54 protein-coding genes and 5 pseudogenes (1 of these 59 cut by a window edge) are annotated in these 56,764 nt (G+C 68.2%); 31 read left to right on the top strand and 28 right to left on the bottom strand.

The window, feature by feature from the left end; translation table 11 throughout:
* Both AB0I53_RS33295 and AB0I53_RS33300 read right to left on the bottom strand, forming a co-directional pair.
* A partial coding sequence (locus AB0I53_RS33295; protein WP_358612024.1) for a hypothetical protein occupies positions 1-187 on the bottom strand: 187 nt, incomplete at its 3' end.
* Positions 188-335: 148 nt separating this feature from the next.
* On the bottom strand, positions 336-797 hold the full coding sequence (locus AB0I53_RS33300; protein ID WP_358612026.1) for an ISAs1 family transposase: 462 nt from the start codon (positions 795-797) through the stop codon (positions 336-338).
* 197 nt (positions 798-994) lie between these two features.
* Here AB0I53_RS33300 and AB0I53_RS33305 point away from each other — a divergent pair, with 197 nt between their 5' ends.
* From AB0I53_RS33305 to AB0I53_RS33340, 8 genes and pseudogenes are all read left to right on the top strand, one after another.
* Complete coding sequence (locus tag AB0I53_RS33305; protein WP_358612029.1) at positions 995-2,197, top strand: helix-turn-helix domain-containing protein; 1,203 nt, start codon at positions 995-997, stop codon at positions 2,195-2,197.
* Positions 2,198-2,399: 202 nt separating this feature from the next.
* The gene (locus tag AB0I53_RS33310) at positions 2,400-3,032 is read left to right on the top strand and encodes an MFS transporter (RefSeq protein WP_358612032.1); all 633 of its coding nucleotides are present in this window, start codon (positions 2,400-2,402) and stop codon (positions 3,030-3,032) included.
* Positions 3,033-3,044: 12 nt separating this feature from the next.
* Positions 3,045-3,392, top strand: coding sequence for a hypothetical protein (locus AB0I53_RS33315; protein ID WP_358612035.1), 348 nt, complete (start codon positions 3,045-3,047; stop codon positions 3,390-3,392).
* A gap of 8 nt (positions 3,393-3,400) precedes the next feature.
* Positions 3,401-3,784, top strand: coding sequence for a hypothetical protein (locus tag AB0I53_RS33320; protein WP_358612038.1), 384 nt, complete (start codon positions 3,401-3,403; stop codon positions 3,782-3,784).
* Positions 3,785-3,820: 36 nt separating this feature from the next.
* Entirely contained in the window at positions 3,821-4,309 is a 489-nt protein-coding gene (locus tag AB0I53_RS33325; protein ID WP_358612041.1) for a hypothetical protein, read from the top strand.
* 277 nt (positions 4,310-4,586) lie between these two features.
* Positions 4,587-5,441 (top strand): annotated as a pseudogene (locus AB0I53_RS33330) (Na+/H+ antiporter NhaA); the annotation flags it as partial.
* A 458-nt stretch (positions 5,442-5,899) separates the two neighbouring features.
* Complete coding sequence (locus AB0I53_RS33335; RefSeq protein WP_358612043.1) at positions 5,900-6,328, top strand: NfeD family protein; 429 nt, start codon at positions 5,900-5,902, stop codon at positions 6,326-6,328.
* 10 nt (positions 6,329-6,338) lie between these two features.
* Positions 6,339-7,583, top strand: a complete 1,245-nt coding sequence (locus AB0I53_RS33340) for an SPFH domain-containing protein (protein WP_358612046.1) — start codon at positions 6,339-6,341, stop codon at positions 7,581-7,583.
* A 163-nt stretch (positions 7,584-7,746) separates the two neighbouring features.
* Here the strand turns inward: AB0I53_RS33340 and AB0I53_RS33345 are convergent, their stop codons facing one another.
* Positions 7,747-8,613 (bottom strand): SAM-dependent methyltransferase, encoded by an 867-nt coding sequence (locus tag AB0I53_RS33345; protein WP_358612049.1) that lies wholly within the window; start codon positions 8,611-8,613, stop codon positions 7,747-7,749.
* 14 nt (positions 8,614-8,627) lie between these two features.
* A complete protein-coding gene (locus AB0I53_RS33350; RefSeq protein WP_358612052.1) occupies positions 8,628-10,259 on the bottom strand; it encodes a CocE/NonD family hydrolase in 1,632 nt (543 codons plus the stop codon).
* A gap of 653 nt (positions 10,260-10,912) precedes the next feature.
* Between AB0I53_RS33350 and AB0I53_RS33355 the strand changes: the two genes are divergently transcribed.
* Positions 10,913-11,617, top strand: a complete 705-nt coding sequence (locus AB0I53_RS33355; protein ID WP_358612174.1) for an HAD-IC family P-type ATPase — start codon at positions 10,913-10,915, stop codon at positions 11,615-11,617.
* A 36-nt stretch (positions 11,618-11,653) separates the two neighbouring features.
* Here the strand turns inward: AB0I53_RS33355 and AB0I53_RS33360 are convergent, their stop codons facing one another.
* Positions 11,654-12,109 carry a CBS domain-containing protein gene (locus AB0I53_RS33360; protein ID WP_358612054.1) on the bottom strand — a complete coding sequence of 152 codons (456 nt, stop codon included), beginning with the start codon at positions 12,107-12,109 and terminating at the stop codon, positions 11,654-11,656.
* Between the two features lie 170 nt (positions 12,110-12,279).
* On the opposite strand from AB0I53_RS33360, the gene AB0I53_RS33365 reads away from it, so the two are divergent.
* Positions 12,280-12,711 (top strand): universal stress protein, encoded by a 432-nt coding sequence (locus AB0I53_RS33365; protein ID WP_358612057.1) that lies wholly within the window; start codon positions 12,280-12,282, stop codon positions 12,709-12,711.
* Positions 12,712-12,752: 41 nt separating this feature from the next.
* Here AB0I53_RS33365 and ppk2 read toward each other — a convergent pair whose 3' ends face one another.
* The 4 genes from ppk2 to AB0I53_RS33385 form a co-directional block, all read right to left on the bottom strand.
* On the bottom strand, positions 12,753-13,574 hold the full coding sequence (gene ppk2, locus AB0I53_RS33370; RefSeq protein ID WP_358612059.1) for a polyphosphate kinase 2: 822 nt from the start codon (positions 13,572-13,574) through the stop codon (positions 12,753-12,755).
* Positions 13,575-13,651: 77 nt separating this feature from the next.
* The gene (locus tag AB0I53_RS33375; protein ID WP_358612062.1) at positions 13,652-14,539 is read right to left on the bottom strand and encodes a universal stress protein; all 888 of its coding nucleotides are present in this window, start codon (positions 14,537-14,539) and stop codon (positions 13,652-13,654) included.
* A gap of 77 nt (positions 14,540-14,616) precedes the next feature.
* The gene (locus tag AB0I53_RS33380; protein ID WP_358612065.1) at positions 14,617-15,603 is read right to left on the bottom strand and encodes a nitroreductase; all 987 of its coding nucleotides are present in this window, start codon (positions 15,601-15,603) and stop codon (positions 14,617-14,619) included.
* Positions 15,604-15,766: 163 nt separating this feature from the next.
* Positions 15,767-17,257, bottom strand: a complete 1,491-nt coding sequence (locus AB0I53_RS33385) for an AAA family ATPase (RefSeq protein ID WP_358612068.1) — start codon at positions 17,255-17,257, stop codon at positions 15,767-15,769.
* Positions 17,258-17,420: 163 nt separating this feature from the next.
* Between AB0I53_RS33385 and AB0I53_RS33390 the strand changes: the two genes are divergently transcribed.
* Both AB0I53_RS33390 and ppsA read left to right on the top strand, forming a co-directional pair.
* Entirely contained in the window at positions 17,421-17,657 is a 237-nt protein-coding gene (locus AB0I53_RS33390) for a DUF1918 domain-containing protein (protein WP_358612071.1), read from the top strand.
* A 39-nt stretch (positions 17,658-17,696) separates the two neighbouring features.
* A pseudogene (gene ppsA / locus AB0I53_RS33395) lies at positions 17,697-19,907 on the top strand (phosphoenolpyruvate synthase).
* Between the two features lie 6 nt (positions 19,908-19,913).
* Here the strand turns inward: ppsA and AB0I53_RS33400 are convergent.
* Complete coding sequence (locus AB0I53_RS33400; RefSeq protein WP_358612074.1) at positions 19,914-20,486, bottom strand: nitroreductase family protein; 573 nt, start codon at positions 20,484-20,486, stop codon at positions 19,914-19,916.
* Complete coding sequence (locus tag AB0I53_RS33405) at positions 20,395-20,901, bottom strand: hypothetical protein (protein WP_358612077.1); 507 nt, start codon at positions 20,899-20,901, stop codon at positions 20,395-20,397. Before AB0I53_RS33405 ends, AB0I53_RS33400 begins: the two co-directional genes overlap by 92 nt.
* A gap of 177 nt (positions 20,902-21,078) precedes the next feature.
* Here AB0I53_RS33405 and AB0I53_RS33410 point away from each other — a divergent pair, with 177 nt between their 5' ends.
* Complete coding sequence (locus AB0I53_RS33410; RefSeq protein WP_358612080.1) at positions 21,079-21,486, top strand: Hsp20/alpha crystallin family protein; 408 nt, start codon at positions 21,079-21,081, stop codon at positions 21,484-21,486.
* Positions 21,487-21,517: 31 nt separating this feature from the next.
* On the top strand, positions 21,518-22,525 hold the full coding sequence (locus AB0I53_RS33415) for a hypothetical protein (protein ID WP_358612083.1): 1,008 nt from the start codon (positions 21,518-21,520) through the stop codon (positions 22,523-22,525).
* A gap of 136 nt (positions 22,526-22,661) precedes the next feature.
* On the opposite strand, the gene AB0I53_RS33420 is transcribed toward AB0I53_RS33415, so the two are convergent.
* Positions 22,662-23,108 (bottom strand): universal stress protein, encoded by a 447-nt coding sequence (locus AB0I53_RS33420; protein ID WP_358612086.1) that lies wholly within the window; start codon positions 23,106-23,108, stop codon positions 22,662-22,664.
* A 270-nt stretch (positions 23,109-23,378) separates the two neighbouring features.
* On the opposite strand from AB0I53_RS33420, the gene AB0I53_RS33425 reads away from it, so the two are divergent.
* From AB0I53_RS33425 to AB0I53_RS33435, 3 genes are all read left to right on the top strand, one after another.
* Positions 23,379-24,662: a DUF4010 domain-containing protein gene (locus tag AB0I53_RS33425; protein ID WP_358612089.1), complete on the top strand. Its 1,284-nt coding sequence runs from the start codon at positions 23,379-23,381 to the stop codon at positions 24,660-24,662.
* Between the two features lie 117 nt (positions 24,663-24,779).
* Positions 24,780-26,345 carry a trehalose-phosphatase gene (gene otsB / locus AB0I53_RS33430; protein WP_358612092.1) on the top strand — a complete coding sequence of 522 codons (1,566 nt, stop codon included), beginning with the start codon at positions 24,780-24,782 and terminating at the stop codon, positions 26,343-26,345.
* Positions 26,342-28,777, top strand: coding sequence for a glycosyl hydrolase family 65 protein (locus AB0I53_RS33435; RefSeq protein ID WP_358612095.1), 2,436 nt, complete (start codon positions 26,342-26,344; stop codon positions 28,775-28,777). The genes otsB and AB0I53_RS33435 overlap by 4 nt, the downstream gene beginning before the upstream one ends.
* A gap of 88 nt (positions 28,778-28,865) precedes the next feature.
* On the opposite strand, the gene AB0I53_RS33440 is transcribed toward AB0I53_RS33435, so the two are convergent.
* Positions 28,866-29,159 carry a hypothetical protein gene (locus AB0I53_RS33440; RefSeq protein WP_358612098.1) on the bottom strand — a complete coding sequence of 98 codons (294 nt, stop codon included), beginning with the start codon at positions 29,157-29,159 and terminating at the stop codon, positions 28,866-28,868.
* A 164-nt stretch (positions 29,160-29,323) separates the two neighbouring features.
* On the opposite strand from AB0I53_RS33440, the gene AB0I53_RS33445 reads away from it, so the two are divergent.
* A complete protein-coding gene (locus tag AB0I53_RS33445; protein ID WP_358612101.1) occupies positions 29,324-29,515 on the top strand; it encodes a ubiquitin-like protein Pup in 192 nt (63 codons plus the stop codon).
* Between the two features lie 129 nt (positions 29,516-29,644).
* Here the strand turns inward: AB0I53_RS33445 and AB0I53_RS33450 are convergent, their stop codons facing one another.
* Positions 29,645-30,097: an FHA domain-containing protein gene (locus AB0I53_RS33450; RefSeq protein WP_132492826.1), complete on the bottom strand. Its 453-nt coding sequence runs from the start codon at positions 30,095-30,097 to the stop codon at positions 29,645-29,647.
* A 484-nt stretch (positions 30,098-30,581) separates the two neighbouring features.
* Between AB0I53_RS33450 and AB0I53_RS33455 the strand changes: the two are divergent.
* The 6 genes and pseudogenes from AB0I53_RS33455 to AB0I53_RS33480 all read left to right on the top strand — a co-directional run.
* Positions 30,582-30,998: pseudogene (locus AB0I53_RS33455) on the top strand (heavy metal translocating P-type ATPase); the annotation flags it as partial.
* Between the two features lie 136 nt (positions 30,999-31,134).
* Positions 31,135-32,220: an HAD-IC family P-type ATPase gene (locus AB0I53_RS33460; protein WP_358612104.1), complete on the top strand. Its 1,086-nt coding sequence runs from the start codon at positions 31,135-31,137 to the stop codon at positions 32,218-32,220.
* Positions 32,217-33,035, top strand: coding sequence for a universal stress protein (locus AB0I53_RS33465; RefSeq protein WP_358612107.1), 819 nt, complete (start codon positions 32,217-32,219; stop codon positions 33,033-33,035). The genes AB0I53_RS33460 and AB0I53_RS33465 overlap by 4 nt, the downstream gene beginning before the upstream one ends.
* Before the next feature lie 109 nt (positions 33,036-33,144).
* Positions 33,145-34,044 carry a universal stress protein gene (locus AB0I53_RS33470; RefSeq protein WP_358612110.1) on the top strand — a complete coding sequence of 300 codons (900 nt, stop codon included), beginning with the start codon at positions 33,145-33,147 and terminating at the stop codon, positions 34,042-34,044.
* 170 nt (positions 34,045-34,214) lie between these two features.
* Positions 34,215-34,481, top strand: coding sequence for a DUF3040 domain-containing protein (locus tag AB0I53_RS33475; RefSeq protein WP_358612113.1), 267 nt, complete (start codon positions 34,215-34,217; stop codon positions 34,479-34,481).
* Positions 34,482-34,494: 13 nt separating this feature from the next.
* The gene (locus tag AB0I53_RS33480) at positions 34,495-34,764 is read left to right on the top strand and encodes a DUF1876 domain-containing protein (RefSeq protein WP_358612116.1); all 270 of its coding nucleotides are present in this window, start codon (positions 34,495-34,497) and stop codon (positions 34,762-34,764) included.
* Positions 34,765-34,785: 21 nt separating this feature from the next.
* Here the strand turns inward: AB0I53_RS33480 and AB0I53_RS33485 are convergent.
* The 4 genes and pseudogenes from AB0I53_RS33485 to fbp form a co-directional block, all read right to left on the bottom strand.
* Positions 34,786-35,795: pseudogene (locus AB0I53_RS33485) on the bottom strand (HAD-IC family P-type ATPase).
* Complete coding sequence (locus tag AB0I53_RS33490; protein ID WP_358612177.1) at positions 35,792-36,655, bottom strand: HAD-IC family P-type ATPase; 864 nt, start codon at positions 36,653-36,655, stop codon at positions 35,792-35,794. The pseudogene AB0I53_RS33485 and the gene AB0I53_RS33490 overlap by 4 nt, the downstream one beginning before the upstream one ends.
* A 70-nt stretch (positions 36,656-36,725) precedes the next feature.
* Positions 36,726-37,517, bottom strand: a pseudogene (locus AB0I53_RS33495) (HAD-IC family P-type ATPase); the annotation flags it as partial.
* A gap of 18 nt (positions 37,518-37,535) precedes the next feature.
* Positions 37,536-38,654, bottom strand: a complete 1,119-nt coding sequence (gene fbp / locus AB0I53_RS33500) for a fructose-1,6-bisphosphate aldolase/phosphatase (protein WP_358612119.1) — start codon at positions 38,652-38,654, stop codon at positions 37,536-37,538.
* Between the two features lie 248 nt (positions 38,655-38,902).
* Between fbp and AB0I53_RS33505 the strand changes: the two genes are divergently transcribed.
* Positions 38,903-39,721, top strand: a complete 819-nt coding sequence (locus tag AB0I53_RS33505) for a universal stress protein (protein WP_358612122.1) — start codon at positions 38,903-38,905, stop codon at positions 39,719-39,721.
* A 13-nt stretch (positions 39,722-39,734) separates the two neighbouring features.
* Positions 39,735-40,562, top strand: coding sequence for a universal stress protein (locus tag AB0I53_RS33510; RefSeq protein ID WP_358612125.1), 828 nt, complete (start codon positions 39,735-39,737; stop codon positions 40,560-40,562).
* 34 nt (positions 40,563-40,596) lie between these two features.
* Here the strand turns inward: AB0I53_RS33510 and AB0I53_RS33515 are convergent, their stop codons facing one another.
* The 9 genes from AB0I53_RS33515 to AB0I53_RS33555 form a co-directional block, all read right to left on the bottom strand.
* Positions 40,597-41,490, bottom strand: a complete 894-nt coding sequence (locus AB0I53_RS33515) for a universal stress protein (protein ID WP_358612127.1) — start codon at positions 41,488-41,490, stop codon at positions 40,597-40,599.
* A gap of 126 nt (positions 41,491-41,616) precedes the next feature.
* Positions 41,617-42,123: a universal stress protein gene (locus AB0I53_RS33520; protein ID WP_358612130.1), complete on the bottom strand. Its 507-nt coding sequence runs from the start codon at positions 42,121-42,123 to the stop codon at positions 41,617-41,619.
* 34 nt (positions 42,124-42,157) lie between these two features.
* Positions 42,158-42,754 carry a hypothetical protein gene (locus tag AB0I53_RS33525; protein WP_358612133.1) on the bottom strand — a complete coding sequence of 199 codons (597 nt, stop codon included), beginning with the start codon at positions 42,752-42,754 and terminating at the stop codon, positions 42,158-42,160.
* A gap of 55 nt (positions 42,755-42,809) precedes the next feature.
* Entirely contained in the window at positions 42,810-44,168 is a 1,359-nt protein-coding gene (locus AB0I53_RS33530) for a nicotinate phosphoribosyltransferase (RefSeq protein WP_358612136.1), read from the bottom strand.
* A gap of 12 nt (positions 44,169-44,180) precedes the next feature.
* Positions 44,181-44,819 (bottom strand): hypothetical protein, encoded by a 639-nt coding sequence (locus AB0I53_RS33535; RefSeq protein ID WP_358612139.1) that lies wholly within the window; start codon positions 44,817-44,819, stop codon positions 44,181-44,183.
* A gap of 115 nt (positions 44,820-44,934) precedes the next feature.
* Complete coding sequence (locus AB0I53_RS33540) at positions 44,935-45,192, bottom strand: SHOCT domain-containing protein (RefSeq protein WP_358612142.1); 258 nt, start codon at positions 45,190-45,192, stop codon at positions 44,935-44,937.
* A gap of 28 nt (positions 45,193-45,220) precedes the next feature.
* A complete protein-coding gene (locus AB0I53_RS33545) occupies positions 45,221-46,108 on the bottom strand; it encodes a universal stress protein (protein WP_358612145.1) in 888 nt (295 codons plus the stop codon).
* Positions 46,105-47,103 (bottom strand): hypothetical protein, encoded by a 999-nt coding sequence (locus tag AB0I53_RS33550; RefSeq protein ID WP_358612148.1) that lies wholly within the window; start codon positions 47,101-47,103, stop codon positions 46,105-46,107. Before AB0I53_RS33550 ends, AB0I53_RS33545 begins: the two co-directional genes overlap by 4 nt.
* An 82-nt stretch (positions 47,104-47,185) precedes the next feature.
* Entirely contained in the window at positions 47,186-49,828 is a 2,643-nt protein-coding gene (locus tag AB0I53_RS33555; RefSeq protein WP_358612151.1) for a bifunctional GNAT family N-acetyltransferase/acetate--CoA ligase family protein, read from the bottom strand.
* A gap of 205 nt (positions 49,829-50,033) precedes the next feature.
* Between AB0I53_RS33555 and AB0I53_RS33560 the strand changes: the two genes are divergently transcribed.
* The 5 genes from AB0I53_RS33560 (at position 50,034) to AB0I53_RS33580 (ending at position 56,487) form a co-directional block, all read left to right on the top strand.
* Positions 50,034-50,852 (top strand): universal stress protein, encoded by an 819-nt coding sequence (locus tag AB0I53_RS33560; protein WP_358612154.1) that lies wholly within the window; start codon positions 50,034-50,036, stop codon positions 50,850-50,852.
* A 21-nt stretch (positions 50,853-50,873) separates the two neighbouring features.
* Positions 50,874-52,553: an NAD(P)H-dependent oxidoreductase subunit E gene (locus tag AB0I53_RS33565; protein WP_358612156.1), complete on the top strand. Its 1,680-nt coding sequence runs from the start codon at positions 50,874-50,876 to the stop codon at positions 52,551-52,553.
* Positions 52,553-55,234 (top strand): formate dehydrogenase subunit alpha, encoded by a 2,682-nt coding sequence (gene fdhF / locus AB0I53_RS33570; RefSeq protein ID WP_358612159.1) that lies wholly within the window; start codon positions 52,553-52,555, stop codon positions 55,232-55,234. The genes AB0I53_RS33565 and fdhF overlap by 1 nt, the downstream gene beginning before the upstream one ends.
* A gap of 228 nt (positions 55,235-55,462) precedes the next feature.
* Positions 55,463-56,197 (top strand): CBS domain-containing protein, encoded by a 735-nt coding sequence (locus AB0I53_RS33575; protein WP_358612162.1) that lies wholly within the window; start codon positions 55,463-55,465, stop codon positions 56,195-56,197.
* Positions 56,116-56,487 (top strand): CBS domain-containing protein, encoded by a 372-nt coding sequence (locus AB0I53_RS33580; RefSeq protein WP_358612165.1) that lies wholly within the window; start codon positions 56,116-56,118, stop codon positions 56,485-56,487. Before AB0I53_RS33575 ends, AB0I53_RS33580 begins: the two co-directional genes overlap by 82 nt.
* Positions 56,488-56,494: 7 nt before the next feature.
* Here the strand turns inward: AB0I53_RS33580 and AB0I53_RS33585 are convergent, their stop codons facing one another.
* Positions 56,495-56,764: the end of an HPF/RaiA family ribosome-associated protein gene (locus tag AB0I53_RS33585; protein WP_358612168.1), read on the bottom strand. It continues 459 nt past the right edge of the window; the window shows 270 of its 729 coding nt (coding positions 460-729); its start codon lies beyond the right edge, outside the window; it ends in the stop codon at positions 56,495-56,497.

Here is a 56,764-nt window from a genome sequence, read left to right on the forward strand (position 1 = left end):
AGTCGGCCGGAACCGGAGTGAAGGACACCCGGCGCGTCCACTCCTGGATCGCCCGGCCAAGAACCTCGTCGTAACTCATGCCCTCGATGGGAGCCACCTTCTCCACCTCGGCGAGCACCGCCGGCGGAACATCCGGGATGGACACGACTTCGAGGCCTGAAAGCAGACCGCCAGAAGATTTCGACATCGGACTCTCCTCTGGGTTCGAGCGAAACTCGTGCCATCGTTGCGGCAGACTCAAGCAATGCCAATGCCCATTGCTGATACACCGTTGTGTGGCGGGACCACATACGGAACGACCGGGGTGGACGCAGGGGGCCCGGCAAAGTCTGGTCTCAGCTGGTGAGGAGTAGTTCGACGGGGCGGTTGGAGTCGCGGGCGTGATGTCGGCAGGCGGCGGAGATGTTGGTGTGGCCGGCGAGTCGGAGCAGGCTGATGGCGGTGTTGCGGAGGCTGGCCATGACTTGGGGTGCGTGGCCTGTGTGGATCTGGCTGCGGTCTTCGTCGTAGGTCACGTCGCGGACCCAGTGCAGGCGGTTTTCGATTGACCAGTGTCCTCGCAGCCATTGGGCGATTTGTTCGGGCCCGGCGTCGGTGGTGGTGAGGCTGGTGACGGCGTAGACGGTTTCGCGGTTGCGTGTGCCGGTCTTGCGGTCGGTGCGGGTGCGGGTGAGCCGCAGGACCTGGGCAGCGCCGGGGAATCCGATACCGGTGGCACCTCCAGCAATCCCTGGGGGACCGGCCAGCCGACGTCCACGACGGGTGCGGGCCGGGCAGGGCCCGACTCGACCGGGCAATCCAGGACAGGAGATGATGACAACGCGGGCACGGCGACGACTTCCGGACGATCGGTGTTTGGCGACTTCGATCATCACCGCGTCGTTACCGTGCCCGCCCCAACGACACGCCGTCACCGCAGGTCAAACCAGCACATCACGACTTTGCCGAGACCCTGGAGGTGGACGGCTCTCCCGGTGTCCTCCATAGTGTCGAAATGCTGGATGCGAAGGTGGGCGGCAACCCGCTACCGTTGGAGCCGTTCGTGAACTGGCTCGACAAGCACGGACGCCTGAAATTCTCCGGGCTCGCCGATCAGCTCCACGCCGAGATTCCCGAGCTCGGAGCGGCCGATCCGGACACGCTGGAGGCGTTGCGCGCGTCCATCGTCTCGCACCTGCCGGGCATGCGCGCCACCTTCATGGGTTCGAACCCGGACCCGCATCTTCCGAAACCGGCGCAGGATTTCGCGTACCTGATGGCTCGCTCGAACATTCCCCTGTCGGCCGTCCTTCGTTCCTACGAGCTGGGCCACGCCGCCATTTGGAACGAATTCACCAGCCATCTTCGCAAACAGCAGTCGTGGACCGTTGCGCGTCGCGCCGAGGCGCTCGAGTCGGGTTCCATCCGCATGTTCGAGTACATGCAGTCCATGACCGGCGAGACGATAACCACCTACAACCGGGCTCGCGACAGCCTCATGCGGGCCACGAATTCGCGGCGCAACGAGATCGTCCGCGCCGTGCTGTCGGGCAACGGGGGCGTGCGCGAGCTGAGAGAGCTCTTCGGTTATCACATCGATGAGGTGCACATCGGGTACGTGGCCTGGAGCGTCGACCCCATGAAACACGAAGAGGTAGCCGAACTCGCACGACGGGAGCTCCTCGGGTTCGCTCGGCAACACGTCTCCGTGACGACCGATTCCTCGGTCATCCACGGCTGGTTCACCCCGTGCAAGAACTCGACCTTCGACGACCTGGCCGCGGTTTCGCTGCCCAGGACCATCCGGCTGACTCTCGGAACCCCGCGCCGCGGAATCCGCGGGTTCCACCACACCCACCGGGAAGCCCTGTCGTGCGTCGACCTGACAGCGCTCCACACTCCCGCACCGACCCGGTTCCCCGACGTCGCGGTCACCGTGCTCGCCACGCAGGACCAGGAGATGGCCGCGCGGTTCGTCGATGACCACCTCGGGGCACTGCGCAGCCACGAAGACGGCGAACGTCTGATCAAGACGCTGCGGCACTACATGGACGCACACGCGAGCCCGACCCGGTGCGGTCAGCGCCTCGGCATCCATCCCAACACCGTGACCCAACGCGTTCAGCGCGCGGAGACGATCCTCGGCCGCCACCTCGACCCCGCCAGTCTGGCGCTACGCCTGGCCCTGGACCTCGAGCGCACGATGGAGTCGGAGTAAACGACGGCCCTTGCGCTACGCGGTCGACAGCACCCGTGGCAGACCCTATGAGACTCCACCCGCGAGCGCCGTGGAGTCGGTGACGTCCTTCCCTTCCGGCTCAATCTGATGGTTGCGTGATGAAAGCCGCGCCTCTGATGTTCCTTTTATGACGCAAGTTGGAGCTCGGCGGTGGCTGCCTCGGCGGTGGCAGGTGTTGATCGTGACCTCGGTCGCGGCGTTCATGGCCACGCTGGACGTGACGATCGTCAACATCGCTTTCCCCGGCATCGAGCGGTCTTTCTCGCATGACTCGCTGGGCGATCTGTCGTGGGTTCTCAACGCGTACAACATCGTGTTCGCCGCCGCGCTGGTGCCTGCCGGGCGACTTGCCGACCGGCTGGGCCGCAAGCGCCTGTTTCTGGTGGGCGTCGTGCTGTTCGTGACCGCGTCGGTCGTGTGCGGGCTGGCCGGCAGCTTGGGAGTGCTGGTCGCCGCGCGGGTGGTGCAGGCGATGGCCGGTGCGGTGCTGCTGCCGACGTCGCTGAGCCTGGCGTCGCCGGAGTTCCCGGTGACACAGCGGGCGACGGCGACGTCGTTGTGGACGGCCACCGGTGCGGTCGCGGCGGCCACCGGCCCGTCCCTCGGCGGATTCCTGACCAGTTGGCTGGGCTGGCCTGCCGTGTTCTTCGTGAACCTGGTGATCGGCCTGCCGATGCGGATTCCCGCCCGTCGGCTGCTCCGCGAAAGCCGCGACCAGCAGGGGCGGCTGCCCGACTTCCTCGGCGCCGCAATGGTCGCGGGGGCGGTGGCCGCGGTCGCGTTGGCGATGGTCAAGGGTCAGGCCTGGGGGTGAGGGTCGACCGCGGTGCTCGCGACGGTGGGCGCGGCCGTGGTGCTGTTCGTCGCGTTCGTGCTGCGCTCGGTGCGGCATCCGGTCCCGGTGGTGGACTTCGCGCTGTTCCGGATCCGTTCGTTCACCGTCGCCGGCATCGGCACGTTCCTGTTCGCGATCGGGTTCTTCAGTCTGCTGCTGGGCAACGTGCTGTTCCTGACGGGCGTGTGGCACCTGTCCGTAGTGCTGGCCGGGGCCGCCGCGACGCCGGGGCCGATCGCGGCCGCGCTGTGCGCCCCGGTCGCGGGCCGGCTGGCCGATCGCTTCGGCCAGCGCGCCATCGCCATCCCGGGCACCGTGCTGTTCACCCTCGGCGACTGACCCTGGCGGTGACGACCACCGCCGCTCGGAACTACGTCGGCGTGTTCCTACCGGCCGCGCTGCTCACCGGGATCGGGGTCGGCTTCACGCTGCCCGCGTTCGGCAGTGCCGGTGTCGCGCAGCTACCCCCGGCTCGATTCGCCACCGGCATCGGCGTCACGTCCGGACTGCGGCAGATCGGCGCGGTCATCGGCATCGCCGGCCTCATCGCCGTCCTGAGTGGACACCGCGGCGGCGCGGCCATCGACTCCTTCCATCGGGCGTGGCTGCTCATCGCCGGGATCGCCCTGCTCGCCCTGCTGGCCGGGATCGCGCTCGGTCGCATCCGCCCCGGCCCCCGGCCCGGCGCGACGGCCGCCCCGGCCAGACCAGTCCACCCCGCTCACGACTGACACCCGTCCGTCCCCGTCGGCTCAGGGAGCTTTGTGATGACGACTGACACTGACGCCCACCTGCCAAACCCGCTGTCCGGCCCGGAGGCGCCACGGCAGCGCATCTCGCGGCAGTCGACCGCCGAAGCCATGATGATCGCGGCACGCTGGCCGGACGCGTCGCCGCGGCTCGTGTTGTCCCTGACCGCGCAACTGGTGGGAGGCCGCCGCTACGCGGAGGCGTACCGCATGTTCGACGAACTGGCCACCGAACAACCGGACCGGCCGCTCTTCCTCGCGGTGGCCGCGTCGTTCCAGGCCAGGTTGCCCGGCCAGCTCGACGAGGCGGTGGGCAAGCTGGACGCGGCGGTCGCCGCGGAGCCCGGCTTGCCGCACTATTTCCGCGGCGTGACGCTGGCGGAACTGCCGTTGGAGGCCGGCCGAACCGAGGATGCCGTCGCCGATCTGGAGTTCGTCCTCGCCCTGCGCGACCGATTCCCGCTGGGTCTGCGACGGGCGGTGTTCCGCGCACTCCCGCGCGTATGACCAGCTCGGCCGAACCGAGGATGCCGCGGCGGCGCGGCGGAAGGCCGGACTCGACACCCAGCCCGGCCTCCCGCCGTTGATCACCGACTTCTGGGTCACCGATCAGGACGGAGCACACTTCGCGCCGCCCGGACTGCACGAGCTGGCAGCGGGCATCTTCGCCGCACAGGGCCTCGGGTTCGGCGACATCGGATTCATCGTGACCGACACCTCGCTGGTCGTGATCGACGCCGGGAGCACGAACGAGCAGGCCCGCGCGGCGCTGCGGAAGATGCGGGAGATCTCCGCGCTGGCCGTGCTGGCCATCATCAGCTCGCATCTTCCCCTGGGCCTGCGGGCCTTCCTGCTCACCCTGGCCGTGGTCGACGACCTGCTGGCGATCACGATCATCGCGTTGTTCTACACCGATGACTTCCGTCCGCTGGCCCTCGCCGCGGCGCTGGTCCCGATCGCCGCCTTCGGCCTCTTGGTTCAGCTCCGCAAGTCTTGGTGGTGGGCCCTGCTCCCTCTCGCGGCAGCAGCGTGGTTCCTCGTGCACGCCTCGGGCGTGCACGCGACCATTGCCGGTGTCTTGCTCGCCTTCACCGTCCCCGTGCTGACGCGCAACGGTGAGCAGCCAGGTCTCGCAGAACATCTCGAGCACCGCTGGCGTCCGATCTCCGCCGGTTTGGCGGTACCCGTGTTCGCCTTGTTCGCAGCCGGGGTCTCCCTGCAGGGCGGTGGACTCGCCGCCGCGCTGACCGACCCAGTCGCGCTCGGGGTCATCGCTGGACTGGTCGTGGGCAAGGTCGTCGGCATCTTCGGGTCGACCTTCACACTGGCCAAATTCACCAGGGCCCAGCTGGATCGAACCCTGTCGTGGTGGGATCTCCTCGGTGTTTCCTTGCTCGCCGGCATCGGGTTCACCGTCTCGCTGCTCATCGGTGAACTCGCCTTCGGCACCGGGAGCCCGCGTGATGAGCATGTCAAGGCCGCTGTCCTGGCGGGGTCACTGATCGCGGCATTCCTCGCGTCCATCGTCCTCAGCACCCGCAACCGGATCTACCGGCGCATCGCTGCCGAGGAGGCCCGTGACAACGATGCCGACGGCATCCCAGACGCCTATCAGGATCGGCGCGACGAGTCCCCCTGAGACCTCACGACCAAGGATTCGGAGAGGTCCGGACGGAGGAGCAAGGGCGACGCCGCCAGGCCACTGTGGAAACGGGCGGAAGACCAGCTTCCGACCAAGGGCCACTCGATGTGCCGCTCCCATCGCTCCAATCGCGACGCATCCGCCCCAGTAATGCCGCTCGGTGGGCATCGCGGAACGAGATCAATGCCTTGCGCAAGGACCTGCCCGAAGTCAGGAACCGCGGCGGGAACGCGCCCCTCCGGCCCGGCCAACGTGGTACGCCAGGTCAAGATCCACAGTAACGGGAACGCCCGATGCGTAGCCCGCACACCCCCGCACGTCTGGAGCAGTGCGGGAAGCGGCCGCGGCCGGGTCGGATCGGGTCGCTCGGCCACAAGGCGTCTGGGGAGTTAACGCACTTCTTGACCAGGTAATCGAGCCGGTCACGGCCTTGTTGCGTCTGTCACCATGAATGCATGGTCGCGCTGCTGTGGTTGATCGCAGGCGTGGTCCTGATCGGGGCCGAGGTCATCTCGGGTGAACTCGTGTTGCTGATGCTCGGCCTCGCGGCCATCGGGGCTGCCGGAGCAGCGGCGTTGGGAGTGCCGCTAGGCGTCGATGCCGCCGTGTTCGCCCTACTGGGACTGGGACTGATCTTCGTCGCCCGGCCCGCGCTGAAACGACGGCTGAACCGCGGTCTCGAGCTGAAGACCAACGTGGCAGCGCTGATCGGCAAGAAGGCTGTCGTCGAATCGACCGTGGATGCCACGCGCGGTCGGGTGCGCATCAATGGCGACGTGTGGTCAGCCCGGGCATTCGACGAAACCCAGGTGCTGGAGACCGGCCAGACGGTGACGGTCATGGACATCTCCGGGGCCACCGCCGTCGTGTGGGCCGCACCCTGAGGAGGCTGCTGTGGACCCGTTCGGACTGATCGTCATCGCTGTCATCGTGCTGCTGGTCCTCGTGATCGCGGTGAAGACCGTGCTGGTGGTGCCGCAGGCAACGGCTTCGGTGATCGAACGGCTCGGCCGGTTCCGCGACGTGGCCGAGCCGGGCCTGAACTTCCTGGTGCCGTTCCTGGACCGGGTACGCGCCCGCGTCGACCTGCGCGAGCAGGTCGTGTCCTTCCCACCGCAGCCGGTGATCACCCAGGACAACCTGACGGTGTCCATCGACACCGTCGTGTACTTCCAGGTCACCGACGCACGCTCGGCCGTTTACGAGATCTCCAACTACATCATCGGCGTCGAACAGCTCACCACCACCACGCTGCGCAACGTCGTCGGCGGCATGAGCCTGGAAGAAGCCCTGACCTCCCGCGACGCCATCAACACCCAACTGCGCGGGGTACTGGATCAAGAGACCGGACGCTGGGGCATCCGTGTCGCGCGGGTGGAACTCAAGGCCATCGACCCACCCCCGTCCATCAAGGACTCCATGGAGAAGCAGATGCGCGCCGACCGCGAGAAGCGCGCGACCATCCTCAACGCCGAAGGACAGCGGGAATCGTCGATCAAGACCGCCGAAGGCCAGAAACAAGCCGCGATCCTCGCCGCCGAGGGCCAGAAGAAGGCGGCCATCCTTGGCGCCGAAGCCGACCGCCAGTCCAGCATCCTGCGGGCGCAAGGCGATCGGGCCAGCCGCTACCTGCAGGCACAAGGCCAGGCCAAAGCCGTCGAAAAGGTCTTCGCGGCCGTCAAACGCGGCAAACCGACCCCGGAACTGCTCGCCTACCAGTACCTGCAGACGCTCCCGCAGATGGCGCAGGGAAACGCCAACAAGGTATGGGTCGTGCCCAGCGACTTCGACAAAGCCCTGGAAGGCTTCGCACGGATGCTCGGCGCCTCCGGCGCAGACGGCGTCTTCCGCTACGAACCACCGAAGGAAGAAATCCCCACCACCGCACCCGAAGATGAAGAGGAATCGATCAAATCCTGGTTCGACACCTCCACCACCCCAGAGATCGCCGAAGCCGTGCGGGCGGCCGAAGAGGTCGCACGCAAGGAAGTGCCCGGCCCGAGCAGCATCGGCGGCACGCTGCTGCCCACCCAGCGCCAAGGCGTTCAGCAAGATGAACCACAGCCGTTGCCGGGCCCGCAACCAGGTTCAGCCGAGTTGCCCGAGTCGGATTCCGCTGAACGCGACCAACGCGCCTGAGACGAAGTCCCGACTTCCGGCGGACACGGCACCACCACTCATCGAATGGTCCACAAGAGACAAGTTCCTCCGACACGTGTGCTTGGGCGCGGGACTTGCCGAAAATGCGCTAGGCCCGGGAGTCGTGTCACCGTTGTGCCGGAGTGCTCGTCATCGTTGCCGGTCAGGCCTTTTCGGCGCAGACTGACCGTTCCACCTCGCTTGCCGTCAGATCACGGCCCCGTCGCTCGAGATAGCGGTCCGCGAACTCACGCGGCCCGATGTGGTCGGCCAGACACCAGCCGTACTCGGACAAGAACCCGGCAATCTGGTCAGGTTCCATCCCGAAGCGCCACAACCTCCGCTTGACGACGTACTCGCGATACATGGCCTCGCCGCCGAACAAGGACGCACCGTCGAGGAAGTCTTTCCGCACGTACGTGAACATGAGACGGCTGCCAATCGCAGCCGCGGAAAGGTAGTCGAAGGTCCGGCGGGCGGCGCCCTCGGTCAGATACTGCGTGACTGCTTCCCAGACGAAGACAGTCTTCGTATCTGCCCGGTGGCCGTGCGCCGTGAGCACTTCCTGCAGGTCCTCGGTTTCGAAGTCGATCGGGACCAACGTGACATGATCCGGTATCTTGCCGTAGAGCCTCTGCAGCACCGCACGTTTGCGAGAGATGTTCTCCGGCAGATCGACCTCGTACACCGGCAAGCCGTTCAACCACGGCAGCCGGCAGGCACGAGTATCCAGCCCAGCTCCCAGGATCACCACGGCCTCGACCCCGGACTCCACCGCATCGCGGAGTTGATCATCGATGTAGCGCTTGCGGCACAGCATGCTCGCCCACAGGCCCGGGGCCTGCTTCTCGGTCGCATTGATCATCCACCGCCGGACCAACGGAATCCGCGAGACCGAAGCCATCAGCTTCACGCCGGCAGGAAGCAGTCGGTATGCCAACTTGTCACGCACAAGCGGAACTTCCTCGTACTGGTCGACGGCGACGATCACCATCGGACCGACCGCCGTCCTTGCAGCCGCGTTTCCCATGTTCGGAGAACCTTTCAACTGGATCGTTGTGACAGGAGGAGCAACGACGGGTGGTCGGGATCGTGGAAGATCTCCTGCTCAGCCGGTTCCATCGCGGTCCCCAACGGATCTCCAGTGCCAAGATTGCGGGCGAAGCGAGGGTGCGCTCCGCTGGAGAGCTGCAGCCGGATCCGGTGCCCGCGGCGGAACCTGTGCGCGGTTGGCGACAACTCCACCCGCGCAATCCGGACACCATCCACTGTGGTCTCCGATTGCGACGTCCTCAAGCGGAGGATCCCGTCGCAAAGGTTCACCGACCGACCTCCCGGCTCGACATCGCACAACCGAGCGAAGACATCGGTGTGCTCCCGGCTGGATCGGATGTGGACCTCTGCTCCGACAAGTCCGACGACGTCGAGATCTGCGCGGAGCACTGGGCTGGTGAACACCAGCACGTCGCTGCGAGATTCGATGCGGCGGTTGTCCTTCGAGCCAGCGCCGACAGCCACGATCGCGCCACCGATTGTTGGCGTCGGGTCCGCTGGGTCGTATCGGTACCGGCTCGGTGTACAGGTCACGGGCGACCGGGTGTCCAATCCGCCGTCGCCGTGCAAGTACCACGGTTTCGCGTCGAAGCCAGGAGGTGGCCAGTCGGTGAACTCGCTCCACCGATCAGCTCCGGTCATGTTGAGGTGCACCGGGTTTTCCGGCGGCTTCCCCTCACCACGCAACGCGTGGTCGAGAACCGCGAACGATTCACGGAGGTACCTGCGGCTGTTCATACCACGCCCGTGCGACCACGGCCCGACGAGCAACCGAACCTGCCGCCCCGAGGCGCGCAGTGCCGCGTAATCCGCAAGCATCCCAGGGAGGAAGAAGTCGAACCAACCACCCGCCAGCAACACCGTCTCCGGCATGTTCTCGACGTTGCGCTGGTGGTCCATGCGTGCCCAGTAGGCATCAGGCTCGGGGTGGTGCAGCCATTCCTGGAAGTACGGCACGTGCTCCCCCACTGCTTTGCGGTCGGCATCGCCGATCTTCGGGGCGAGCACGGCCTTCCGAAGCTTCCGCGGTCCGGTGAACGCGGCCGGCAGTTGCCGAAGAAGCGACCCTCGAGTGCGGAACATCGTGTTCACGACCTGAACCCAGCCCAGCGCATTGCCGAGGGCGAACGCGCCGCCGGGATACATGAACGAGTGGTAGAACTCCGACGGGGCGTCCTGGATGATCGCCGCTTTCCACTCCGGTATCTGCACCTGCGCCAGTTCCCACTGCACATAGCCCAGATAACTCGTGCCCCACGTGGCCATGACCGAGGGGAACCACGGCTGGTCCCGCCAAGCAACCGTTTGCAGCCCATCACCAGGCCGCATGGCGAAGCCGTCGAACTCGCCGCCGGAGTCCGCAGTGCCGCGCAGGCTCTGCTGGAAGACCTGGAACCCCTGCTCGGCGATGACCCGGGCCAACACCGCATAAGCCTGCCGCCGCCCGTAGGGCGAGCGGATGAACACCAACGGCGCGCGTTCATCACCAACCGGGTAGTAGCGATCGGCCATCAGCCGGACACCGTCCGACATCGGCACCGCGATGTCACGCTGCACCCGCACCCGAGCGCGGGCGGGCGGCAGCCCGATGAACCAGCGCATCGCCGCAGTCAGCACGGCCATGGAACTTCCTTGGATGGGCGTCCGTCGACGCGCTCCACAACCATGCCGTTCCAGCTGCTGGACTGCGACCGCCCCGCACGAGCCAGCCCGGCTATCCCTGCGCCCACGACCAATACACGCCCACCGGCCGACATGACAGCTCCGTCCTCGAAGCAATACCTACGTCACGCCGACCAGGCTTCCCGGCACACCATCGACACCGGCTCCGGTGCGATGACAACTACCGTAGACCATGGTCAGAACTTTCTGAACCAACAGGGCCCGGATGGCCGCGCAACGTGCAGCACCCGGCCCGTGGCCTGGCAATGCGGTCCACCTCCATTGCAGTCCCGTCCTCTGCTGGAGGAAGCGGACGTGAACACGCCACTCGCCCCCGGAGCGGCAAGGGCAGCGAGATTTAGTAGTGGTCAGGCGCGAGCGGGAGTCTTGATCCGCGCATGCCGATCAGCAGGTGAGTGACGTCGACGGCAAGCCAGAACGTCACCGTGCCCATGGCCGCTCGGGCCCGAGCCAGAACCGTTCGCCCGCGCCATCAGGCCCCCCTTGGCCGGCGACACGACCCGCTCGAACACCATCGGACCACCCGGCCACCGTCGAGGGACTGTAAGTTCTGCGGTGTAACTGTCCACGGTGGAGGATAGTGCACGTGACTGATCAGAGCAGGAACTCGTCGGAGCAGCGGAGTCGACACCGCTCCCCTCGAGCCAGTCAGTCATCGCCTTTCAAAGGATGGGAAAACGGCGATCCTGTCTGCGGTGGATGATCGTCCCGTTCGTGTGCTCGGGGTGGCCGACACCGTGAAACCAGAGTCGCCCGACGCGATCTCGGCCCTCCACCACCTCGGCCTCGACGTCGTCATGATCACCGGCGACAATGCGCACACCGCCGAGACCATTGCCCAACAGGTCGGCGTCCACCGGGTGCTTGCCGAGGTGCTTCCGCAGCACAAGGCCGGTGAGATCCGCCGACTGCAAGTCGAAGGCCGCCGGGTCGGCATGGTCGGCGACGGCATCAACGACGCGCCGGCACTAGCGCAAGCCGACGTCGGCTTGGCCATCGGCACCGGCACCGACGTCGCCATCGAAGCCGCCGACATCACCCTGATCTCAGGCTCGCTGTCCGGCGTCGTCACCGCCATACGATTATCCCGGGCGACCATGCGCAACATCCGGCAAAACCTGTTCTTCGCCCTCGTCTACAACGCCATCGGAGTTCCCGTCGCCGCAGGCGTTCTCTACCCACTGCTGGGCATCCAGCTCAGTCCGATGCTCGCCGCCGCGGCGATGGCACTGTCTTCGCTGTCCGTGGTCACCAACGCCAACCGCCTCCGATCGGCCATCACTCAACCTAGGGACTGACGAGGCCACCGCCTGCGTCGAGCCAGCCCCCACACCTCATCGAACACCCGTCTCCGACTCATTCTCCTCAGCGTTGTAGTGAACGTTCCCGGCGATGGCGCGAACGAGGTCGACGGCGGTGAGGACTCCGCGAATCTCGCCGTGCGAGATCACTAGCAGCGCGTCGGTGTGTTCCTCGATCATGCGGTGCGCGGCGATCGCAACGCTGTCCTCGGCGGCCACCTGGGGGGCCGGTCTCCGGCACAACGAGTCCACGCTCACTGGTTCACCGGGGATTCTCCCGGCTATTCCGAACAGCAGGTCGATGGCCGTGACAAGCCCGGTGGGCGCGGTGGTGGACGCGACGGCCAGGTGGTGGACGCCGTTGCGATACATCTCCTGCAACGCCGCCATCGCGTCGATGTCTCCGTGCACCGCGACGATCGGGGTGCTGGCCAGATCGATCACTTCGGACCGGACCGACGGCGCCTCGGTCGGTTGCTCACCGGTCATGACACCACCTCGACGAATCGCGGCTCGAGCGCTGCTCGAACCGTGGGTACCCCTTTGAGCGGGGCTTGCACCCAAGACTCGAACCTGCGGGGCCCGTCCGGCAGAGGCGATCGCCCTCTCCGGGAGCGCGGAACTTGCGAAAGTCGCATCGCCGACGCTGGGAGGAAGGCATGAACGAGCACCGATACACCATCGTCGTCGGCGTCGACGGCTCGCCCGCGTCCAAGGTGGCACTGCGGTGGGCCGTGTGGCATGCGGGCCTGGTCGACGGGCGCATCACGGCCTTGATGGCCTGGGACGCGCCGCTCATCTACAACTGGGAAGTGCCTGGACTCGAAGACTTCGCCGCCACGACCGCGAAGATCTTGAGCGGGGTGGTCAAGGAAGTCGCCGGGGATTCCGAGGTGGAGATCAGCAAGGAGGTTTCGCAGGGACATCCGGCACGGGCGTTGCTGGAGGCCGCCGAGGAGGCGAACGCGGACCTGCTCGTGGTGGGCAACCGCGGTCACGGCGGCTTCGCCGAGGCGCTCCTGGGCTCGGTCAGCCAGCACTGCGTCCACCACGCCTGCTGCCCCGTCGTCGTGGTCCGTGGCCGATCCTGACCATCGTGCAGCAACTGCAAGCTGATCACCGCTGGTCTGGTTCATTCGAGCTTCGCGGCGTAGTCCGGCACGTACTTGAACGCGCAGCGGGGCGGACGCCGGTAACTGCCGGAGGATGACCGGGTGGGCAGTTCCATCCGGGGCCGCGGTACTTCGTGGTACGGCACGCTGGAGAGCAGGTGGGCGATCATGTTGATTCGCGCTCGCCGCTTGTCCTCGCTTTCCACCAGGTACCAAGGTGATTCTGGGGTGTCCGTCGCGGCGAGCATCCCGTCCCGGGCGCGGGAGTACTCGTCCCAGTGGGCAACCGAATCAAGGTCCACATTGGAAAGTTTCCACTGGCGCATCGGGTCCTCGACACGTTTGCGCAGCCGCCGCGCCTGCTCTGCGCGGCTGATCGAGAACCAGTACTTGCGCAGCAGCAGTCCGTCATCGACGAGCAGCCGCTCGAAGACCGGGCACTGCTCAAGGAAGCACCGGTGCTCCTCCTCCGTGCAGAACCCCATAACGCGTTCCACCCCGGCGCGGTTGTACCAGCTGCGGTCGAACAGCACGACTTCCCCAGCTGCGGGAAGCTGCGCGACGTAGCGTTGGAAGTACCACTGGGTGCGCTCCCGCTCTGTCGGAGCGGGAAGCGCGACAATCCGGGCCACCCGCGGGTTGAGGTACTCGGTGACGCGCTTGATCGTGCTGCCCTTCCCTGCCGCGTCACGCCCCTCGAAGAGCACCACGAGCCGCTGGTTCTCGGCCCGCACCCACTCCTGCAGCTTCACCAACTCCGCTTGCAGCTGGAAAAGCTCGCGCTCGTAAACAGCACGCGGCAAACGGTTCCGCTGCTCAGCCGGATCACTGGTGCCTGCCAACGCCGCTCACCTCCAGCCGCGCCTCCACCAAACGTGCGCCGCATCCGACTTTGGCCCCGGGTAACTGGGCAATCTGATCATCCGGTTTCGGCGCGCACTACGAGCACTGGGCAGGGGGCCGCGTGCAGCAGCGCGCGGCTGGTCGAGCCCAGCATCATCCCGGTGACTCCACCGCGCCCCCGACTACCCACGACGATGAGCTGCGCGCGGGCACCACGCAGCACCAGGAACCGCACCGGCCGATCCCGCTCCACTACGCGCTCTACCTGCACGTCCGGGTATTCCTCCTGCCACCCGGCCAGCCGCTCGGCCAGCGCCATCCCCTCTTTTGCCTCGATCGAGCCCCAGTCCCGGTCGGCGTCGAGGTCGAACCACTCGTCGATGGCGTCATCGCTCCACACGTGGACGGCCGTCAGCGGAGCGCGGCGCACGGTAGCCTCCGCGAACGCCACCGCCAGGGCGGGCTCGCTGACCGGAGATCCGTCTACGCCCACGATGATCGGCAGAGATCGTTCCGCGGGCTTCGGTCCGCCACGAACGGGTACCACAACCACGGGGCATGCTGCCCTCATGGCGAGTGTCTCCGCAGTGGAGCCCAGCGCCAGTTTCACCCCGGTGGCGTCGCCGAGGCCGCGAGTGCCGACGACCACTCGCCGCGCACGGGTTGATTCCTCGACGAGAACGGCGGCGGGCTTGGCGTGACGGACCTCCTGAGTGATCTCCACATCGCCGGCGACTGCTGCAGCCGTGGTCACCGCCTGTGACAGCCGTCGGTGCCGCTCGTTCTCGATCACCTCCAACGTGTCCTGGGAGATCGACGGCGCAGCGGCGTCATTCACCCCGTACGGGACGGCACACACCAGCCTGAGCGGTACCCGATGCAACGCAGCATCCTCTGCTGCCCACCTGACCGCCTCCATCGCGGCCTGCGAGCCATCAACCCCCACCACGTCGACCTTGCGCATACAGCCCTCCCGGGCTCGGCAGAAGCCCCTCTCTCCTGCACCCCGCTTACCGCGAGAGAACGCGAGTCAGGAGCGGGCTAGTCGTTGATCAGCAGATCCCGCACGTCACGACGTGGTGTCGCCGGCGTCGGCGAGCCATAGCCGAGCCGAACCAGTGCCTGCGCGTACAGCGTCCCGCCGAGCAGCCGCTGCAGCTCCTCCCGCGTGTCCGCGACCTCCACGACCTCCGACAGCAGTGACGCCGCCAGGCCGTGTGCTGTCGCGGTGAGCAGCATGCGCTGCATCGCCTGCCCAGCCTGCAGGTCGGCGAGCCGGCTGCCGTGGTGCGAGCACACCACGACCAGCAGCGGCTCGTACTCGAAGTCCTTGCCAGGAACCCGCGCACGGGCCTCGCCGCCGGAGAAGTCCCGCAGCACCCACTGGTCTTGGGGCTCCGGTTGCGGCCCCGCCGCTGCGGCAGGCACGCCTTCGACCGCCCCCGTCGGACGGCCGGTCCAGCGCCCCAGCTCCTCCCGGAAACGTGCGTCGGCCATCTGCGCCCGGTGCGCGCGATGCACAAGTCCCTCCAACGCCCCGAGTTCCGGGCATTTCATCACGTACAACCAGCCTTGCTCTCGCCGCACCGCAGTGGCCAGGGCGTGCCGGTACTCGGTCGGCACCGGTGTCTCCAAGAACGGCCGCCGGTTGCTGCGCCGCTGCGGGATGGCCCGGTACAACTCCTGTTCCTCCGGTGCCTGGGTCGTCTGCCCGCCGCTGCGCACCTCGGCCAAGGCGGTCGGCGCGGTCAGCCGCGGCAGCAGGGTCACGACCGGCCGAACACCGGCGTGTTCCAGCGCCAGGCGGAGGTTCAGCAACGCCGCCCCGCACGCCAACCACAGCTCGCGGTCGTCTGGGTCCGCTGCCGGGAGCCGCCGCTGCGGATCGCTGTGCAGCTCGATGGCGTGCGGCAGGAGGCGAAAACGCCACGGCTGGCTGTTATGCAACGACGGCGCCAACCCGGCCTGCCGCACCACGTCCTGGGCCTGCTCTGCGGACAAGCCCAGCGCTGTTGGAAATGAAGTCATCTCCTGCCCCTCGGCGTACGCCAAAAGCCCGCATCGAGTCTTGCAGACCATCGACCGCCCTGCTCGGGCGCGACGCAGCCGGTATAGCACCCTGCGACTGGAGAGATCTCGCTCTGCACGCCTGCGGGGTGCCTGAGAACGCTCGCTGTGGCCGCCTCGGCGTTCAGCTGGTTTCGAAGGCCGTCCAGGCTGTTGCGATCGCGGTGTCTTCGCGGCCGGCGGTGTCGATGCGGGTGGATTCGGGCCATTCGGCGAAATCCCCGCGCATCGCGGCAGCGATCTCCGCTGTCGCGTCGGAGGCGTCGCCGACCCGGGCGGTGATGCGCGGTTCGGCGATCTCCGCCGGGGCCACGCACTGGAGTTCGGTGACCACGGCGGACGCCTCGCGCGCGGCGGCTCTGGCCGACTCGCGTTCGTCCGCGTTGCTCCAGCTGGCGTCCAGGACCACGCTTTCACCGAGCTCCAGGAGGGTTCGCGCCCGGTCCAGCATCTCCTGGTAGGTGTCGTGCACCTGCTCGCTGTCGTAGAGGCCGCGACCGTAGCCGACGTGCGCGGCAAGGCCGGCCACGCCCGGGAGTTCCCGGCGGATCTGGTCGGTGCGCAGCAGAACCGCCCCCATCCGGTCGGCCAGTGCTCCGGCTACGGTCGACTTGCCGGTGCCCGGCAGTCCGCCCACGAGGACCAGCCGGACCTGGCCGTCGCGCAGGTGCTGCAACGCCATGCCCGTCAGCTGCCGAGCCTCCGCCGCGGCGTCGGCGACGCCCTGGGCGTGTCGCAGGCACGCGACCTTGGCGCGGACGAACGCCCGGTAGGCCAGGTAGTGGTGCGCCAGCGACTGCACACCCCGGGCATCGGAGAACTCCTGGTACCAATCCAGGAAGATCTGGCCGAGTGCGGCGTCGCCGAGCCGTTCGAGATCCATCGCCAGGAACGCGACGTCGTCCAGGGCGTCGACGCAGCGCAACGCGTCGTCGAATTCCAGGCAGTCCAGCACCCGTGGTCCATCCGGAAGGCAGAAGATGTCCTCGGCCAGCAGATCACCATGACCGTCCACAATGCACCCGCGCCGCACCCGGTCCTCCAACAGCGGGGTCCGGCCGTCGAGGTAGCGCAGGGTCAGCTCGACGACCTCGTCGAACCGGGCACGATCGAGGACATCACCGACGAACGGCTCGGCTCCGGCGAAGTTGTCGGTCCAGCGCTTGCGCAACGCGGCCGGCCTGCCCGCGGCATCGATGTCGGGTCCGCGGTGCGCAGTGCTGTGGAAGGATGCGAGCATCCGCGCCAGCTGCTTCAGATCGGCCCGAACGTCCGCCCGCTGCGCCACCAGCTTCGACAGCCGAAGCGACGAGGGCATGCGGCGCATCACCACGATCCAATCGCACGGCTCGCCGTTGCCGTCGAGCACCTGGGCCACGTCGAGGTAGACGTCGGGGGCGAGCCGGCGGTTGAGCTCCAGCTCGCGTCGGCACGCCCGCTCCCTGGCGGTCACGGTGCGGAAGTCGAGGAAGCCGAAATCGACGGGTTTCTTGACCTTGTAGGCGTGATCGCCGATGAACACCACCACCGCGCAGTGGCTCTGCGCGATCCCGACGCTGTCCGGGTGGACGAAGCGAGCCGGTGACGTACCGGTCCTGGTGTGCGAGGTGCTCATGTTGGCGATCCTCCGCCGAGGGTTGTGGGGCTGCGAATCGCTTCCCGACTGTCGCGCATCCCGAGCGTCGATGCAGGGTCGAACGGCCCTGGATCCCGGCCGGGCCCGTGCGGTTACCTGACGCTGCCGGAGTCCCTCGGGGAAGTCGGGGAGCGAGCCGATCATGCGTGCGGACGTGGGTGACTGGCTGGTAGTCGAAGGCACCCACCTCGACGACCACCGCCGCAAGGGACAGATCCTGGAGGTCTACGGGCCGGACGGCGGGCCGCCCTATCTGGTCCACTGGCTCGAAGACGGGCACACCAGCCTGTTCTTCCCCGGCCCCGAGACGCACACGTCGAAATCCCTGCCTCACCACCTCAAGCTCAATAGTCCCCGAAGCGTCTCGGTGAGATCGTGATGCCCTCCATTCGTTGGTTCTCCCAGCTGGGACTCGCCGATGTGCCCTTCGCCGGAGGGCGCCAACCTGGGCGAGCTGACGCGGGGCGGTTTCCCGGTCCCGCCGGGTTTCGTCATCGATGCGGACGCCTACCACACCTCGCTCCGAGAGGCCGGAGTCGAGGCCGAGCTCAACCGGGTGTTGGCCGAGGCCACCGAGCTGGTCGACGACCAGGCCCGGCTGACGTCTGCGTGCACCCAACTTCAGGAGTTGGTGCACCAGGCGGGCATGTCTGCCGGGATGCGCGGGGAACTGGACAAGGCCTACGCCGAACTCGATCACGGCCTGCGGGTGGCAGTGCGCTCGTCGGCCACGGCCGAGGACGCGCCGGGCATCTCCTTCGCCGGGGTCAACGAGAGCTTCACCAACGTCGCCGGCGCCGACGAGCTCGCCGCGCGCGTAGTGGACTGCTGGGCGTCGCTGTTCAGCCCACGGGCCGTCGCCTACCGGGCCGCCTAGGGGGTGCACGAAGCCCCGGCGATGGCCGTGATCGTTCAGCAGATGGTGGATGCGGAACGCTCCGGCGTCGCCTTCACCGCGAACCCGGCCACTGAGTCGCGGGAGGAGATGCTGGTGGAGGCCGGCTTCGGACTCGGCGAATCCGTCGTCGGGGGCACCGTGGAACCCGACACCTACACCATCCGCAAAGCCGACTCCCGACTCACCCAGCTCAACATCGGTCGCAAGAACCACAAGGTGGTCCGCGATGCGTCCGGCCGGCAGACCCGCGTCGATCTGGCGGCCGCCGAGACCGACCAACGGGTGCTCACCGACACCGATCTGCGTGAGTTGTCCCGGCTGCTGGTCCAGGTCGAAGAGCACTACGGCAGCCCGCAGGACGTGGAATGGGCCATCGCCGACGGCACGTTGTGGCTGGTGCAGTCCCGTCCGATCACCACCCTTGAGCGCCGCGCGCCAACGAGTGCCGTTCTGGTCTCCGGGCTCGGGGCGTCGTTCGGCACCGCCTCCGGCCCAGTCCGGGTCATCCAGTCACCTGCCGAATCCGGGGCACTCCGCCCCGGTGAGGTACTGGTGGCGCCGATGACCGCACCGGACTGGCTGCCCGCGATCCGCAAGTCCGCCGCGCTGGTCACCGACAGCGGCGGCATGACCTGCCACGCCGCCATCGTCGCCCGCGAACTCGGACTGCCCTGCGTGGTCGGCGCCCGCACAGCCACCACCACGCTGCACGACGGCATGGCGGTGACCGTTGACGGGGCGAACGGCACCGTGGCCGAAGGCAGCATCAGCGCGGTTCGCGAGCCCGCCCGCGTTGAGCAGCCACTGGAACCCGCCCCGAGCCAGTCCCTGGCCACCCGGATCTACGTGAACCTGGCTATGCCCGACCAAGCTCAGCAGGTCGCTGCACAACCGGTCGACGGGGTGGGCCTGCTGCGCGCGGAGTTCCTGCTCACCGAAGCGCTCGGCGGCGAGCACCCCGGCCGGATCCTCGCCCGCGATGGCCAGGAATCCGCCATCACCGCACTGGTATCCGCACTGTCCACAATCACCACGGCCTTCGCTCCACGGCCGGTCGTCTACCGAACCGCGGACTTCCGCAGCAACGAGTTCCGTCACCTCACCGGAGGTGGCGACTACGAGCCGGTCGAGGACAACCCGATGATCGGCTATCGCGGTTGCTACCGCTACGTCCGGGACCCGTCGTTGTTCCGCATGGAACTCGAAGCGCTCGCCCGCGTCCGCGAGCAGACCCCGAACCTGCATCTGATGATCCCGTTCGTGCGTACCCGCTGGGAGCTGGAACAGTGCCTCGCCGAGGTCGACAGCAGCCGGCTCGGCGCGGCGCGCGGGCTGCACCGCTGGGTGATGGCCGAGGTGCCTTCGATCCTGCACTGGCTACCCGAATACGTCAGACTCGGCATCGACGGCGTGTCCATCGGCAGCAACGACCTCACCCAGCTGGTCCTCGGCGTCGACCGCGATTCCGAGCTGTGCGCCCCGCTGTTCGACGAGTCCGACCCGGCAGTGCTCGACGCGATCGGGCAGATCATCGGCGCCGCACGGCGCGCCGGGATCACCTCGTCACTGTGCGGGCAGGCGCCGTCGAGCAACCCGGATTTCGCCGAACACCTCGTCCGGCTGGGTATCACGTCCATCTCGGTCAACCCCGACGCTGTGCCTGCGGTCCGGCGCGCGGTCGATGTCGCCGAGCGCAAGATTCTCCTCGAAGCGGCACGGACCCGGATCTGAGCGCACTCACTCCGGTGGGAACAGTGGCTCGACGACTTCCGACAGCGCGCGGCGAGGGGTCAGCGGTCCGGGGAACTCGTGCGTGACCGGCCACCCGATCCGGATTGCCAGCTGTGGAAACCCGTTTCCGCCGAGGACCTGTTCCCGCACCTGGTTGCGGGACTCGGCGACCTCGCCGATCTGGCTCAACGGGCAGGTCACCAGCCCTTCCTCAGTCGCGCTCAGCAGCACCGCGCTCAGCGCCTCCCCTGCGGCCAGCCAGCTCTCATAGCTGTCGCCACGGGTAGCCAGCACCGCCCCGTCGTCCAGGATCGGCACCGGGAGCTCCCCCTCCGCGACCAAGGCGAAATCCCGCTCCGGCATGCCGCGCAGGTGTTCGGCCGGAATGCTGCGCGCCGGCACGCCCTCCGCGGTCGCATGCCGCCCCACCCAGGCGGCGAGTTCCTGCCGGTACTCCGGCCGCTGGCGCTCCTCCGAGCCCGCATGTTCAATCGCCAGTTCCAACTCCCGGCGTGTCCTGCCGTCCGAGGCGAACGTGAGCGTGCAGTCCTCCAGCCGCGCGACCTCGCGCAAGGGCACGAGGACCTCGTCCGGGACCGGATCTTGCAGGAACGGGCCGCCGGTCGCTGCGCCGGGTCGCCGCCGCAGCCGCCAGCGTCACCACGTGCTCATCAACCTCGTCCAGCCTGGTGAACTCGATCGACGCCAGGTGATCCGGTTGCGCGGGGTTCGGCAGCCGGTGCACCCGGAGTTTCCATCCCTCAGCGGCGAACGCGATGCGCGCGTGGTTCAGGGCCGCGCCGCAGCTGATCACCATTTCCCGCCCGGTCGGGTCGAGGACCGGCAGCAGCCGGGAACTGTCGAGGTAGAGGTGCACCGAGTGCTCCGCTACCTTCCACCGCCACGGTTGGCTGTTGTGCACCGACGGCGCCCGGCACGCCAGCGCCAGCGCCGAACGGACCGTCTCCTGCGACGGAACTGCCCTTCCAGCCATCACGCCCACCCCCACGGCCAATGCTGGCGCATCGCGGACAGGGTCACCGGTTTCCGGCTCGCTGCCGCGTGGGTACCACGTTCACGTCAGCCGATAACGGGGCCGACCGGCCCTAGCACTCGTCGGCGCTCACGCCGACAGTGAAGAAACCGGGGATCGGCTAGCTTGGAGGAAATCATGACCAGCTTGTTGCCGAGGCCGGGAATGGGCTTGCCCGACATCTTCCAGATGTTCGAAACCGAGTGGCCGTTCGGGGAACGGCACGCGATGCGGGTGGAAACCTACGCCGACAAGGGCGAGTTCGTGGTCCGCTGCGAGCTGCCCGGCGTGGACCCGGAGAAGGACATCCACATCAACGTCGAAGGCAACCAGCTCAAGATCAACGCCGAACGCAAGCACGAAGAACGCACCGACCGGCACAGCGAGTTCCACTACGGCACCTTCAGCCGCACCCTGCTGCTGCCGACCAGCTGCAACACCGAAGACATCAAGGCCGAGTACGAAGCGGGAATCCTGACCATCCACATGCCACGACGAGAAACCGAAGCACGCAAGGAAATTCCCGTCGCACGTGTCGGGAAGTAGCCCTCGCGGTAGGTAGTTCCGGCGGCCGCAGGTGTGCTCGCTGTACGAAGGCTCCGATCGCGACGTGCTGGAGGCAGCTGTCGCGCTCGCTACACGTGCACCGTCGCTGTTCAACGTTCAGCCGTGGCGGTGGCAGATCGGCACCGAGTTATTGCACCTGCTGCTCGATAGGTCTCGTGGGTTGCCGGTCACCGATCCCGTTTTCCGGGAGTTGACGATCAGCTGCGGGGCCGCGGTACATCACGCGGTCCTCGCCCTGAGGGCTCTTGGCCGGCAGGCCCGCGTCCGCCGATTGCCCGACCCAGCAGCACCAGATCAGCTGGCGACGATTGACATCGTTGGTTCTGCGGATCCTTCCCAGGCCGAGGTGGCTCTTGCCGGCGCAGCCGGGAGGAGGCGAACCGATCGTCGCCAATACGCACCGGAGGCGGTGCCCAGCCGCATTCTCGATGAGCTCGTTCTGGCCGGCGAAGAGGTCGGTGCGAAGGTCTTGGTGGCTGAAGGCGATGACCGGTACGCCCTGGCTCGGGCGTTTGCGAAAGCGGCAGCGCTACACGGCGCTCAAGAGGACTACCGAGCCGAACTCGCCGCGTGGACCGGGTTGAGCGAAGGGACGGCCGTGGGCGTGCCAGAGCCCGCAGCGCCGCAACCCGGCGCGCAGTACGGCGACATCGTTTTGCGCGACTTCGGGCGCGTTGCGATAGCCCATGAAGAAACCGGATCCGCGCAGCACGCCGGATGCATCCTCCTGGTCAGCACGTCCACGGATGACCCGGCGGCGCACCTGATCGCGGGCGAAGCCATCAGCGCTGTTCTGTGCACTGCGGAATTGGAAGGCCTGGCCAGCAGTCCGCTCAGCGAGGCCTTCGAAATCGAACAAACCCGCAACGCGGTTCGCCGCGAAGTGCTGGCCGACGCGGGCTATCCGCAGGTCGCACTCCGGATCGGCTGGCCCACCACCGCGCGTGGACCATCACCGACGGGCAGACGCCCGGTTCACGAACTGCTCCACGACCTCCTGGACGACCACGCGGACTGACAACGAGAGGGCCTGCGATGACAACGCCTCGTCCCGTCGTGACAGGCGTCGACGGCTCGCCGCATTCGGACGCGGAGGTTTCGGCTCCTCGGTTCCGGCGCAGCCACTCGAACGCGACGCGACCCGTGAGCTCCGGTCATCCATCGTCAGGGTGAACAACGACCACCGGGCAGTGCGCATGGCTCACGCAGTGCATGCTCACCGATCCCAGGAGCACCCCGCCGAATCCACCATGACCACGACTTCCCACCACCAGGAGGTCCGCACCCCGGGCTCGATCCAGCAGGGCTCGTGCTGCATGGCCGCGAACCACCTCACGACGAACGCGTGCTGACGTCGCCAACAGGGCCGTGGTTTCGTCAACGGCCTTCCGGAGCTCCCATTCCGCACGTGCCCTCGACTCGTCATCCGAAACGATCGGCGGCATTGGCATGGCCTCGACGAACACCGGAGCGGACCACGCCATCAACGCGGTGATCTCACCACCGCACTGCTCCGCGTAACGCACCGCCCATCGCAACGCCGCTCGCGAGCCCGGCGAGCCATCCACCCCGACGACGACCCGCGGTTCGCGCTCGCTCATGACTCCCCCGATATCCCAGCCCAACAGTCAAAGCCGGGTCTACCCGCCGGGCCCCGAGATCGCACACCGGCCCGAATCGTCCACGCCGCAGTCATCGACCAACGCCCCTATGCGGCGGGCAATCGTGATGCGAATGCTGGCGGGTGACAACGGCCGGCAGGCGAGGTGGTGTGGTGGCAGCACTGAGGTAGATCCTGCGATGCCAACGGCCTTCGGGCACCGGCGGTGCGCCACCTCCCCGAGGCGACCGGCGACAAGGAACCTCCGCCATTGGACACGACAACCGCGCTCGTTCACTTCGCCACCGCCCTGGCGATCGGACTGCTGCTGGGCCTGGAGCGGGAGCACAGCATCGCCGGCGAGAAGTTCCGCCCGGCTGGATCCAGGACCTTCTCGCTGCTGGGCGTGGCGGGCGCGATCGCCGCGGCACTGGGCCCGGCCGTGCTGATCGTCACGGTCAGCGCCGCGAGCGTGCTGGTCATCGCCTGGTACGTGCTCACCGCACGCGCCTCCGCCGAAACCGACGTCGGCGCCACGACCGAAGTGGCCGCGATCGCCACTGTCCTGCTCGGCGCGCTGGCCTGGACCCAGCCGACCTGGGCCGTGCCGATCGCTGTCGCCATAGTGGCGCTGCTGGCCGCGAAACGGCCGCTGCACCGCTTCGCGACCCGGCTGGTCACCGACGAGGACATCGCCGACGCCATCCGGTTGTTCGTCGTGGCCTTCGTGATCTACCCCCTGCTCCCCGACCAACCGCTCGGCCCCTACGGAGTGCTCAACCCGTCCAGGATCTGGTTGCTGGTCATCGCGATCACCGTCATCGGCTGGGCCGGGTACGTGTCCGCCCGGGCACTCGGCGAACGCCAAGGATTGCTCGTCGTCGGATTCCTCGGTGGCTTCGTGTCCGCCTCAGCGACCACCGTCGTCCTCGCTCGCCGATCCGTCCGGGGAGTCCAGGTAGCGGTGCTGCCCGCAGTGCTGGCCGCGAGTGTGGCGACACTCGTCCAACTCATCGCAGTCACCGCGGTCGCCAGTCCACCGGTGGCCGTCCGGCTGCTTCCCGCAGCGATTGCCGGTGTGCTCGTGCTGCTGGCCGAGGCAGGCTGGCTCACCTGGCGGTCGAGCCGAGCCGAACCCCGCACCGCCGAATCGAGCCGGGACGAGGACGCCGCCGCGGAGGCTCGCAAGACGCCCGGATTCCAGCGACCGCTGTCCCTGCGGATCACGCTCTCCCTGACACTCCTGCTGGTCCTGCTCCTGCTGGTCACCCGCGCAGCCGCCGATCTGCTCGGCGGGCGGGGCGTCCTCGCCGCCGCCTTCATCGGCGGCCTCGCCGACACCCACACCACCGCCGTCGCAACCGCCACGCTGGCCAGCACCGTCATTCCCACCGGCGTCGCCGTGCTGGGCGTCGGAGCCGCCCTGCTGAGCAACACCCTGATCAAGCTCGTCCTCGCCGCCGCGGCGGGCGGGCCGCGCTTCGCTGCGCGCCTGGCGGCGCTGCTGGTCCTCCCGGCCGTCGCCGTGGCGACAGGTATCGCACTCACCGGATGAGCGCGCCTGGTGGTCACCTCGCCTCGGCGGTGGATTCGTGCAGCCGCCCGGGTACCCGACGAGCACGTGGCACTCGTGCCACCCACGGCCTGGGCGGTGCGGAAAACCGGAGTCGGCATGGTCACCACGAACATCGATCCTTGCCATCACCGTGCGGTGCTGTTCGACATGGACGGGGTGATCACCGATACCGCCTCAGTGCACTCTGCCGCGTGGAAACGGCTGTTCGACCGGTACCTGGCGGACCGCACGCGCACGCCAGGGGAAGATCACCGGCCGTTCAGCGACGCCGATTACACCCAGTACGTGGACGGCAAACCGCGGGTGGACGGGGTGCTGGACTTCCTGGGCTCGCGCGGCATCACGCTGCCGCGCGGCAGCGCGGACGACGACATCAGCCTGGAAACCGGGCACGGGCTCGGAAAGCTCAAGGACCGATACTTCCGCGATGCGCTTGCCTCGACGGGCGCGCTGCTGTTCGGCGACGCCGAGCCGCTGATCGGCTCGCTGCGCCGCCACGGCATCCGGACCGCGGTCATCTCCGCCAGCCGCAACTGCGCCCGGGTGCTGGAGCAGGCCGGTGCGGCACAGCTGTTCGACGTCCGCGTCGACGGTGTGCTCGCCGACGAACTGGGGTTGCCCGGCAAACCCGATCCCGCGGTCTTCCTTGAAGCGGCGCGGCGGCTCGACACGCCGGCCTCGGCGTCCGTGGTCGTCGAAGACGCCCAAGCCGGGGTCCAGGCCGCCAGGATCGGAGGTTTCGGCCTCGTCATCGGGGTTGCCCGAACCGGCCCGCCGAGCCGACTGATGGAAGCGGGTGCCGACGCCGTCGTGTCCGCGCTCAGCGACGTTTCCGTCGCAGAATCCGCCGAGCGACGGCTGTCCGAGGTCCCCGACGGACTCGACCGATGGGACGAGATCGCCGACCGCCTGCAGGGTCGCCGACCCGTGCTGCTGCTGGACTTCGACGGCACCCTCGCCCCAATCCGCGACGACCCCACCAAGGTCACCATGCCGTTGAAGGCCAGGGAGGTCCTGCAGCGGCTCGCCCGGAACTGCCCCGTGGCGATACTGAGCGGCCGAGACCTGCAGGACGTGCGCCGTCGTGTCCGCATCGACGGCCTGTGGTACGCGGGGAGCCACGGATTCGAACTCGCCGGTCCCGACGACGCGCCGATCACGCAGCAAGCTGGTGACTCGGCGCTGCCTGATCTCGACGACGCCGAGCGTCTCCTTTCCAGCGAACTGGAACCTGTCCCCGGGGCCCGTGTCGACCGCAAGCGGTTCGCCCTTGCGGTGCATTACCGCAACGTCCGACCGGACGACGTCGACCACGTGATATCCACTGTGGACCGCATCGGCGGCGCGTTCCCCTCGCTCCGCACAGCGCAGGGACGTCGCGTGGTCGAGCTGCTGCCGGACATCGACTGGAACAAGGGCCGGGCGCTGCGCTGGCTGCTGGATCGCATGGGGCTGTCGGGCACCGCCGTCGTTCCCGTTTTCGCCGGTGACGACTACACCGACGAGGACGCCCTGCGCGAGATCCACGAGGACGGCATCGGCCTCGTCGTGCGCAGCGCCGAACACGGCGACCGCCTGACCTGGGCCCACTATTCCGTCGACGACCCGCGCTCGCTGATCGCGCTGCTCGCCCGCTTCGCGTCCTTGGCGGAGACCGCATGAATCCCTGGCTGTTCGGCTTCCGCGACTTCGACCCCGGTGATGAAGGTCGCCGGGAAGCGTTGTGCACGCTGGGCAACGGGTATTTCGCCACGCGCGGGGCCGCACCGGAATCCCGTGCCGACGGCGCGCACTATCCCGGCACCTACGTAGCCGGCTGCTACAACCGGCTCACCACGACCGTCGCTGGTCACGAAGTGGAGAACGAGGCGCTGGTGAACATGCCGAACTGGTTGCTGTTGACCTTCCGCATCGACGACGGCTCGTGGTTCGACCTGGCGCAGGTCGAAGTGCTCCACCACGACCAGGAACTCGACCTCGAACGCGGCATCCTGGTCCGCCGGTTGCGCTTCCGCGATCGGCAGGCACGGACGACGCGCGTAGTGCAGCGCCGGTTCGTGCACATGTCCCGACCACACCTCGCCGGCCTGGAAACCACGCTCGTCGCCGAGGACTGGTCAGGCACGATCACGTTCCGCTGCGGCATCGACGGCCGCGTGACCAACTGCGGCGTCGCCCGCTACCGAGACCTCGAGGGACACCACCTCGTCGACCACCAGACCTTCGAAGTCGCACCGAACATCACCGTCCTGCACGCACGAACGTCCCAGTCCCGCATCCGCATCGCCGAAGCCGCGCGGTTCCGGGTGTTCGTGGACGGCGAGCTCGTCGCCGTCGACCAGTCCCTGATCAGGCAGGACGACCTGATCGCCCACGACCTGGCGCTGGACGTCGCGCAGCATGCCGAAGTGCGGGTGGAGAAGATCGTCTCGCTGCACACCTCGCTGGACCGCGCCAGCACCGAACCCGTCACGGAAGCCGTCAACGACGTGCGCGACGCCGCCGGATTCGACGAACTGACCCGATCGCACAGCCTGGCGTGGGCACGTCTGCACCACCGTTTCCACTATGGACTATCGATGAGCGATGGCGCGCAAGAGGCCGTGCACCTTCACCTGTTCCACCTGTTGCAGACCATCTCGCCGAACACCGCCGACCTCGACGCCGGTGTGCCGGCGCGCGGGTTGCATGGCGAGGCCTACCGCGGCCACATCTTCTGGGACGAACTGTTCGTCCTGCCCACCCTCAACCTGCGCATGCCGCGGCTGGCCCGTGCTCTGCTCACGTACCGCTGCCGCCGACTGCCACAGGCGCGGAAGGCGGCCCATGACGCGGGATTCTCTGGTGCGATGTTCCCCTGGCAAAGCGGCAGCAACGGCCGGGAAGAAAGCCAGCGCCTGCACCTCAACCCCCGCTCGGGCAACTGGCTGCCCGACCACACGCACCTCCAGCGGCACATCGGGATCGCCATCGCATACAACGCCTGGCACTACTACCAGGCCAGCGGGGACGAGGAGTTCCTCAGCGACTTCGGGGCCGAGATGATCCTGGAAATCGCGCGGTTCTTCTCCTCCCTCACGCACTACGACCGCAGCCGCGACCGGTACGCCATCCTCGGTGTCGTGGGGCCCGACGAGTACCACACCGCCTACCCCGGGCGGGATCGGCCAGGAATCGACAACAACGCCTACACCAACGTCATGACCGCCTGGCTGTGCCGCACCGCCGTGCACGTCCTCCACGAACTGCCCGACCAGCGGCGCGGAGAACTCATCGACGCCCTGGAGATCCGCCACGCCGAGATCGACCGCTGGAAGCGGATCTCGCAACGCATGTTCGTGCCGTTCCACGGCGATGGGATCATCAGCCAGTTCGACGGCTACGACCGGCTGGCCGAACTCGACTGGGACGCCTATCGGCAGCGCTACGGCGACATCCAGCGCCTCGACCGCATCCTGGAGGCGGAGGACGACGACCCCAACCGCTACCAGGCGTCCAAGCAAGCCGACGTGCTGATGCTGTTCTACCTGCTATCCGCCGAAGAACTCGAAGACATCCTCGGCAGGCTCGGCTACCCCATGCCGCCGGAGACGATCCCCAGGAACATCGAGTACTACCAGCAGCGCACCTGCCACGGTTCCACCCTCAGCGCCGTCGTGCACGCCTGGGTGCTCGCCCGCAGCCGCCGACACCAAGCAATGGAGTTCTTCGACCGCGTACTGGCCAGCGACCTCCACGACACCCAGCACGGCACCACCAGCGAAGGCATCCACCTCGCCGCCATGGCCGGCAGCATCGACCTCCTGCAACGCTGCTTCGCCGGCATCGAGATCCGCGACGACTCCCTCCGCCTCAACCCGCTATGGCCCACCGAACTCGGCCCGCTGGAGTTGTCCATCCACTACCAGGGGCAACCCGTCACCATCAAGGTCACCGGCCGCACCGCCACCATCCGCACCACACCGGGCAAGAAGCGGCTCCCCATCACCTGCACCTGCGGCTCTCGAACGGTCTGCCTGGGCCCCGGCGAAACCGCCCGCTTCTCCCTCGAACGCCCAACGCGCGGCGCCGACCCGACTACGTTCGCCCCCTGAACAACGGCCGCTGGAGAGGATCGCAGCGGGAGCCAGGATCCAGCACGATCCGCCACTCCATGCCGGTTGCGCACGCCGACCCCGCCGGCTAATCCTGTTCAGCGGCCCTGCGCCGCAACGCGGTATAGGCCAGGAGTGCACACAGCAACGCTGTTGCCGCCAGCAGCACCAGCCCGAAGGTGTAATCACCCACGGCCCCGTAGATCGAACCCATCACCAGAGGCGGGAAGAAACCACCCAGACCACCGGCAGCCCCCACAACGCCGGTCACCGCTCCGACCTTGCCCGCCGGCGCGAGCCTTCCGACCAACGCGAACACGGCACCCGCACCGGCTCCCAGCACTGCCGCCAAGCAGAGGAACGCAACCGTGCCGATCGGCATCAAGGGAAGCTCGATGGACGCCAGGATTGCGAGAAGAGGCCGTTGGGCCCTAGATGGCCGCAATCAGATCTCGTGACACTTGCCTACGGCCTTCGGCCCGCTCGGTCCACGAGCAGCCAGCTTCCAGAAGCACCGCCTAGGGCCCACCTGCGGGGAGGCAGAGGATGCGCCAGGAAAAGCCGCAACGCCACGGCCGTCATGACGACGATGAGCCAACCGATCCAACACCCTCCGGTCAGGATCGGCGGGACAAGCTCGAGGACAACACGGAAGCAATGCTGGACGAGATCGACGACGTCCTGGAGGAGAACGCAGCGGAATTCGTACGCTCATACATACAAAAGGGCGGCGAGTAAGATCGTCCGCCGCGCACGGGGCTCGGCGATGGCAGCGAGCTACCGCATCGGGCCGGGTAGCTGTTGGGGCGATGCGGGCCACCGCGAACCACCACAGTGGACTCATCAGTGGGCTCCGCAGTGGAGTCCTCACCGCTTGGTCGTGATGCCGCCAGCCTCCCCGTCGCCGGCGCGGAAGGTGAACCGCATCTTCCCAATCCAGATCTCGTCACCGTCGGCCAGCTCCGCCGACTCCACGGAACGCCGGTTGACGTAGGTGCCGTTGAGGGATCCGCCGTCCACCAGGACGCACCGGCCGTCGTGCACCGCCAGTTCGGCGTGGTACCGGGACACGGTCACATCGTCGATCACGATGTCGCAGTCGCGGTGCCGCCCGACCAACGTCAGCGCCGCGCTGATCGCGAACTCGGCCCCCGCCGCAGGCCCGCGACTGACCACCAACCGCATGCCACCCACCGATTCGCGCGGCTCCGGGATGAGCTCGTGCAACGGCACCGCGGCAAGCAGGTCTTGCCGGGACCGCGTCGCCCTGTCCAGAGCAGCCCCGTGCAACGGCGCCGCAACAACGCCAACCTGGTCCATCAGCTATTCTCCTCGCGAACGATCAAACCGGGCGCATTCCCCGGATCCGCTTTCAGCATGCGGGCCGTTGACAGCCCTCTGAGCAGGTCCTTCGTCACTCGGTCACGGTGCTTTGCGTCACCCGGCTCAGGTGTGGTTGCGTGCCGCGCGGGGTAGGCCTGACCGCGGGGGTATGCCGGTCATGTCCGAACCACGCTCAGCGCAGCAGCACGCCGCACACGGCCTTCGGCCTTGGTTCGAGCCGGCCCTCCTCGCTGTCACGACGAGTGCGTTGCTGATCGGCGTCATCGCCTGGGCGGTGGGCGCTACCGGGACGGCGGATGCGGCGTGGATGGCCGGAACCGCGGTCGCCATCGTGCCCGCGCTGGCGTGGATGGCTCTCGCGTTGTGGCGCGGCCGCACCGGGGTCGACCTCATCGCCGTGCTCTCGCTCGGCGGCACTCTCATGGTTCACGAGTACCTCGCCGGATCGCTGATCGCGGTCATGCTGACCTCCGGGCAGGCTCTGGACTCCGCAGCGCAGCGCCGGGCCTCCCACGACCTGCGCGCGTTGCTGGAACACGCGCCCCGCTTCGCACATCGGTACACAGGTGATGCGCTCGAAACGGTTGCCGTGGACCAGGTGCGCGCCGGTGACCTGCTGCTGGTGAGCCCCGGCGAGGTCGTGCCGGTGGACGGCTGCGTCGGCGGCGGTGTCGCAGTCCTCGACGAGGCGGTGCTGACCGGCGAGTCCGCCCACATCGAGCGGGTTGCCGGAGAGCCCGTGCGCAGCGGCGGCGTCAACGCAGGGCCAGCCTTCGACCTGCGGGTCAGTGCCGTCGCCGAAGAGAGCACGTACGCCGGGATCGTGCGGTTGGCACGGCAGGCCGGTGCAGAGCGGGCACCCGTCGTCCGGCTCGCCGACAGGTACGCGGCGTGGTTCCTGCCCCTGGCCTTGCTCCTGGCCGGCGCCGCGTGGGCTGATCACGGGCTCCCCGGTCGGCGCGGTCGCCGTGTTGGTGGTCGCCACGCCCTGCCCGCTGCTGCTGGCGGTCCCGGTGGCCGTCGTGTCCGGCATGTCCCGAGCCTCCCGGATCGGGGTGATCATCCGCGACGGCACGGCGCTGGAGAACCTCGGCCACGCCACCACCGGGATCATGGACAAGACCGGCACCCTGACTGCAGGACGCCCAACCGTCGTCGATGTCATCGCCGCCCCGGTGGTCGACGCGGAGGAGGTGCTCCGGCTGGCCGCCTCGCTGGACCAAGCGTCCCCGCACATCCTCGCCGAAGCCATCGTCGCGCACGCTCGCCGACAGCAGCTCACGCTGACCCCACCGCGCGACGCGTCGGAACAACCTGGCCGAGGAATGACGGGCATCGTCGACGGCAAACGCGTCGAAGTCGGCAAACTCGCACTGCCCGAAAGCAGGCCCCGCTGGACCGACGCCGTGCTGAACCGAGCCATGCTCGACGCCGCCGCCATCGCCTGGGTCAGCTTCGAAGGCGAACTCCGGGGCGCCGTGCTGCTGCGCGATCCTCTGCGCCGGGACGCCCCCAGGACCCTCAGACGGTTGCGGAAAGCCGGGCTGCGCCGCCTGGTCATGCTCACCGGCGACCGCACCGAACCCGCCCGGGTGCTGGGATTGGACTGGGTGCACGCGGAGCAGACCCCCGCGGAGAAGGTCGCGCGCGTCCGCGATGAAAGCGAAACGGCGACCACCATCATGGTCGGCGACGGCGTCAACGACGCCCCCGCCCTGGCAGCGGCGACGGTCGGGATCGCGATGGGCGCACGCGGCGCGACCGCGTCATCGGAGGCCGCCGACGTCGTTCTCACCTCGGACCGGCTCGACCGCGTCGCCGACGCCATGGATGCGCCGCGCCAGCCGAACCCTGGCCGCCCAGCTGCGCGGCCAGCTCGACGAGGCGAGAACGGCCTCCAGCCCTTCCCGCAGTCCGATCAACGCATTTCCGAACAACATTCGCAAATTCCTTCAACAAGGAAGAACTCAGGCAAGCCTCACCTTATTCGTAACGAGGTTGCCGGGCTCCAGGGCCGATCGGCCCTATCCGCACGGCGACCGTGGTTGGCAGCGTGGTCGGCGTTGTGGCACGACCATCGCGGAAGGCGCGAGGCATGACGCGAGCGAAACAGCCCATCGTGGCCGGCGTCGACGGCTCCGAATCGTCCATGCAGGCGGCGTTGTGGGCTGCGGGCGAAGCGCGACTCCTGTCGGCACCGCTGCTCCTGGTCCTGGTCAACAACGACCCCATCCGAAAGCCGTACGCCGAGGAAGTGGTGCGCGACATCGGCAGCCGCTGCCAGGAGGCCGTGACCGAGCTCGAAATCTCCGAGGAGGTCACCTACGGCCACCCCGCCGAAGAACTGGTGCACCGATCGGATTCCGCGCGGCTCGTCGTGGTGGGATCCCGAGGACAAGGCGCGTTCCGGGACACGTTGCTCGGTTCGACCAGCGCCGCGGTCGCCACGCACGCCTCGTCCCCGGTGGTCGTCGTACCGAGCGGCGGTGCGGATCTGCCGGGCCCGGTCGTCGCCGGTGTCGACGGCTCCCCCGGATGCCGGCCGGCGTTGCGATTCGCGTTCGAGATCGCGAACCGCAGGCGCAGCGAGCTGGTCGCATTGCAGGCGCTGCCGAACGCCTACTTCATCCCAGGTCCCTACGACCACCCGGATCGCGACGAACTTCTGGCCCACGCCAAACAGCAACTCACCGAACAGCTGTCGCCTCTGACCGCGTCCTACCCGGAGGTGGTCGTGCGCCAGGTGGTGTCGAACATCCCTCCGGTACAGGCATTGCACGAGGCCGCCGAGCACGCGCAACTGCTGGTCGTCGGCCACCGCGGCCGCGGTGGGTTCACCGGACTGCTGATCGGATCGGTGGCCCGGGGCGTACTGCACCACGCGCCGTGCCCAGTCGCAGTGGTTCCCGGTTGACTCCCGATCATCCAGAAGACCCACCAGAACCCGCGTGCCGCTCCAGCTGGGCGCCTGAATTGCCCGGGTGGCGCTTGCACCGGAAGGTCGTGCCAGGAGGTTGATCGCGATGCCGATGCTCCAGTCCAGCGCGGTCGTCGTCGGATTCGATGCCTCAGCCGAATCCCGACGGGCCGTGTGGTGGGCTGCGCTCGAGGCCGTCACCCGCGGGCAGCCCTTGCTGCTGGTGCACGCCATCTCCGTCCCGCTCGAGGAGCTGACCCGCATCCACCTCCCCACCGAAACCGTCACCATCGCGCCCCTGCGCAGCTCCGCCGAGCGCGCAGTGGCGGACATGGCTGCGGAATGCCGCCGACAGCTTCCCGGCCTGTCGGTGCGGACAGCGGCGCGCATGGGACATCCGGCGAGCGTGCTGCTGGACTCAGCCACGCATGCGAGCGTCCTCGTGCTGGGCCCGCCCAGACCGAGCCCGGTTCACCGGGTCCTGCTCGGTTCAACCGCCAGCGAACTGGTGCGCACCGCGCACGTCCCGGTCATCGTCGTACGCGGCGAGCGCGAGCCTGCCTTGGCGCGACCTCCTGCTGGTTTCGAACGCGTCGTCGTAGGGGTGGACGGCTCCGAAGCCAGCCAGCGGGCGGTCGGCTTCGCCTACGACTTCGCTTCCCGCCACCACGTTGAATTGACCGCCATGCTGGCGTTCGCCGAGGAACCGTCTGACGCCCTGCGCCCGAACCGGGAGTGGGCCTCCGACTCCGACGTCGTCGATGACTGCCGCCGGGTTCTGGCCGAATCCGTGGCGGGCTGGAGGGACCGCTATCCAGACGTTGTCGTGCACCAGAACGTGACCACTACCGAAGGTCCGACCGAAGCCCTGCTCACCTCTGCGGTCGACGCCGATCTCCTCGTGGTCGGCACTCGGGGACGCGGAATCATCCGCTCCACCCTGCTCGGTTCGGTCAGCCACGCCGTAGCGCACTACGCGCCCTGCCCTGTGGCCATAGTCCGCTGAGCATCGACGCTCGACGACGGCGTCCACACGGTACCCACGTTGACTGCGGCGCACCGGAACTCGACGCCGATGACTCGCCACGCGTGGAGAGATGCCAATGGGCTCTGTTCGTCCGGACTCGCGCTTGGCGATGCTTGCCCCAGCAGGCCGGTCGACCTCCGGAGGGAGCCATGCTTCGACGATACGAACGCCGCCTCCTCGACGAGATCGAGCGGCACCTGAACGCCGAAGACCCGGCGTTCGCGCGGAAAATCACCGACGTCCGTCCGCTCACCCGTTTCCGCGCATGGCTGTCGGCTCGAAGGGCGCTTGGGATCACGTCGGCAGGCCTTGCCGTACTTTGCCTGTTCCTCGGTGATGGCGCGGGTTTTTTCGCGACCGGGGCGCTGGCCGGGGCGCTGCTCCTGCTCGACGGCTGGAAGCTTCAGACCGAGTAGCGAGGAGCCTGACATGACGTCGACACAACGCTGGACCGTCGACATCGATCTCTACGAGGATGCCGACCACACGCACGCCGAAGCGCGACTGCACACGCGAGACGCGACCGACCTCCGCGGCAAAGGTGCGGCCCGGCGCAATCCGGAGGATCAGGACGTGCCGGAAATCGGGGATGAGTTGGCGGCCGCCCGGGCGTTGTACGACCTGGCGCACCGCTTGCTCAAGAGCGCCGAAATCGACGTCGAACAAATGACCGGCGAGCCCGCGCACCTTCACAGCTAGCTAGCGGCGGAACCGCGGTGGCTAGATGAGGCGCTTGCGCAGTCGTTTGTCGGCGGCGACGATGAGCCAGGCCAGCAGGGCTAGACCGAGGATCCGAAGCCAGACGTCAGTCGTGATGGGTGCGGTGTGGAACAGGCCGTTGAACACCGGCAGGTAGGTGATCGCGAGTTGCCCCACTGCCTGCACGGCCACACCACCAAGGATCCACCGGTTGCTGAACACGCCGATGCTCCACATTGGACGAGTCAGCGACCGGCAGTTGAAGAGGCAGACCAGTTCGACCGCGACGAACAGGTTCACCGCAGCGGTGCGGGCTTCGGCAAGCGTCGCGCCACTCGCCAGTTCCCAGGAGAACAACCACCACGAACCTCCGACCAACAACACCGACACCAGCAGGATCCGCAGCACCAGCGGGCGAGTCAGCAACGGCTTGCGGGATCGCGCGGTGGGCGCTGCATGCTGTCGGCTTCCTTGGGTTCGAAGGCGAGCATCAGCCCGAGGGCGACGGCGGTGGTCATGTTGATCCACAAGATCTGCGTCGGCAAGATCGGCAGCGCCGCGCCGAGGGCGATGGCCACGAGGATCACGAACCCCTCGGCCATGTTCGTCGGCAGCGTCCACACGATGAACTTGGTGAGGTTGTCGAAGACACCGCGACCTTCCTCCACGGCCGCTTCGATCGTGGCGAAGTCGTCGTCGGTGAGCACCATGTCGGCAGCATCCTTGGCCACATCGGTGCCGCTGCGACCCATGGCGACGCCGATATCGGCCCGCCGCAGGGCCGGTGCATCGTTGACCCCGTCACCGGTCATGGCCACGACGTGACCGCTGGCTTGGAATGCCTCGACCAATCTGAGCTTCTGCTCGGGCGACACGCGGGCGAACACCGCTGCTCGATCCACCAGACCCGGCAACTCCCCGGCAGGCAGCTCGGTCAGATCGGATCCGGTGAGCACGTCACCGTCGTGGTCGAGCAGGCCGAGATCGCTGGCAATCGCAGTGGCGGTGGCGGCATGGTCACCCGTGATCATCTTGACGCGACACCGGCACCATGGCAGGCGCGCACCGCGGCCGCAGCATCCCGCCGGGGTGGGTCGAACATCGCCTGCAATCCGGTGAAGGCCAACGGCGTGGACATCGACGATCCATCGAACTGCTCCGTTGCGCAGACCCGTTTCATCGCCATCGCCAGAACTCGAAGCCCAGCCCTGGCGAGATTTTCGGCAGCAGCCAGAACAGCGTCCCGGTCCACCGGCCGCAGTGAGCCATCGGCGGACATCTCCTTCGTGCACAGCGTCAGGATGCGTTCGACCGCGCCTTTGGCCAGCAGCACTCGCCGAACCTGACGGGGCACGGCGTGCAAGGTGGCCATGTACTGCCGTTCCGAGCTGAACGGCAGCGCAGCAAGGCGTGGCAATGCCGCCGCGACGTCCCGTTCCAGGTCCAGCCCTGCCTTGCGGGCGACCACCAGCAGGGCGTCCTCGGTGGGATCGCCGACCACTCCTGGGCGGCCGTCCCGGTGCACGAGTGCTGCGTCGTTGCACGCTGCGCCCGCGAGCAGGCACCAGTGCAATGCTCCGGCGTGTGCGTTGCCGGCTCGTCCTGAGCTGTCGAGGATCTCGCCGTCGGCCCAGTACCCGGAACCGGTCGCGTCGAACCGACCGTCCGGCGTCCACACCACCCGGACGGTCATCTGGTTCTCCGTGAGGGTGCCGGTCTTGTCCGAGCCGATCACGGTCGTGCTGCCCAACGTCTCCATCGCGGGCAACCGACGGATCACCGCTCGCCTGCTGGCCATGCGTCCCACCCCGATGGCCAAGGTGATGGTGACCGCGGCCGGGAGCCCCTCCGGGATCGCCCCGACGGCCAGTGCCACCGCCGCAGTGAACATCTCCCCCCACGCCCTGCCCGCGAGCCACCCCGATAGCGAACGTCACCGCAGCCAGCGCGAGGACGACCGCGGTGAGCACTTTGCTGAACCAGGACAGTTTCCGCGTCAACGGAGTGGCCAGTTCCTCAGCCGAAGCGACCAGTCGGTGAATGTTGCCCAGCTCGGTGTCCGCCCCGGTGGCCACCGCGATGCCCAACCCGGCTCCGGTAGCGACGAGCGTGCCCGAGTACAGCATGTTGCGGCGATCAGCCACCGGCGTCGCCGTCGACAACTCGGCCGCCTCCTTGAGCACCGGGACGGATTCGCCGGTCAGTGCCGATTCGTCGACGCGTAGATTGGTCGGCCGGATCAGGCGGAGATCCGCCGGCACTTTGTCGCCCGCATCGACCAGCACCACATCACCGGGCACGAGGTTGTCGGATGGCACCGTGCGCTCACGGCCGTCGCGAAAGCGCACCATCACCTGCAGCTTGTCCAGCGCCGCTTCGGCCTTCGATTCCTGCACGAAGCCGACGAGCATGTTCACCAGCACGACGCCGAAGATCACGCTCGCGTCGACGCCTTCGCCGAACGCCAACGCGCCTGCCCCGGCGACGAGCAGCACATAGATCAACGGGTGGTTGAGCTGCCGCAGGAGCCGGATGAATGGGCCTGCCGAACCCGCTCGGGGCAGCACATTCGGGCCATACCGCTCCAGGCGCCGACCCACTTCCAGCTCGGTCAGCCCGCGCTGGGGGTCGGTGTGCAGCGATCGCACGACGTCCTGTGCCGGAAGGCTGTGGGGACCTGCGGCTGCATCGGACGCTCCGGAGCCGGTCGGCGAGGCGAAGCGCCCACTACCCCGGAAACCGCGCGATGCCACGACAATCGGCTACCCGCGTCAGCGCGGGGCCGGGACAGCGGCTTCGGGCATCGGTTGCCACCGGTCGGCCAGGCGCTTCTCCAGGTCCGCCATGGTGGTGTACTCCAGGTCCTCCAGGGGAAGCCGGTGCGGTTCGAACGGTCCGTGACGGCGGAGGTAGTCCATCACCTCGTTGGTCTGCGCCCTGGCGCGGTCGGACGACGGGTCGTCGAACAGGTCCCGTGGCCCGATCAGCTTGCCCTGATGCACCTGGAATCCCAGTGCGACCACGCGGGGCGGTCCGTCGAACCGTGCCGGGTGGGCGTCGGCGACGCGGACCGGCATCATCGGCGCATGGTGCGATCCGCGCATGCACCCGCCCGCGGTGTAGGCGAAGGCGAACGGCTCCAGCACCTCGCCAAGGGCGGGTAGCCCGGACTGGCAGCGCACGATCATCACCGGGTCGTCCTTGCCGACGTACTTGCCCGCGATCAGGGACAACCGTTGCGTGGAGGTCGCCACCGCCTGTTCATGCAGGGTCTTGGACTCCACGGAGTGGATCACATACCGGGCCGGGGCGCCGATGAACATCAGCATCTCGTAGAGCTCGCGCGGGCAGTCGAACCAGATCCGCTTCTTCTCGTACAGGTCGTAGACCTCGAACCGGAACCCCGCGTGCATCTTCGCGTTGATGACCAGGCCGGCGGAGTTGAACGGGTCGGCGAACATCTTGTACAGCGGGAGGTTCCACGCGCCGGGCTCGGTCTTGTCGGCCAGGAAGCACACCACCGGTTCGCTCGGGCGTTCGGTGAACTCCAGCTCCGCATAGCCCGGGCCCATCCCCCGCAGGTTCCCGCTGAACGCATCGGAAAGCAGGTCCTGGCCCGCGCCGTACAGGCCGAGCCGCTTGGCGATCTCCGTGGTCTGGAGGAACACATCCCAGGCGAAGGAATGCACGGCTTCGGCATCGGCACCGTGCTCGTGGGTCATGATCAACGACAGGTCGTCCCCGCAATGACCGACCTTGCCATCCAGCAGCAGACCGTCGGCGACCGCGCTGCTCAGCGCATCCTGCCCGGCGGCCAGCATGTCGGGGTGCACCGCCGAGTGCCCGACGAACCCTCCGGTGTCGGCCTTGATGATGCTCAGCGTAACCATCACAACCTCCAGTTCGAGCCCTCGCACTCTTCGCCCGCTGCGCAACCGGTCACTAGAGCCTTCCGGCCCTTGGCCGTCGGTTTCCGCTCTTTCACCTCGAACGAATCACCGTCACGCCCGCAGGACGGAGTGCGACATGCAGGGCCTCGGCAAGTCCCGCATCCTGGGAGCGACACCGGGCCAATGCCTTAGTGGCACACGAAACTCATGTTCTGTGATGAGCCTGGATTTGCGTTGCGGGGGCTGAAATGACGAACGCGCCGATCATTGCGGGTGTCGACGGATCCGAGCGATCCACTACCGCTGCCGTATGGGCCGCTCGTGAAGCCGACCTTCGGCAGGCACACCAGGTTCGCATCGTGATGGTCACCGACAATCCCCTGCAGGACGATGAGGCGTGGGAGACCGCCGGGGCCGTAGCGGATCAACTCGTCGCCCGCTGGCCGCAACTGAAAATCGAGCCGGCCGTCGTCCACGGGCACCCGGCCGACGTGCTGATGCACCTGTCCAGCGACGCACAGCTGGTCGTCGTCGGGTCACGCGGACGCAGCACTCTGAGCGCAACGTTGCTGGGATCGGTCAGTAGCCAGGTCGCGACGCACGCACGCTGCCCGGTAGTCGTGGTCCGCGACCACCGCGACACCGGTCCGGTGCTCGTCGGGCTGGACAACTCCCGGTACAGCCGCCCAGCCCTGCAGTACGCATTCGACGCCGCATCCCGGTACGGCACCGAGCTCGTGGCCATGCAGGTTTGGCAGGATGTCGAGTACGCCCCGATCGTGCCCAGGCTGGAGTACGAGCTGCTCGACCTACGGGCGGAAGCCCTGCGCGGTCTGTCCGAACAGCTCGCCGGGTGGGCAGAGGCCTATCCGAACGTGCCGGTGCAAAAGGTCGCGCAACGCGGACACCCGGTTTCCGAGCTGGCTGCCACCAGCGAAGAAGCACGGCTGCTGGTCATCGGGCATCGGGGACGGGGCGGATTCACCGGACTGCTGCTGGGCTCAGTGGCCGCCGGCCTGCTCCACTACGCGACGTGTCCGGTGGCCGTCGTCCGCGGCGAAAGCTGATGAGGAGGGCGAGATGGCGACATCGGACAAGTCCATCGTCGTGGGCGTCGACGGCTCGGAAGACTCCGTCCGGGCGGCCGTCTGGGCTGTGGCCGAAGCAGACCTCCGCAGCGCACCCTTGCGGCTGGTGATCGTCAACGACGACCCCGCACGCGCTGACTACGCGGAGAAAGCTGTGCAAAAAGCCGCCGCGAAATGCCGCGCTCAAGCACCCCACGTGGACGTCGACACCGAAATCGTCCCCGGCCACCCCGTTGAGCAGCTGCTGCGCCACAGCGCCAAGGCGCAGCTGGTGGTCCTCGGCGCACGGGGGCACGGTGGCTTCACCGACGCCTTGCTGGGTGGGGTGAGCTCGGCGGTGGCCACCCACGGCGCGTGCCCGGTGGTCGTGGTGCGCAAAGGTGTTCCGACGACCGTGGGGCCGGTGGTGGTCGGTGTGGACGGGTCGGAATGCAGCCTGGCCGCGCTGCGGTTCGCCTTCGAAGAAGCGGCCGGCCGCGGAGCGGAATTGGTGGCCATGCAGGTGTGGCACGAGGAGGGACTGCTCGCCGTGCCACTGACACCCGACGACCGGGAGCGGGTGCAGCGGGAGATCGAACGCTCGCTCACCGAGCTGATGGCCTCCTTGCGCGCGGAGTTCCCGAAGGTCCGCACCCGCGAGGTGGCGCAGCACGGGCACCCCGTAGCGGCGTTGACCGATGCCGGCCGGGACGCCCAGCTACTGGTCGTCGGGCACCGCGGGCGCGGCGGCTTCGACGGCCTGTTCCTGGGTTCCGTGGCAGCCGGTGCCCTGCACCACGCCCCCTGCCCGATCGCGGTTATCCGTGGCACCAAGACCTAGGCATTCTGATCCACGACATCGCATGCCGGAGTTGTCACCGCCCAGCGCGTAGCACCGCGACGGGACACGGTGCGCGGTTCGCCACCGCGTGGCTCACCGAACCGAGAAAAGCCCGGCGGAGCCGACCGCGCCCGTGGCTGCCCACGACGAGCAGGCTCGCCTCCTGGGCTTCCCGGAGCAGCGCTTCAGCGGGTTGCTCCGGTGTGACCGCCCGTCGCACTTCGACGTCTGGGTAGTGCTCTCCCCAGCCCGCGAGGGATTCGGCGAGCACCTCTTCGGCATCGCCGCGCACCTCGCCCCATGGGAGCTCCCAGCCCTGCACGCGCGCGAAGGGGTCCAGTGGGAGGTCGCTCCAGGCGTGCACCGCCACGAGTTCGCAGCCGTGGCGCGAGGCGAAGTCGTAGGCGAAACCGACGGCGAGCTTGCTGGTCGCTGATCCGTCGGTGCCCACGACGACGGGGGCCGCCTCCAGCGCAGGATGCTCGTGGTCACCACGAACGACGACGACCGGTGCCCCGGACCGGCTCGCCAGCACCTCCGCCGACGTCGAGCCCAGCACACCGCCACCATCGACCCGGGCGCCGCCGAGCACGAGCAGCTCGGCCTTCTCGGCCAGTGCACCCAGCTCGCCGGCCGGATCCCCGAACAGTAGGTCGGAGTGCACTTCCAGCTCGGGATCGATCTGCCGGCAGTCTTCGCCCAGAACGGCGAGCTCGCGGCGCAGGTTCTCCTGGAGGGGCTCCAGCATGTCATCGCGGCCGGGAAGGCGAATCATCGTGGCCTCCTCGAACGGCCACGTGAACACGTGCACCAGCAGCAATGGCCTGCGTCGGCTGGATGCTTCCCGCGCGGCCCACCAGACCGCATGCCGGGAAAGCTCCGAATGGTCGAAACCCACGACCACCGCTTTGCGACCTGCCTCCACCATGGCAATCGCCCCTAACACCTTCAAACGAACTATCCGCATCGAGACGCGGCGTATCGGGGTCTTCCGGCTGGTACCTGACGATTCTCTGTGACATCCCCGGCTACTGCACCGTTTCGCAGTGGCCGCTCAGCCGAGCACGGGGTCGCGGGCCGGGTTCTCTGCTGCTTCCTCGTCGGAGTTCCCGATGTCCATGCCGGTGGGGACGATCAGCACCGGGCACCGTGCTTTGTGGATGCAGCGCAGCGCCGTGCTGCCGAGCACCACTTCGGCAGCCCTCCCATGCCGTTGATCGCCCAGCACCAGCATGGCGGCGTTCGTCGAGCGGTCCGCCAGCACCTCGGCGGGGTGTCCTTCCAGGAGTTCGGCGTGCACTTCGGGTGCGGACTCCCCGCCCAGACAGGTGCTGACGATGCTGGTGAGGTCTCGCCAATGCTGTTCGCGAGCGTGGTGCGGCGCCAGTTCGGGGGACATCGTCAACGGCCCGGGCCCTGCGAGAACCGCGTGTGATTGCCACACCATGATCGCGTACACCGAAGCGTCGCGTACTCGCGCTTCCCGCAGTGCCCACCGCAGGGCGCGAATGCTGGCTTGCGAACCGTCGATTCCGACCACAAGCGGCCTGTCGTTGTTCACGGTCCCCACATCGCACTCCCGTCACATCGGCGGCTCAGTGCTCCAGCCACTTCGCCTCGACGCTTTCCCATTCCCGGTTCCAGGCACGCGCGGCACATGCGTCGGCGATCCCCCGGACACCCCAGATCAACCCGGCGCACAGCAGCTGCCCGGTGACCATGATCCCGATGGTGAAACCGACAGCGGAGGCCCGCAGCTGGCTTTCGCTCGGCGGCGCAACCGTGATGCGATCAGCCCTGTCGACCCACAACCGGATCTTGCTGCCGAGCACAGTCCCCGGCGGGACGGCAGTGGTATCCACGCGGCCATTCCCGTCTGCGGCGATCCACGAGATCTCGGCCGAGTACGTGATGGAATGGTTCTCGGGTCCGCCGATCACGTGGGCCTCGGGTTCACCCGTCACGACGGCTTCCACCGGTCGCCCGGTCGCGGCGGCAACAGCAGCCTCACGTGCTTCCCTCGCATAACTCGCGTTTCCGGCCGCGATCGCCGCGGGAACCATCAACACGGCGGCTGCGAGCAACGCGAGGATCGCCATCGCCGCGACCCGGTCCAGTCGGCGCCGCAACGGATTCCGCCCCAGGGAATGGGTGAGCCAACGAACGTGGGCCCCGACCGATTTGGCGTCCATCACGTGCTCCAGAAGGTTTGCTTCCACTCAGATTGGGCCACCTGCCCGAGCCCGATTAGGGCATTTCGTCATCGGGTCCAGGCCCGGACGGCCGGGGAGGTTTCGGCGCACCGTCGCGTCCCACGTCGCCTGAGCCTTCTGACCTGCTCGCAGTCGAGATCCCGGCGCCGGGCCGCTCCGGAGCACCGGCCGAGCGAGTGCGGCCGCGGTAGCGGTACAACTCGTCGACGCCCCAGACCAGCGCGGGGAAGGGCAGCATCAGCGCATAGGCCCATGCTGGCGGGGGCGCGGTGCCGAACACGGCCTGCAGCGACGGCAGGTAGATGATCGCGGCAGCGAACAGGATCTCGAACGCACAGCCGGCGAGCAGCAGCCGGTTCGTGGTGAGGCCCACTTGGCGCAGTGCGGTGCGGTCGGTCCTCGCGGCGAACGCGGTTCCGATTTGGCATAACACGATCGCGGCGAAACTCGTTGTCGTGGCTTGCAAGTACGTGTGATGAAGTGCGGGATCAGCCACGACGTCGGTGCCTGGCCACCACCCCGCGGCAAGCAGCACCGCGAAGAACGCGATGAGCACGAGAACACCGGAAACCGTTCCCATGATTCCCCAGGCACGCAGCAGCATCCTCCTGGTGACCACGCTTTGCGACCGTTTGCGGGGCGGCTGCTCCATCAGTCCCGGCTCCGCGGGTTCCCTGCCCAACGCCAGGGCCGGCAGCGTTTCGGTGCCGAGGTCGATCGCCAGGATCTGCAGCACCGTCAGCGGAAAGTCTTCCGCGAAGGCCCCGAAAGCCGCCCGCTCATCTTGGAACGCCTCCACATAGGAATGCGCCATCGTCCCGGCGGCCGGAAGCCCGAACTCCCGCGCCGCAGCCACGTAGCTGGTGCCTGCGAAGCCGACGATCGCCGATGCCCGCGCGACCGCCCTGGCGGCTTCCAGGCCATGGGTGCGCCGTGCGGCGAAGTCGATCAGATCTGCCTGCGGCGCGGCGATCCGGCACCGGGCCGCCTTGGCCGCCACCGACGACTGGTACGTCACGAAGTTCAGCAATGCCGTCTCCGCCAGCTGCGCCTGCGCAATGGGCGCAGTGACCTCCAGGAACGGTTCGTCAGCGAAGACCACCCGTCCTTCGGGCACCGCCCACACCTCGCCGGTGAACCGCATCTCGTCCAGCGCTGCCAGGTCGTCCTCGCGCAGCCCGACCACGTCGGCGAGGTACGTCAGCTCGTCGTTGTCGAAATGCAGGTGCTGGAGGAAATCCAGGCAGTCGGCAAGGCCGGCGGAGACCAGGAATCCCCGATCACGCGGCAACTTCCGGGCGAACAGGCTGAACGTCGCCGGCCCGGTCATGCCACGGCGCAGATAGCTGGCCGCCATCCTGATCTCGTACAGATCGGTGCACAGCCCCGACATCGCGGCCGCCGACTATGCCGCCTGCTTGGCGGCCGTGCGCAGTGTGGCCCGCATGATCGCCCGGACGAACGGCTTCACCGTCCGCCAGTACGCGCCGAACACCCGACGGGTCATCGGATCGCAAAGCGTCGTGCGGATGTCGTACGTCACCAGGCTGCTGTTGCGGCCGTAGGGGCGTACGGACAGCGATGAGATGATCTGGCCTCGGCCGGGTTTGCCGTACTCGCGGAACTCCTCGGCCGGCACGGGCTCCCAGCGCACGATCGGGGTCCAGAACCGGCCTGTCGCGCCGAAGACGACCTCGCGTCCCGGTTGCTCGCCGAGCAGCACCCAGTCCTCACTGGCGACGAGGTCGTCGTAGGTCAGCCGGGTCGGTTGCCGTGGCGGAACGCGTCTCTTGAGGCGTTCGGGCAGCGCGCGCACCCACATCGCCAGGTCAGCGGTGCGGGACCGGATCGTGAGCAGATCGAGGTGGCGGAGGGCGGAGTACACCGCATCCGGCGGCCTGTTCACCACGAGGTGTTCCACTGCGTCGAAGTCGTATTCGGCGGCGAAGTCGTCGATCGTCACGGTTCGGCCGGTGACCTCCCAGGGCGTCGAGGTGACGGTGGTGTCAGGCGTGGTACCGGTCTCCTTCGTTTCCTTGTTCATTGGATCTTCTCCCCGTCCTGGAAACGAATTCGGTTCCTGGAAGGTGGCGGCGCACGATCCGCATGCCTCGGGTACCACCACCGCGAAGGGGCGATACATCCGGCGCCGCAGCACGTCATGTTCTCCGGCGACCGTGCTCCGACAGCGCCTGCAGCCGGCGGCGGTATTCCTCTTCGTCGATGTCTCCGCGAGCGAACCGCTCCGCGAGGATCTCCTCCGCGGAACCGGCGCCCTTCTCGGCCCGTCCGGTGCGCCCGAGGTAGCGGACCAGCGCAACGATGGCGACGATGATCAGTGCCCAGAACAGCACCATGCTCACCGTCATCATCGCGAACCCCCATACCCCCACTCCGTAGCCATCCCAGTAGTGCATCGCCCTCTCCTTCCGGAATTCCCCGACATCAACGCACCACTAGCAGCGGACACGGGGCGTGGTGCACGAGCTGCTGGCTCGTCGAACCCAGCAGCAAGCCGGTGAAACCTCCTCGTCCGCGCGCACCGACGACGACGAGCTGAGCGTGTTCGGCTTGTTCGAGCAGTGCTCGTGCTGGTCGGCCGTGCGCAACGACGCGTCGCACCGCGACATCCGGATGCTTATCGCCCCAGCCGGCCATCGTTTCGGCGAGGAAACGTTCTTCCTCGGCTTGTACGGCGGCGCCACGGCCCTCTGCGTGGAAGCTGTACCAGGCTTGTTCGGACCCGGCTTCGTGCCAGGCGTGGACTGCGACCAGCGGGGCGTTGCGCATTGCGGCGGCGTCGAACGCCACTGTCAGAACCAGCTCCTGCCCGTCCCGGGCGTCCACGCCGACGACGACCGGCGCGTCGGGCCTCAGGTCTGTCGCCGGTCGCCGCACGACCGCGACCGGGCATTGACCGTGCGCGCACAAGGCCACCGCGACCGATCCCACGACCAAGCCGGTGAAGCCACCGAGTCCGCGGCTGCCCACGACCATCAGCTGCGCCTTGCGCGATTCCTCGATGAGCACGGACGCGGCGTCGCCGGTGCGCGCGAAGGTCCGCACCTCCACCGCTGGGGCGGCGGCCTGCGCCTCTTCTTTGGCGCGGTGCAGCCAAACCTGGGCCTGTCGTGCCAGCGCGTCGCTGTAGGTCTGCGGCGGCGGCATCGTCGGCAGATCCGGAAGGTACATCTGCGCGAGGACATCGCAGAAGACGACCCGCAACCACGTGTTGCGGCGAACAGCCTCGGCCGCCGCCCAGCACGCCGCGTCGAGCGCCGACGAGGAGCCGTCGATGCCCACCGTCACCGGTTTCGGCCCAGGAGTCGTCATGGCTGCCCCCTGTGGTTTCCGGGCGTCGCCGCCGCTGGATACCCGAACCGCATCAGGGCCTGCGGCACCGTCGACAACCCGAGGCGGACCGCCAGCGCATCCCTGACCTCGCCCAGGTGCAACGGCTGCGTCATGATCGAGGCCGCCAGTCCGGCACCGGTGGCCTCCAGCCATGCTTGCTCGACGAACTCGCCGGCCCGGATGTGATCAAGCGGCTCGTCACCCCTGCTACTGACCACGAGCAGGGATTCACGCTCGATCCGGGCGGCGAGCACGGACTCATCCGGAATCCGGGTCCGGGAGGTGGCCAGGCCGACCGCCCCCAAACCCGCCGAAACGAGATCGTCCCAGGACAACCCGAGCTCGCCCTCTCCCTTCGACTCGCCCGGCACGGTGGTCCACGCGCTCAACTCGCGCTGGTAGTCGGCATTGCCGTGGAAGGCCCCCGCGGCGTAAGCGAGCAGCCGCGCCACCGCGAGTGCTTCGTCCCCACCGCTGATCCACCGGCCGAGCACCGACACTGAGGTGGCCGAACTGCTCACGGCCTCCCGAAGTTGTCCCGGCACGGCCTCCGGCCCAAAGGCGCGGCGGTATGATGTGCGATCACCGATGGCCTCGTAGCGCCGGATTTCTGCCGCGGTCGGGTCGGCCCTGCGAGAACCCATGACCTTCGCGATCGCCAGGCCCTTACCGGCGATGGCGATGTCCACGTCGGCAGTCCAGCCGAGGCTGCGTACCGCCAGCACGAGATTCGTCAGGGCCGCGCCGCAGGACATCCGCCGATCCCGCCCCTCCGGGTCGTGGTACGCCAACGTCTCGATCTCACGTTCCTGGAGCTCGGCCGTGCGCTCCCGCACTGCGAGCGACCAAGGGCGCGTGTTGTGCACGGACGGCGCGCTGCGCACCGCATCGGCCAGGATCCCGTTCTCCTCGGCCAACCACCGACAAGCCGGCTCGTCGACCCGACACCGTTTGCTGCTGTGCAAACCACCCATCAAATGTCACCTCGGCAGACGAAACACCCGCGTCGACGGTTCCGCACCGGCCAGGTGGGCGGGTAGGGCTGATGGTCACCACTCACGCCCGCAGCTTGCGGATCAGCGGGTCGACGGGTTCTCGCGGTTCGAGGCGAACGCGCGCGTCGGGAACGCACACGCCCCGTTCGGAGGCGATCACTGGGTTGAGGTCCACCTCAGCGATTTCAGGCAGCACTTCGGCCATGCGAGCGGTGTGCAGCAGCACGTCGATCAGCTTGCCGCTGTCCAGCCGCGCGTCGCCGAACAGCTGCGGAGCGGCGCGCAGTTCGTGGAGCATGTCTGCGGCGTCGTGGTCGGTCAGCGGGACGAGCCGATGGCTGCGGTCGGCGATCAGGTCGGTGTCGGTCCCGCCCAGCCCGAACGTGACCACCGGACCGAACGCGGCGTCATTGATCACGCCGACCAGGAACTCCTGCCCTGGTTCTACCGAGGGTTGCAGCACGACGCCGCCGAACGCTGCGCCGAAACGGCCCTGCAGCTGAGCCCAGGCGCCGCGCAGCTCGGCGACGGTCGACACGCCCAGCACGACACCACCTGCGTGTGCCTTGTGCAGGACTCCTGCTGCCCGGACCTTCACGACGACGCATCCGCCCAGCTCGCGGAACGCGGCGAGGGCCTCCGTCACGGTGGTGCAGGCGATCGTCGGCACGACGGGGAGCCCGAAGTGCCTCAGGACGGCCGCCACGGGCTCCGGATCCAGCCACCCACCCCCTGGCAACTTCTCAAGCGCTTCGTCGATGAGCGCACGGGCCGCTGCGGTGTCGACATCAGCGAAGTCGGGGACGATTCCGGGAGGGCGAGCCAGCCAGTGCGCGTACTCGGCGAGATCGGCGAGCGCGCGGGCGGCCAGTGCGGGGTCGGCGAACGCGGGAACCCGCGCGTTGTCCGCCTCGAGCGCAGCGACCGATTCGGCCTGCCCGCCGCGCACGACGAGCACCGGCTTGTCGCATCCACCTTCCCGCTCCCGCGCCACCATCTCGGCCAGCCCCTCGGCTGGATCGCTTACCGCTGTGCGAACCACCGGCACGACAACCGAGTCGATTGATGGATCGCCGAGGACAGTCGCCACGGTTCGCGCGAACGTGTCGCTGTCGATCGTGGCAGTCGCGTCCACCGGATTGCTCAGGCTCGCGTGCCCCGGGAGGTTCGCGGCCAACCAGGTGCGGGTGTCCTCTTGCAGCGACGGGAGTTCCAGCCCCGCTCGTGCGTATGCGTCAGCGGTGAGCACGCCGAGGCCGCCGGCATTGGTCACCACCGCGACCCGCCGCCCGGCCGGCATCGCCTGCCAGCAGACAACGCCGAGCACGGCGAACAGTTCCGCGAGATCGTCGACGCCGATGACACCGGTCTGCCGCAGCAACGCGTCCCTGGTCGTACCCGGCGTCGCGGTGGCCGCGGTGTGCGACGCCGCCGCCTGCTGCGCGACCGGGCTCGCGCCGCTGCGCAGCACGATCAGAGGCTTGGAGCGGCTGGTCCGGCGAGCCAGCCACGCGAATTTCCGCGGATTGCCGAAGGATTCCAGGTACAGCACCCCTACCCGGGTGGCCTCGTCACATTCCCACCACAGCAGCATGTCGTTGCCGCTCACGTCATATTTGTCCCCTGTGGACACCAGGGTGGAGATCCCCAGACCCAGTGCGGAAAGGCCTTCCAACAAGGCGATCCCGACACCTCCGGACTGCGTGACGACGCCCACCTGTCCCGCCGAGATCCCGGCGGCGGCGAAGGTCGCGTTCAGCCGCACCTCAGGATCAGTGTTGATCAATCCCAGGCAATTCGGCCCCAGCAACCGCATCCCCCAGTGGCGAACCGCTTCCAGCAGCTGCTCGGCGAGCCCCCGGTCCTCGGTGAGTCCGGCAGCCAGCACGACCAGCGCCCGCACCCCGGACCGCCCGCATTTCTCCGCGACATCCGGCACGACGCTCGCTGGCACGCACAAGACCGCCAGCTCCGGCGGCTCAGGTAGATCGATCACGCTCCGATACGCCGGCAGACCGCAGACCTGGCCGCCACGGCGGTTGACCGCGTAGGCCGCACCGGTGTAGCCGCCGTCAACGATGTTGCGCAGCACGGCGTTGCCGGCAGCGGACGTTCGCCGGCTAGCCCCCACCACCGCCACCGATGCTGGGTGGAGCAACCACAGCAGACTCGCGACATCGGCCACCCGCTCCCGGTCGCTGAGCCGCGAGAAATACTGCTCACCGACGTCGAGGTCCAGCTTCACCTGGTAGGTCGTCCCGTCCAGCCGGGTGCTGCACCGCAAGCCGCTGTCGAGGAACACCCGCAACATCGCCGAATTCTCCGCCAGCACCTCCGCCAGGAACATCCGGATCCCACGCTGCCGCGCCGCGGCCACCAGATGCTCCAGCAGCAACGTCGCCACCCCGCGCGCGTGGAGCCGGTGTTCGACCAGGAAAGCGACCTCGGCGACCTCCCCGACCAGGGTCTCGAAGTGCCCGATCCCGACCAGGTGGTCGCCGCGGAACGCACCGAGAGCCAGCAGGTGCGCATCGCCGACAGCCACCAGCCCGCGCAGGAAACGATCAAGACCGGTCCGCGACGGAATCCCGAAGAACCGGAAGTAACGATCCTCCTCGGTGAGCTCGCCATGCAGGCGTTCGAGCTCACCAAGATCGTCAGAGCACAGCGGCCGGATCGTGACAACGCTTCCATCAGCGAGCACCGCGCGCACAGCACGCGGGCGACCAGAAACCTGTTCCTCGCCCAACACCGGCCCTGCGTCCCTCCCTGCATCTCCCGCAGATGAAGCCGTCGTGCTGAGCACCCTCCGCACCCGCAACAGCCGAGGCAAGAGTCCATCGGCCCTCCCCATGGCACCAGGCCGATTGGAAACGTGGTCACCGCACGCGAGCGTGGGAGCGCGGGACATGCCGAGGGAAAAGCAATCCGTCGTGGCCGGGGTCGACGGGTCCGAGCCCTCGGCTCGGGCTGCGCTGTGGGCGACTGCCGAAGCGGGCCGACTGGGCGTTCCGTTGCGCCTGCTCCTGGTCGGCGACGATCCCGCTCGCGAGTCGCAGGCCGAGGAGACGGTGCAGGAGATCGCGGACCGCTGCCGGCTCGCCATGCCGACCCTGGAGTTGGTAGCCGAGGTCGACTTCGGGCATCCCGCCGAGGAGTTGGTCCGCCGATCCGACGCCGCCCGGCTGATCGTGGTCGGGTCACACGGGCACGGCGCCTTCCATGACGCGCTGCTCGGCTCGATCAGCGCCGCCGTGGCCACGCACGCCAAGTGCCCGGTCGTCGTGATGCGTGGTGCAGGCACCGCGACGACGGGACCAGTGATCGTCGGGGTCGACGATTCACCAGGCAGCAAAGCGGCGCTGCACTACGCCTTCGACGCCGCCAATCGGCGCCGTTCCGACTTGGTCGCTGTGCAAGCACTGCCCGACGCGCACTTCATCCCCGGCCCATCCACACACCCGGACCGTGACGAACTCCAGGAGCGGGCCGAGGCCCACCTCGCAGAGCAACTTGCCGGGTGGGCCGCCGACTATCCCGACGTCGCCGTGCGCAAAGCGATCACCAACGAGCACCCGGTGCAAGCACTGTGCGAAGCCGCTCAGCATGCGCAACTGCTCGTCGTCGGCCACCGTGGGCACGGCGGCTTCGCCGGGCTTCTGCTGGGCTCGGTGGCCCGAGGGGTGCTCCACCACGCGCCATGTCCCGTAGCGGTGATCCGCACCTGATGTGGTGAGGGAGTTGCAGTCGTGACACATGACGCGTTCGCCGGATGGGAACAGCGGTTCGGGATCCACGGAACCGACGTGCTCCGCGGGCTGCGAACAGTCCTCGATCTCCGGGGGCACATCAGCAATGCCGACGTGCGACGCATCGCAGGCGAGCTGGGTTTGCCGGTTGCTGCCGTCAACGGTGCCGCCTCGTTCTTCGCCGACTTCACCGGCGATGAGGCAACCCGCCACGTGCGCATCTGCGAGGGCACGTCGTGCTTTGTCTCGGCTGGCAACCACACCGTGCCGTTGGCCGAAGCAGCCCTCGGCGTCAAATGTGGACACACCAGCATTGATAGGTCGTTGTCGTTGGCTGGGGCGTACTGCCTGGGCTACTGCTATGCCTCCCCCACCGCGCTCGATGGGCGGACTCCCGTCACGGGACCCGATCTCGGTGCGCGATTGCTCTCCCCTGCACACCCGCCTCCGCCGCCCCCGGTCCCCTACCACAACGCCAGCCGCAATCCGGTCGTGCTCGCGGGTCTGCTCGGTGCGGAGGAGCCCTGGCAGGTGTGGCCGGAAGTCGTGGCGGCCGGATCTCCGGCCACCGTCCTGGCCGAGGTCGCCCGCGCCGGGCTGCGCGGTCGAGGCGGGGCCGAGTTCCCGGTGGCGAACAAGTGGCAGGCAGCGTCTCGTGGCCCCGCCCCGAGGTTCGTGGTGGCCAACGGCGACGAGGGCGATCCGGGCTCGTTCTGCGACCGGCTGCTGCTGGAAAGCGATCCGGACCGCGTTCTGGAAGGACTCGCCCTTGCCGGGTTCGCGACCGGCGCGACCCGGGGCGTGGTGTTCGTCCGCTCCGAATACCCAGAGGCAGTGGAGAAAACCCTGTCCGCAGTGGGAGCTGCGCGCGACGCCGGGCACTTCGGGGTCGGCGTGCACGGCTCGGCGTTCGACTTCGACGTGGAGGTCGTGCGCGGCGCGGGTTCCTACGTTGCGGGGGAGGAAACTGCGCTGCTGCGTGCGTTGCAGGGACTTCGCGGCAGCGTCCGGCCCCGGCCCCCGTACCCGACAAGCGTCGGCCTCTCCGGGCGGCCCACAGCTGTGAACAACGTGGAAACCCTCGCCGCGGTGCCCTGGGTCGTTCGGCACGGCGGCAGCGCATACGCCCGCCTCGGTGCCGATGTCGAGACCGGCACCAAGCTGGTGTGCCTCAGCGAGCGGTTCCGCCGACCTGGCGTGTACGAGGTCGAGTTCGGGGTGCCGTTGCGCTATCTCGTCGAAACGCTCGGTGGCGGGCTGAAGCCCGGGCACAGGCTGCGGGCGCTGCAGGTCGGCGGGCCCCTCGGCGGTTTCCTCGGCCCGGACGACCTGGACGTCCCGCTGCTCGCCGAAGCGCTCGCCGCGGCTGGGGTAGCTCTTGGTCACGGCAGTCTCGTGGCCATCGACGACGGCATTTCCGCGGCGGAACTCCTCCGGCACGTGTGGACCTTCGCCGCCGCGGAGAGCTGTGGTGCCTGCACTCCGTGCCGGGTCGGATCACTCCGTGGTCGCGAGCTGGCAGACCTCTTGCCGGGTAGCACGACCGCCCTGGCACAGCAGGAAGAACTTCTCGATGTGATGGGTATTGGCAGCCTGTGCGCCTTCGGGCGGGGCGTGCCCGGCGCGGTCCGGAGCCTCGTGCGGGTCTACCGCGACGAACTACTCGCCGGAGGCAGCTGATGCGGGTGATCGTCGATGGCGTTCCTGTGGACATCCCGGAGAACGCGACGGTGCTCGACGCCGTACGCGCCTTCGGCAGGTACCTCCCGACGCTGTGCTACGACGCAAGGCTGCCTCCGCGTGGCTCGTGCCGCACCTGCCTGGTCCGCGCGGGCAGTCGCATCGTTGCCGCGTGCACCACTCCTGCGGCCGAAGGCATTGCAGTCCAACTGGACGATCCAACCGCCCACCAGGCTGCGAGCGGAGCCGTTGAGCTGATGGTGTCCGAGCTTCCCGCGCGAGCGCTGGAGATTCCGGCAGAACGCAGCGAACTCGTCCGCGCCTGCGCCCATTTCGGCATCGCGGCCAGCAGTTTCTCCGGCGCGGAACACGATCGCGGGGTGGATCATTCGCATCCGTACGTCAAACTCGACCGCGACCTGTGCATAGCCTGCGGACGGTGCGTCGCCATGTGCGCCGAAGTCCAGGGCACCTTCGCGCTCGAACTCACCGGCCGCGGCTTCGACACCGTCGTGGCACCGGGCGACGGCGGGGCGTGGGTGTCCTCCCCTTGCGTTGGATGCGGCGGTTGCGTCGACAGCTGCCCCACCAGCGCGCTGTCCGAACCCGGCCTGCTCGACCTCCGCCCGGTCACCGCGACGACCACGACCACCTGCGGGTACTGCGGAGTCGGCTGCACCCTCGACGTACATGTCCGCGACGACACCATCGCCGCGATCACCCCGACGCACGGCGCGCCGGTCAACCGGGGCCACGCCTGCATCAAAGGCCGCTTCGCGCACGCCTTCACCCGAGCCGAGGACAGGCTGACCACACCCCTGGTTCGGCACAACGGACAACTCGTCGAATCGACCTGGGCCGAAGCCCTCGGCCTGGTCGCACGGCGACTCACCGACATTCGGGACCAGCATGGCCCCGACGCGATCGCCATGATCTCCTCGGCCCGGGCCACCAACGAGGAGAACTACCTGGCCCAGAAGTTCATCCGCACCATCATCGGCACCAACAGCATCGACAACTGCTCGCGGCTGTGCCACGCACCCTCGGCCGCCGGACTCACCGCCTCCTTCGGCCTGGCAGGCGGCACCAACCCGCTCGACGACCTCGACCACACCGACTGCATCCTCCTCGCCGGCGCCAACCCCACCGAAGCCCACCCCGTCGTCGGCGCCCGCATCAAGCAACGCGTGCTCGCCGGAGCCCGGCTGGTCGTCATCGATCCTCGCCGCACCGAACTCGCCGCACTCGCCGATGTGCACCTGCAAGCCGCACCGGGGTCGAACGTCGCCGTCTTCAACGGCCTCGCCCACCTCCTGATCGAGGAGGATCACCTCGACCACGCGTTCCTCGACCACCGCACCACGGGTTTCGACGACCTCGCAACACTCCTGGCCGACTACCCGCCCGAGACGGTGGCAGCCATCGCCGACGTGCGCACGGCAGACCTGGTGGCCGCCGCCCGCCTCTTCGGACGGGCGCAGCACCCCGCCATCGTCTACGGGCTCGGCGTCACCGAACACGCCCACGGCACCGACGGCGTGCGCACCCTGGCCAACCTCGCCATCCTCCGCGGTGCAGTCGGCACCACCGGTTGCTGCGGCATCCTCCCCCTTCGCGGGCAGAACAACGTCCAAGGCGCCTCAGATATGGGCGCCCTTCCAGATGTGCTTCCCGGTTACCAGCACATCGCCGCCCCAGCAATCCGCGCCCGCTTCGAGCGGGCCTGGGGACGCCCGGTGCCTGAACATCGTGGCTTGCGCATCCCGCAGATGTTCGACGCCGCGATCTCCGGCGACCTGCGAGCCCTCTACGTCATCGGAGAAGACATCGCGCAAAGCGACCCGAACTCGGGTCACGTGCGCGCCGCACTCGACGCGTGCGAGTTCGTGGTCTGCCACGACATGTTCCGCTCCCGCACAGCCGAACACGCCGACGTCGTCTTCCCCGCAGCCTCCTTCCTTGAAAAAGACGGGACTTTCGTCAACTTCGACCGGCGCTTCCAACGCGTCCGCCCAGCCCTGGCGCCACCCGGCCAGGCGTCCGACGACTTCAAGGTCCTGCAGCAGGTCGCCCAAGCGATGGGCGCCGGCTTGGGCTGCCCCACTCCGGCCGCAGCACTGGCCGAATGTGCCTCCCTGACACCGGTTTTCGCGGGTTTGTCGCACCAGCGCCTGGAGGCCGAAGGCTCCTTGCACTGGCCCTGCCCGGCCTCGGACCGGCCGGGCGAAGCCGTGCTCTACCTCGACCGGTTCGCCACCCCGGACGGCAAAGCCGCGCTGGCCGCCCGCCCCTACCTGCCGCCCGGCGAACAGCCCGGCGCCGACTTCCCGTTCCTGCTGATCACCGGACGCCGACTCGTCCACTACAACACCGGCTCCATGACCCGCCGAACCGCCAACCTCGAACTTCTCCCCGCCGAAACCCTGGAGATCCACCCCTCGGACGCAGCCCGCCTCGACATTCCCGGCGGAACCGATGTGATCATCACCAGCCGCTGGGGGCAGACCACCCTGACCGCGCATCCCACCACCGATGTCGCACCCGGCCAGGTGTTCGCCGCCTTCCACTTCCCCACCGCATCCGTCAACGAACTCACTTCACCGCATACCGACACCGCCACGGACTGCCCCGAATACAAGGTCACCGCAGTGCACATCCAGCCGGTAGTACGGGGCTCCTGAGCAGCCGAGCAGCACTTGTCAACTCGCGATGCGCTTGGGGAGAAAATCACCGCCGATCGAGACCGGCCGGCCCATTCGAACCACGCGGCCGGTTGGACGGAGGCCCATCGGCCCTGCCGCGCGCCGTGATGACCTCGGCAAGGTGGGCAGCGTAGGAACATCCGAGTGCTTGCAGCCTCCGTGCCGTCTGCGCAACAGGCGCGGCCACAGGAGAGTCCGGGAGCAACGATGCAAGCCGAAGACGTCATGTCGCACCCGGTCATTACCGTTCAGGAGTACGACTCGATCAGAACGGCTGCCGGGACGCTGGCCGAACACGGGTTCACCGCCGCACCCGTGATCGACTGGGACGGCATTCTCGTCGGCATCGTCACCGAGGCCGATCTGATCCGCGATGCGATCCCGCACGATCCCCGCACCACAGAACACCACCTGCACATGCCGAGCGGGGCACCACCGACCCTCGTCAGCCAGGTCATGACCAAGAAGGTGCGCACCGCGGTCCCAGGCACCGACTGCGCCGACATCGCCAAGACGATGCTCAGCCACCACCTGCGTGCCGTTCCCGTCGTCCAGAACCGCGTGGTCGTGGGCATCGTGACCCGGCGCGATCTGATGCGCGGCCTGGCCCGGGACGATCCGGTGATCAGAGCCGAAGTGCGGCGAAACCTCGATCGCTACGGAGGCTTCGACAAGTGGTCCGTGCGCGACGGCGCGGTGGTGATCATCGACCCGGTCGGGGACATCGCCGCCCGCCACGTCGCTCATGCGCTCGCCCTGGCGGCGCCGGGGACACGTCAGGTTCAGGTGATCGAGCGCCGAGCTCAACCGTCCCCACCACCCGCACGCATTACCGTGCGCGGTTCCCGCGAGGAGGATCCATGCGAGTCGAGGAAGTCTTCCGCCAAGGAACGCTTACCTGCGATGCGACCGATTCGATCAAAGAAGTGGCCCGGAAGATGACCGCGGATCACGTCGGTGCCCTCGCAGTGCTCGAGGACGACCGAATCATGGGCATCATCTCGGAACGCGACGTGGTCCGGGCCATTGCCCAGGACGTCGATCCGCGAACCACAACGGCAACCACGTTCGCCACCCACCAGATCGAGACCGCCAAGTTCGGCGAGGAAACCCGGGAACTCGCGCGGCGCATGCTCGACGCCGGCGTCCGCCACTTGCCGGTCATGCAGGGGCAGACGGTGGTCGGGGTGATCTCCATGCGAGATCTGCTGGCCATCGAGACGTGGCTGTGAAGCCGCGTCACTCGGCAGGCGTGATCAGGCCGTAGTGCCCGTCGTACCGGCGATAAAGCACAGCACCTCGGCCCCGCTCACCGTCCAGGTAGAACAGGAACGGCAGGCCCAGCGTCCCAAGCCGCTCGGCCGCCTCGGCGGTGGTCAGCACAGGCGGTGGCCGTTCGCTCACGGTGACCGGCGTGAAATGCTTGGCCAACTCCGCCGGGTGCGGGTCGATCTGGGCCAGGCGGTAGCCGTCCGGCGTCCGGTACAAGACGCTGTCCTGCTCGGAGCC

Source organism: Saccharopolyspora sp. NPDC050389 (genome assembly GCF_040655595.1).
Classification (GTDB): domain Bacteria; phylum Actinomycetota; class Actinomycetes; order Mycobacteriales; family Pseudonocardiaceae; genus Saccharopolyspora.

Excerpts from the sequence above, each read along its gene's own strand:
- AB0I53_RS33345 (WP_358612049.1), bottom strand. The coding sequence starts at position 8,613 with ATGGGAAACGCGGCTGCAAGGACGGCGGTCGGTCCGATGGTGATCGTC.
- AB0I53_RS33385 (WP_358612068.1), bottom strand. The coding sequence starts at position 17,257 with ATGAGCACCTCGCACACCAGGACCGGTACGTCACCGGCTCGCTTCGTC.
- AB0I53_RS33475 (WP_358612113.1), top strand. The coding sequence starts at position 34,215 with ATGCTTCGACGATACGAACGCCGCCTCCTCGACGAGATCGAGCGGCAC.
- AB0I53_RS33445 (WP_358612101.1), top strand. The coding sequence starts at position 29,324 with ATGCGCCAGGAAAAGCCGCAACGCCACGGCCGTCATGACGACGATGAG.
- AB0I53_RS33580 (WP_358612165.1), top strand. The coding sequence starts at position 56,116 with ATGCGAGTCGAGGAAGTCTTCCGCCAAGGAACGCTTACCTGCGATGCG.
- AB0I53_RS33535 (WP_358612139.1), bottom strand. The coding sequence starts at position 44,819 with ATGAACAAGGAAACGAAGGAGACCGGTACCACGCCTGACACCACCGTC.
- AB0I53_RS33350 (WP_358612052.1), bottom strand. The coding sequence starts at position 10,259 with ATGGCCGTGCTGACTGCGGCGATGCGCTGGTTCATCGGGCTGCCGCCC.
- AB0I53_RS33505 (WP_358612122.1), top strand. The coding sequence starts at position 38,903 with ATGACGAACGCGCCGATCATTGCGGGTGTCGACGGATCCGAGCGATCC.
- AB0I53_RS33530 (WP_358612136.1), bottom strand. The coding sequence starts at position 44,168 with ATGTCGGGGCTGTGCACCGATCTGTACGAGATCAGGATGGCGGCCAGC.
- AB0I53_RS33545 (WP_358612145.1), bottom strand. The coding sequence starts at position 46,108 with ATGACGACTCCTGGGCCGAAACCGGTGACGGTGGGCATCGACGGCTCC.
- AB0I53_RS33390 (WP_358612071.1), top strand. The coding sequence starts at position 17,421 with ATGCGTGCGGACGTGGGTGACTGGCTGGTAGTCGAAGGCACCCACCTC.
- AB0I53_RS33470 (WP_358612110.1), top strand. The coding sequence starts at position 33,145 with ATGCCGATGCTCCAGTCCAGCGCGGTCGTCGTCGGATTCGATGCCTCA.
- AB0I53_RS33335 (WP_358612043.1), top strand. The coding sequence starts at position 5,900 with ATGGTCGCGCTGCTGTGGTTGATCGCAGGCGTGGTCCTGATCGGGGCC.
- otsB (WP_358612092.1), top strand. The coding sequence starts at position 24,780 with ATGGTCACCACGAACATCGATCCTTGCCATCACCGTGCGGTGCTGTTC.
- AB0I53_RS33450 (WP_132492826.1), bottom strand. The coding sequence starts at position 30,097 with ATGGACCAGGTTGGCGTTGTTGCGGCGCCGTTGCACGGGGCTGCTCTG.
- AB0I53_RS33420 (WP_358612086.1), bottom strand. The coding sequence starts at position 23,108 with ATGAGCGAGCGCGAACCGCGGGTCGTCGTCGGGGTGGATGGCTCGCCG.
- fbp (WP_358612119.1), bottom strand. The coding sequence starts at position 38,654 with ATGGTTACGCTGAGCATCATCAAGGCCGACACCGGAGGGTTCGTCGGG.
- AB0I53_RS33405 (WP_358612077.1), bottom strand. The coding sequence starts at position 20,901 with ATGGCTGGAAGGGCAGTTCCGTCGCAGGAGACGGTCCGTTCGGCGCTG.
- AB0I53_RS33560 (WP_358612154.1), top strand. The coding sequence starts at position 50,034 with ATGCCGAGGGAAAAGCAATCCGTCGTGGCCGGGGTCGACGGGTCCGAG.
- AB0I53_RS33490 (WP_358612177.1), bottom strand. The coding sequence starts at position 36,655 with ATGTTCACTGCGGCGGTGGCACTGGCCGTCGGGGCGATCCCGGAGGGG.
- AB0I53_RS33440 (WP_358612098.1), bottom strand. The coding sequence starts at position 29,159 with ATGCCGATCGGCACGGTTGCGTTCCTCTGCTTGGCGGCAGTGCTGGGA.
- AB0I53_RS33375 (WP_358612062.1), bottom strand. The coding sequence starts at position 14,539 with ATGCGCAAGGTCGACGTGGTGGGGGTTGATGGCTCGCAGGCCGCGATG.
- AB0I53_RS33550 (WP_358612148.1), bottom strand. The coding sequence starts at position 47,103 with ATGGGTGGTTTGCACAGCAGCAAACGGTGTCGGGTCGACGAGCCGGCT.
- AB0I53_RS33510 (WP_358612125.1), top strand. The coding sequence starts at position 39,735 with ATGGCGACATCGGACAAGTCCATCGTCGTGGGCGTCGACGGCTCGGAA.
- AB0I53_RS33410 (WP_358612080.1), top strand. The coding sequence starts at position 21,079 with ATGACCAGCTTGTTGCCGAGGCCGGGAATGGGCTTGCCCGACATCTTC.
- AB0I53_RS33575 (WP_358612162.1), top strand. The coding sequence starts at position 55,463 with ATGCAAGCCGAAGACGTCATGTCGCACCCGGTCATTACCGTTCAGGAG.
- AB0I53_RS33365 (WP_358612057.1), top strand. The coding sequence starts at position 12,280 with ATGAACGAGCACCGATACACCATCGTCGTCGGCGTCGACGGCTCGCCC.
- AB0I53_RS33525 (WP_358612133.1), bottom strand. The coding sequence starts at position 42,754 with ATGGACGCCAAATCGGTCGGGGCCCACGTTCGTTGGCTCACCCATTCC.
- AB0I53_RS33480 (WP_358612116.1), top strand. The coding sequence starts at position 34,495 with ATGACGTCGACACAACGCTGGACCGTCGACATCGATCTCTACGAGGAT.
- AB0I53_RS33465 (WP_358612107.1), top strand. The coding sequence starts at position 32,217 with ATGACGCGAGCGAAACAGCCCATCGTGGCCGGCGTCGACGGCTCCGAA.
- AB0I53_RS33515 (WP_358612127.1), bottom strand. The coding sequence starts at position 41,490 with ATGGTGGAGGCAGGTCGCAAAGCGGTGGTCGTGGGTTTCGACCATTCG.
- AB0I53_RS33435 (WP_358612095.1), top strand. The coding sequence starts at position 26,342 with ATGAATCCCTGGCTGTTCGGCTTCCGCGACTTCGACCCCGGTGATGAA.
- fdhF (WP_358612159.1), top strand. The coding sequence starts at position 52,553 with ATGCGGGTGATCGTCGATGGCGTTCCTGTGGACATCCCGGAGAACGCG.
- AB0I53_RS33325 (WP_358612041.1), top strand. The coding sequence starts at position 3,821 with ATGACGACTGACACTGACGCCCACCTGCCAAACCCGCTGTCCGGCCCG.
- AB0I53_RS33360 (WP_358612054.1), bottom strand. The coding sequence starts at position 12,109 with ATGACCGGTGAGCAACCGACCGAGGCGCCGTCGGTCCGGTCCGAAGTG.
- AB0I53_RS33305 (WP_358612029.1), top strand. The coding sequence starts at position 995 with ATGCTGGATGCGAAGGTGGGCGGCAACCCGCTACCGTTGGAGCCGTTC.
- AB0I53_RS33540 (WP_358612142.1), bottom strand. The coding sequence starts at position 45,192 with ATGCACTACTGGGATGGCTACGGAGTGGGGGTATGGGGGTTCGCGATG.
- AB0I53_RS33380 (WP_358612065.1), bottom strand. The coding sequence starts at position 15,603 with ATGACTTCATTTCCAACAGCGCTGGGCTTGTCCGCAGAGCAGGCCCAG.